Annotated in this window: 51 protein-coding genes; 22 read left to right on the top strand and 29 right to left on the bottom strand. The window is 50.9% G+C overall.

Going from position 1 to position 45,638, the window contains the following annotated elements:
* Positions 1-273: 273 nt before the first annotated feature.
* The 4 genes from acs (at position 274) to E6Q52_RS10970 (ending at position 4,928) form a co-directional block, all read left to right on the top strand.
* Positions 274-2,250: an acetate--CoA ligase gene (gene acs, locus E6Q52_RS10985; protein ID WP_292821962.1), complete on the top strand. Its 1,977-nt coding sequence runs from the start codon at positions 274-276 to the stop codon at positions 2,248-2,250.
* A gap of 222 nt (positions 2,251-2,472) precedes the next feature.
* Complete coding sequence (locus E6Q52_RS10980) at positions 2,473-4,047, top strand: peptide chain release factor 3 (protein ID WP_292821960.1); 1,575 nt, start codon at positions 2,473-2,475, stop codon at positions 4,045-4,047.
* 20 nt (positions 4,048-4,067) lie between these two features.
* Positions 4,068-4,544, top strand: a complete 477-nt coding sequence (locus E6Q52_RS10975) for a hypothetical protein (protein WP_292821958.1) — start codon at positions 4,068-4,070, stop codon at positions 4,542-4,544.
* Between the two features lie 3 nt (positions 4,545-4,547).
* Positions 4,548-4,928 carry a YchJ family metal-binding protein gene (locus E6Q52_RS10970; protein WP_292821956.1) on the top strand — a complete coding sequence of 127 codons (381 nt, stop codon included), beginning with the start codon at positions 4,548-4,550 and terminating at the stop codon, positions 4,926-4,928.
* Positions 4,929-4,982: 54 nt separating this feature from the next.
* Here E6Q52_RS10970 and prfB read toward each other — a convergent pair.
* Positions 4,983-6,087, bottom strand: a protein-coding gene (prfB, locus tag E6Q52_RS10965; RefSeq protein WP_292821966.1) for a peptide chain release factor 2 whose coding sequence is annotated in 2 segments (ribosomal slippage) — positions 4,983-6,005 and positions 6,007-6,087 — 1,104 coding nt in all. Because the reading frame shifts where the segments join, the coding sequence is not laid out codon by codon here.
* A 170-nt stretch (positions 6,088-6,257) separates the two neighbouring features.
* On the opposite strand from prfB, the gene E6Q52_RS10960 reads away from it, so the two are divergent.
* The 6 genes from E6Q52_RS10960 to pstB all read left to right on the top strand — a co-directional run bounded on the left by E6Q52_RS10960 (position 6,258) and on the right by pstB (position 11,941).
* A complete protein-coding gene (locus E6Q52_RS10960) occupies positions 6,258-6,914 on the top strand; it encodes a DUF47 domain-containing protein (protein WP_292821954.1) in 657 nt (218 codons plus the stop codon).
* Positions 6,915-6,935: 21 nt separating this feature from the next.
* Positions 6,936-7,937 carry an inorganic phosphate transporter gene (locus tag E6Q52_RS10955; protein WP_292821952.1) on the top strand — a complete coding sequence of 334 codons (1,002 nt, stop codon included), beginning with the start codon at positions 6,936-6,938 and terminating at the stop codon, positions 7,935-7,937.
* Positions 7,938-8,060: 123 nt separating this feature from the next.
* A complete protein-coding gene (locus E6Q52_RS10950) occupies positions 8,061-9,056 on the top strand; it encodes a PstS family phosphate ABC transporter substrate-binding protein (protein ID WP_292821951.1) in 996 nt (331 codons plus the stop codon).
* A 135-nt stretch (positions 9,057-9,191) separates the two neighbouring features.
* Positions 9,192-10,118 carry a phosphate ABC transporter permease subunit PstC gene (gene pstC / locus E6Q52_RS10945; protein WP_292821964.1) on the top strand — a complete coding sequence of 309 codons (927 nt, stop codon included), beginning with the start codon at positions 9,192-9,194 and terminating at the stop codon, positions 10,116-10,118.
* Positions 10,119-10,197: 79 nt separating this feature from the next.
* Positions 10,198-11,136 (top strand): phosphate ABC transporter permease PstA, encoded by a 939-nt coding sequence (gene pstA, locus E6Q52_RS10940; protein WP_292821949.1) that lies wholly within the window; start codon positions 10,198-10,200, stop codon positions 11,134-11,136.
* A gap of 25 nt (positions 11,137-11,161) precedes the next feature.
* On the top strand, positions 11,162-11,941 hold the full coding sequence (gene pstB / locus E6Q52_RS10935) for a phosphate ABC transporter ATP-binding protein PstB (protein ID WP_019881850.1): 780 nt from the start codon (positions 11,162-11,164) through the stop codon (positions 11,939-11,941).
* A gap of 59 nt (positions 11,942-12,000) precedes the next feature.
* On the opposite strand, the gene E6Q52_RS10930 is transcribed toward pstB, so the two are convergent.
* Positions 12,001-12,723 (bottom strand): MgtC/SapB family protein, encoded by a 723-nt coding sequence (locus E6Q52_RS10930; protein ID WP_292821947.1) that lies wholly within the window; start codon positions 12,721-12,723, stop codon positions 12,001-12,003.
* A gap of 184 nt (positions 12,724-12,907) precedes the next feature.
* Here E6Q52_RS10930 and E6Q52_RS10925 point away from each other — a divergent pair, with 184 nt between their 5' ends.
* The gene (locus tag E6Q52_RS10925; RefSeq protein WP_292821945.1) at positions 12,908-13,231 is read left to right on the top strand and encodes a DUF1330 domain-containing protein; all 324 of its coding nucleotides are present in this window, start codon (positions 12,908-12,910) and stop codon (positions 13,229-13,231) included.
* 129 nt (positions 13,232-13,360) lie between these two features.
* Here E6Q52_RS10925 and E6Q52_RS10920 read toward each other — a convergent pair whose 3' ends face one another.
* Positions 13,361-14,551 carry a glycosyltransferase gene (locus tag E6Q52_RS10920; RefSeq protein WP_292821943.1) on the bottom strand — a complete coding sequence of 397 codons (1,191 nt, stop codon included), beginning with the start codon at positions 14,549-14,551 and terminating at the stop codon, positions 13,361-13,363.
* 131 nt (positions 14,552-14,682) lie between these two features.
* Between E6Q52_RS10920 and E6Q52_RS10915 the strand changes: the two genes are divergently transcribed.
* Positions 14,683-15,540 (top strand): zinc dependent phospholipase C family protein, encoded by an 858-nt coding sequence (locus E6Q52_RS10915; protein WP_292821941.1) that lies wholly within the window; start codon positions 14,683-14,685, stop codon positions 15,538-15,540.
* A gap of 81 nt (positions 15,541-15,621) precedes the next feature.
* Positions 15,622-16,779, top strand: a complete 1,158-nt coding sequence (locus E6Q52_RS10910; protein WP_292821939.1) for a metallophosphoesterase — start codon at positions 15,622-15,624, stop codon at positions 16,777-16,779.
* Between the two features lie 15 nt (positions 16,780-16,794).
* On the opposite strand, the gene E6Q52_RS10905 is transcribed toward E6Q52_RS10910, so the two are convergent.
* From E6Q52_RS10905 to E6Q52_RS10880, 6 genes are all read right to left on the bottom strand, one after another.
* Positions 16,795-17,751 carry a vWA domain-containing protein gene (locus tag E6Q52_RS10905; RefSeq protein WP_292821937.1) on the bottom strand — a complete coding sequence of 319 codons (957 nt, stop codon included), beginning with the start codon at positions 17,749-17,751 and terminating at the stop codon, positions 16,795-16,797.
* A complete protein-coding gene (locus E6Q52_RS10900) occupies positions 17,751-18,287 on the bottom strand; it encodes a hypothetical protein (protein ID WP_292821935.1) in 537 nt (178 codons plus the stop codon). The genes E6Q52_RS10905 and E6Q52_RS10900 overlap by 1 nt, the downstream gene beginning before the upstream one ends.
* Positions 18,287-19,252 carry a vWA domain-containing protein gene (locus E6Q52_RS10895; RefSeq protein ID WP_292821933.1) on the bottom strand — a complete coding sequence of 322 codons (966 nt, stop codon included), beginning with the start codon at positions 19,250-19,252 and terminating at the stop codon, positions 18,287-18,289. Before E6Q52_RS10895 ends, E6Q52_RS10900 begins: the two co-directional genes overlap by 1 nt.
* Positions 19,252-20,163, bottom strand: coding sequence for a hypothetical protein (locus E6Q52_RS10890; RefSeq protein WP_292821931.1), 912 nt, complete (start codon positions 20,161-20,163; stop codon positions 19,252-19,254). The genes E6Q52_RS10895 and E6Q52_RS10890 overlap by 1 nt, the downstream gene beginning before the upstream one ends.
* 74 nt (positions 20,164-20,237) lie before the next feature.
* A complete protein-coding gene (locus tag E6Q52_RS10885; RefSeq protein ID WP_292821929.1) occupies positions 20,238-21,098 on the bottom strand; it encodes a DUF58 domain-containing protein in 861 nt (286 codons plus the stop codon).
* Positions 21,095-22,141 carry a MoxR family ATPase gene (locus E6Q52_RS10880; RefSeq protein WP_292821927.1) on the bottom strand — a complete coding sequence of 349 codons (1,047 nt, stop codon included), beginning with the start codon at positions 22,139-22,141 and terminating at the stop codon, positions 21,095-21,097. The genes E6Q52_RS10885 and E6Q52_RS10880 overlap by 4 nt, the downstream gene beginning before the upstream one ends.
* Before the next feature lie 248 nt (positions 22,142-22,389).
* Here E6Q52_RS10880 and E6Q52_RS10875 point away from each other — a divergent pair, with 248 nt between their 5' ends.
* Together E6Q52_RS10875 and E6Q52_RS10870 are read left to right on the top strand one after the other, a co-directional pair.
* On the top strand, positions 22,390-23,097 hold the full coding sequence (locus E6Q52_RS10875; protein WP_292821926.1) for a hypothetical protein: 708 nt from the start codon (positions 22,390-22,392) through the stop codon (positions 23,095-23,097).
* A 59-nt stretch (positions 23,098-23,156) separates the two neighbouring features.
* A complete protein-coding gene (locus tag E6Q52_RS10870) occupies positions 23,157-23,711 on the top strand; it encodes a TetR/AcrR family transcriptional regulator (protein ID WP_292821924.1) in 555 nt (184 codons plus the stop codon).
* A 44-nt stretch (positions 23,712-23,755) separates the two neighbouring features.
* On the opposite strand, the gene E6Q52_RS10865 is transcribed toward E6Q52_RS10870, so the two are convergent.
* Positions 23,756-24,388 carry a TetR/AcrR family transcriptional regulator gene (locus E6Q52_RS10865; RefSeq protein WP_292821922.1) on the bottom strand — a complete coding sequence of 211 codons (633 nt, stop codon included), beginning with the start codon at positions 24,386-24,388 and terminating at the stop codon, positions 23,756-23,758.
* Between the two features lie 135 nt (positions 24,389-24,523).
* Between E6Q52_RS10865 and E6Q52_RS10860 the strand changes: the two genes are divergently transcribed.
* The 6 genes from E6Q52_RS10860 to E6Q52_RS10835 all read left to right on the top strand — a co-directional run bounded on the left by E6Q52_RS10860 (position 24,524) and on the right by E6Q52_RS10835 (position 27,979).
* Complete coding sequence (locus tag E6Q52_RS10860; RefSeq protein ID WP_292821920.1) at positions 24,524-25,267, top strand: SDR family oxidoreductase; 744 nt, start codon at positions 24,524-24,526, stop codon at positions 25,265-25,267.
* Positions 25,261-25,509, top strand: coding sequence for a DUF2798 domain-containing protein (locus tag E6Q52_RS10855; RefSeq protein ID WP_292821918.1), 249 nt, complete (start codon positions 25,261-25,263; stop codon positions 25,507-25,509). The genes E6Q52_RS10860 and E6Q52_RS10855 overlap by 7 nt, the downstream gene beginning before the upstream one ends.
* A gap of 138 nt (positions 25,510-25,647) precedes the next feature.
* On the top strand, positions 25,648-25,977 hold the full coding sequence (locus E6Q52_RS10850; protein ID WP_292821916.1) for a helix-turn-helix transcriptional regulator: 330 nt from the start codon (positions 25,648-25,650) through the stop codon (positions 25,975-25,977).
* 5 nt (positions 25,978-25,982) lie between these two features.
* Positions 25,983-26,468 carry an ArsI/CadI family heavy metal resistance metalloenzyme gene (locus tag E6Q52_RS10845; RefSeq protein WP_292821913.1) on the top strand — a complete coding sequence of 162 codons (486 nt, stop codon included), beginning with the start codon at positions 25,983-25,985 and terminating at the stop codon, positions 26,466-26,468.
* Positions 26,443-27,501, top strand: a complete 1,059-nt coding sequence (gene arsB, locus E6Q52_RS10840) for an ACR3 family arsenite efflux transporter (RefSeq protein WP_292821911.1) — start codon at positions 26,443-26,445, stop codon at positions 27,499-27,501. The genes E6Q52_RS10845 and arsB overlap by 26 nt, the downstream gene beginning before the upstream one ends.
* Position 27,502: 1 nt before the next feature.
* A complete protein-coding gene (locus E6Q52_RS10835; RefSeq protein WP_292821909.1) occupies positions 27,503-27,979 on the top strand; it encodes an arsenate reductase ArsC in 477 nt (158 codons plus the stop codon).
* Between the two features lie 10 nt (positions 27,980-27,989).
* Here E6Q52_RS10835 and infA read toward each other — a convergent pair whose 3' ends face one another.
* The 3 genes from infA to E6Q52_RS10820 form a co-directional block, all read right to left on the bottom strand.
* The gene (gene infA / locus E6Q52_RS10830; RefSeq protein WP_029148556.1) at positions 27,990-28,226 is read right to left on the bottom strand and encodes a translation initiation factor IF-1; all 237 of its coding nucleotides are present in this window, start codon (positions 28,224-28,226) and stop codon (positions 27,990-27,992) included.
* 87 nt (positions 28,227-28,313) lie between these two features.
* Positions 28,314-28,520, bottom strand: coding sequence for a cold-shock protein (locus tag E6Q52_RS10825; protein ID WP_018985697.1), 207 nt, complete (start codon positions 28,518-28,520; stop codon positions 28,314-28,316).
* A gap of 249 nt (positions 28,521-28,769) precedes the next feature.
* Positions 28,770-29,693, bottom strand: coding sequence for a LysR family transcriptional regulator (locus tag E6Q52_RS10820; protein ID WP_292821906.1), 924 nt, complete (start codon positions 29,691-29,693; stop codon positions 28,770-28,772).
* A gap of 117 nt (positions 29,694-29,810) precedes the next feature.
* Between E6Q52_RS10820 and E6Q52_RS10815 the strand changes: the two genes are divergently transcribed.
* Positions 29,811-30,065: a DUF2798 domain-containing protein gene (locus tag E6Q52_RS10815; RefSeq protein ID WP_292821904.1), complete on the top strand. Its 255-nt coding sequence runs from the start codon at positions 29,811-29,813 to the stop codon at positions 30,063-30,065.
* Between the two features lie 91 nt (positions 30,066-30,156).
* Here E6Q52_RS10815 and E6Q52_RS10810 read toward each other — a convergent pair whose 3' ends face one another.
* The 16 genes from E6Q52_RS10810 to ndhC all read right to left on the bottom strand — a co-directional run.
* On the bottom strand, positions 30,157-30,690 hold the full coding sequence (locus E6Q52_RS10810; RefSeq protein ID WP_292821902.1) for a phosphatase PAP2 family protein: 534 nt from the start codon (positions 30,688-30,690) through the stop codon (positions 30,157-30,159).
* A 109-nt stretch (positions 30,691-30,799) separates the two neighbouring features.
* On the bottom strand, positions 30,800-31,081 hold the full coding sequence (locus E6Q52_RS10805; protein WP_292821900.1) for a DUF2818 family protein: 282 nt from the start codon (positions 31,079-31,081) through the stop codon (positions 30,800-30,802).
* Between the two features lie 6 nt (positions 31,082-31,087).
* Positions 31,088-32,533 (bottom strand): NADH-quinone oxidoreductase subunit NuoN, encoded by a 1,446-nt coding sequence (gene nuoN / locus E6Q52_RS10800; protein ID WP_292821898.1) that lies wholly within the window; start codon positions 32,531-32,533, stop codon positions 31,088-31,090.
* Positions 32,534-32,549: 16 nt separating this feature from the next.
* Positions 32,550-34,058, bottom strand: a complete 1,509-nt coding sequence (locus E6Q52_RS10795; RefSeq protein ID WP_292821896.1) for an NADH-quinone oxidoreductase subunit M — start codon at positions 34,056-34,058, stop codon at positions 32,550-32,552.
* Positions 34,058-36,145 carry an NADH-quinone oxidoreductase subunit L gene (gene nuoL / locus E6Q52_RS10790; protein ID WP_292821894.1) on the bottom strand — a complete coding sequence of 696 codons (2,088 nt, stop codon included), beginning with the start codon at positions 36,143-36,145 and terminating at the stop codon, positions 34,058-34,060. The genes E6Q52_RS10795 and nuoL overlap by 1 nt, the downstream gene beginning before the upstream one ends.
* Positions 36,146-36,150: 5 nt before the next feature.
* The gene (gene nuoK / locus E6Q52_RS10785) at positions 36,151-36,456 is read right to left on the bottom strand and encodes an NADH-quinone oxidoreductase subunit NuoK (RefSeq protein WP_019881823.1); all 306 of its coding nucleotides are present in this window, start codon (positions 36,454-36,456) and stop codon (positions 36,151-36,153) included.
* A gap of 2 nt (positions 36,457-36,458) precedes the next feature.
* A complete protein-coding gene (locus E6Q52_RS10780) occupies positions 36,459-37,085 on the bottom strand; it encodes an NADH-quinone oxidoreductase subunit J (protein ID WP_292821892.1) in 627 nt (208 codons plus the stop codon).
* Positions 37,086-37,103: 18 nt separating this feature from the next.
* Positions 37,104-37,595: an NADH-quinone oxidoreductase subunit NuoI gene (nuoI, locus tag E6Q52_RS10775; protein WP_194740851.1), complete on the bottom strand. Its 492-nt coding sequence runs from the start codon at positions 37,593-37,595 to the stop codon at positions 37,104-37,106.
* Positions 37,596-37,634: 39 nt separating this feature from the next.
* Positions 37,635-38,663 (bottom strand): NADH-quinone oxidoreductase subunit NuoH, encoded by a 1,029-nt coding sequence (gene nuoH, locus E6Q52_RS10770; protein WP_292821889.1) that lies wholly within the window; start codon positions 38,661-38,663, stop codon positions 37,635-37,637.
* 1 nt (position 38,664) lies between these two features.
* Positions 38,665-41,097 (bottom strand): NADH-quinone oxidoreductase subunit NuoG, encoded by a 2,433-nt coding sequence (gene nuoG, locus E6Q52_RS10765; RefSeq protein ID WP_292821887.1) that lies wholly within the window; start codon positions 41,095-41,097, stop codon positions 38,665-38,667.
* A 26-nt stretch (positions 41,098-41,123) separates the two neighbouring features.
* Positions 41,124-42,458 (bottom strand): NADH-quinone oxidoreductase subunit NuoF, encoded by a 1,335-nt coding sequence (gene nuoF, locus E6Q52_RS10760; protein WP_292821885.1) that lies wholly within the window; start codon positions 42,456-42,458, stop codon positions 41,124-41,126.
* A gap of 9 nt (positions 42,459-42,467) precedes the next feature.
* Positions 42,468-42,947 carry an NADH-quinone oxidoreductase subunit NuoE gene (gene nuoE / locus E6Q52_RS10755; protein WP_292821883.1) on the bottom strand — a complete coding sequence of 160 codons (480 nt, stop codon included), beginning with the start codon at positions 42,945-42,947 and terminating at the stop codon, positions 42,468-42,470.
* A gap of 57 nt (positions 42,948-43,004) precedes the next feature.
* Positions 43,005-44,258, bottom strand: a complete 1,254-nt coding sequence (locus tag E6Q52_RS10750; protein WP_019881814.1) for an NADH-quinone oxidoreductase subunit D — start codon at positions 44,256-44,258, stop codon at positions 43,005-43,007.
* Entirely contained in the window at positions 44,251-44,847 is a 597-nt protein-coding gene (locus tag E6Q52_RS10745) for an NADH-quinone oxidoreductase subunit C (RefSeq protein ID WP_292821880.1), read from the bottom strand. The genes E6Q52_RS10750 and E6Q52_RS10745 overlap by 8 nt, the downstream gene beginning before the upstream one ends.
* A 45-nt stretch (positions 44,848-44,892) precedes the next feature.
* Positions 44,893-45,372, bottom strand: a complete 480-nt coding sequence (locus tag E6Q52_RS10740; RefSeq protein ID WP_018985714.1) for an NADH-quinone oxidoreductase subunit B family protein — start codon at positions 45,370-45,372, stop codon at positions 44,893-44,895.
* A 6-nt stretch (positions 45,373-45,378) separates the two neighbouring features.
* On the bottom strand, positions 45,379-45,638 hold a 260-nt coding region (ndhC, locus tag E6Q52_RS10735), incomplete at its 5' end, for an NADH-quinone oxidoreductase subunit A (protein WP_292821877.1).

Genomic DNA, 45,638 nt, shown 5'->3' with positions numbered 1-45,638 from the left:
GTCTTATATAAGTTATCTAACAAATCAGTTATAAAATCTGTATGTTTTGTAACAAATCTGGCAAAAAATGGACTGCAGGCTGCTGCATGAAGCAAATAGGCGGCTTCTGTAGACGCGACCTGCTTTTCTGTTAGAATTTGGGCAAGTTGTTGCATGAGTTTTTGCTCTTGTAATGAGTTGTGTGCTCGGAGAGTTTGTCAATCAGAACCAAAACAATAATACCTGAGGTTCGCTCACACTTTCATTTTTTGACATTGATTTTTGGGGGACGCTATGTCTATCGAATCTGTACTTCATGAACACCGCGTATTTGCGCCGGGCAAGGCTTTTTCCAGCCAGGCGGCCGTGGGCAGCATGGAGGAATACCAGCGTCTGCATGCAGAAGCATTGCAGGATTACGAAGGATTTTGGGCCAAACTGGCACGCGAGTTATTGATTTGGCACAAGCCATTCACAAAAACGCTCAATCAGGACAATGCGCCCTTCTATAAATGGTTTGAAGATGGCGAACTGAACGTCTCCGCCAATTGCTTGGACAAGCACCTGCAAACCATCCCGAATAAGACCGCCATTATTTTTGAAGCAGATAACGGCGATGTGAAAAATGTCACTTACAAAGCGCTGTATCACCAGGTGTGTCAGTTTGCCAATGGCTTGAAATCGCTTAACCTGGCCAAGGGTGACCGCGTCATTATTTACCTGCCGATGGGCATTGAAGCCATCGTTGCCATGCAAGCCTGTGCACGCTTGGGTATTATCCACTCCGTGGTATTTGGCGGCTTCTCAGCCAAAAGCCTGAATGAACGGATTATCGATGCAGGTGCGGTCGCTGTGATTACTTCTGACGGCCAATACCGTGGCGGCAAAACCCTGCCACTGAAACAAGCGGTCGACGAAGGTATTGCCATGGGCGGCTGTGACAGCATCCGTCATATGGTGGTGTTTAAAAAAACTGGCCAGGACGTGGCCTGGGATAGCAAATGTGTGTGGTGGCATGACCTGATTGCCGATCAAGCGGACACCTGTGAACCGGTGATGGTCGATGCTGAACACCCATTATTCTTACTCTACACCTCAGGCTCTACCGGCAAACCCAAGGGCGTGCAACATAGCTCAGCCGGTTACTTGCTGCATGCCATGAATACCATGCGCTGGACTTTTGACATCAAGCCAGAGGATATCTACTGGTGTACGGCCGATGTGGGCTGGATTACCGGCCACAGCTATGTGACCTACGGGCCACTCGCCATGGGCGCGACGCAAATCGTGTTTGAAGGCATTCCGACCTTCCCAAACGCAGGCCGCTTCTGGGAGATGATCCAGCGCCACAAAGTCAGCGTGTTTTACACCGCGCCGACAGCGATCCGCTCACTGATTAAAGCTGGTGAAACTGACTTCACTACCCATCCTAACCACTTTGATTTATCCAGCCTGCGTCTACTAGGCACCGTCGGTGAACCGATCAACCCGGAAGCCTGGATGTGGTACTACGAGCAAGTCGGCGGCAACCGCTGCCCGATTGTCGATACCTTCTGGCAAACCGAAACCGGTGGTCATGTCATCACCCCTTTACCAGGCGCGACGCCGCTGGTGCCAGGCTCCTGCACGCTGCCCTTCCCCGGCATTGATATCGACGTGGTCGATGAAACCGGTAAAGAGATTCCCTGGGGCAGCGGCGGCCTCTTGGTGATTAAAAAGCCATGGCCATCGATGATACGCACCATTTATAACGACCCTGAGCGTTATAAAACCAGCTATTTTCCAGCGGAATTGGGCGGCAATTTATACCTGGCTGGCGACGGCGCCGTGCGTGATGCCGACACAGGTAACTTCACCATTATGGGTCGTATCGACGACGTGTTGAACGTGTCTGGTCACCGCCTTGGCACCATGGAGATTGAGTCAGCATTGGTCGCTAACCATTTGGTGGCCGAATCTGCCGTCGTAGGCAAACCACACCCGATTAAAGGTGAGTCGGTCGTGGCTTATGTCGTACTCAAAGGCAAACGCCCAGAAGGCGAAGAAGCCAAGAAAATCGTCGCTGAGTTGCGCGAGTGGGTAGGCAAAGAAATCGGCCCAATTGCCAAACCTGACGAAATCCGTTTTGGCGACAACCTGCCAAAAACCCGCTCCGGCAAGATCATGCGCCGCTTGTTACGCAGCCTGGCCAAAGGCGAGGAAATCACGTCAGATATTTCGACGCTGGATAACCCCGCCATTCTCGAGCAATTAAAACAACCCGTTAATTAAGTCGAAAAATGCGGATAATCAAAGAAACCCTCTGCGTTTATCCGCGTCCGTCGGCAGTAAAAAATGTTTTTTAAAGACAGTCTATGGAAGGTTTAATTATTCTGATTGTTTTTGCCGCGATCGCTGTCTTTCTGATGCGAAAATAATCTGGGTTGGTCGGTCATGAGGTTCAATCTAAAATCTGAGTTAAAATAGCGCTTTTTCCCAAAGCGCTATTTTTTCATGTCCAGTTTGCAGCAAGAAGTCGAACGCCGCCGTACCTTTGCCATTATTTCGCACCCGGATGCGGGTAAAACCACACTCACAGAAAAACTATTGTGGTTTGGTGGCGCGATTCAGGTCGCCGGTGAAGTGCGTGGCCGTAAAGCCGCGCGCCATGCCACCTCGGACTGGATGGAGCTGGAAAAGCAACGCGGTATTTCAGTCACCTCCTCCGTCATGCAGTTTCCTTACCGCGAGCATATGGTCAACCTGCTAGACACACCGGGCCATGATGACTTCTCCGAAGATACCTATCGTACCTTAACAGCGGTGGACTCTGCCGTGATGGTGATTGACTCGGTAAATGGTGTAGAAGCGCAAACCATCAAGCTGCTGAATGTGTGCCGCATGCGTGACACACCGATTATCACCTTTATCAACAAGCTGGACCGCGAGAGCCGCGCACCGATTGAATTGCTGGATGAAATCGAAACCACCTTGGGCATGGAGTGTGCGCCCATGACCTGGCCAATCGGCATGGGTAAAACTTTCCGTGGCGTCTATAGCCTGATCAACGACTCCATCTTGTTTTTTGACCCGCGTGCTGAAAAAGGCACCTCAGAAACCATTCAAGGCCTAGATAATCCACGCCTGGATGAATTGATCGGCTATCAGGCGCAAGAGTTGCGCGTCGATATCGAACTGGTACGCGGCGCCTCCAACGAGTTCAACAAAGAGCGTTATTTAAGCGGCAAGCAAACGCCAGTGTTTTTTGGCTCAGCGGTCAATAACTTTGGTGTGCAGTCCCTGCTGGATGCGGTGGTCGATTTATCGCCACCGCCGCAAGCGCGCAACACCGCCACGCGCGCGGTCGCCGCGAACGAAGAGAAATTTGCGGGCTTTGTGTTTAAAATCCAGGCAAACATGGACCCCAAACATCGCGACCGTATTGCCTTTTTGCGCGTGTGCTCTGGCCGTTTTGAGCGTGGCATGAAAATCAAGCAAGTCGCTTCTGGCAAGATGCTCAACGTTAACAACGCTATCACCTTTATGGCGCAAGACCGTACCATCATGGACGAAGCTTACTCGGGTGACATTATCGGTATCCCTAACCACGGCACCATCAAGTTAGGCGACACGTTTACCGAGAACGAAGCGCTTAAATTCATTGGCATCCCGTCGTTTGCGCCAGAGTTTTTCCGTCGCGCACGCATTAAAAACCCAATGAAAATGAAGCAGTTACAAATCGGCCTCAAGCAGTTATCCGAAGAAGGCGCAGCACAGCTGTTCCGTCCGCTGTTATCCAACGACCTGATTCTGGGTGCTGTGGGTATGTTGCAGTTTGACGTGGTGGCACACCGCCTGGAGCATGAATACGGCGTCGATATGGTGTTTGAGCCCTACGACTGCTATACCGCGCGCTGGCTCAAGGGCAGTGACGCCGACCTGAAAGCAATTGCCGATAAATACGGCTTTAACGTTGGCCTCGATAGCGCAGATGATTACGTCTACCTGGCGCCTAACCGCGTGAACCTGCAAATGGCGCAAGAGCGTTATCCGGATATTGAGTTTAAAGAAACGCGGGAAATTGCCTAAGCTTAATTCGCGGTTAGACCATGTCAACGCCAGCGCAGCCTGATCGTCTGTCGGGTGCCATCAAGGCCTTATCATTCAAGCAACCGTTTGCCTGGCTGATCGCAAACGGCTACCTGCTGGTGGATGACCGCAGTTGGGGCACGCAATATCGCGGACCGGTGCTCATTCATGCCAGCAAAGGCCTGTATGAAGAGTATTACCAGTACATCAAACACCATACCGACATCCCTATCCCCGACAAAGACAAACTAGACTATGGCGGTGTGGTCGGGATTGCGAGGCTGGTGTTGTGCAGCAAGCCTGGCGAGTTGCCAGCAGGCATCAGCCGCGAACAACGCGCGCATTTTGGTGGCGTGCATCAAGAGTATTACGGCTTTTTATTTGCGCAAGCAACGCCATTACCCTTGATGCCTTGCGCTGGCAAGCTGGGGATTTTTGAGATTAATATCGACCAACTGCGGGCTGCGCCGCCAGCCGCACAAGCGGAACTGTTTTAAACCATGAAAAACGCCTGCCCCTGCTATAGCGGAAAACCCTATGGCGACTGCTGCCAGCCATTACATCACGGACTGGCCGCGCCCGATGCCGAACGCCTGATGCGCTCACGTTACAGCGCTTATGCACTGAAGTTGCCAGACTATATTTTGCAAACCTGGCAAGCTGATACGCGCCCCGCCACCCTGACGCAAGAGGACCTCAAGGGTATTAAATGGCTCAAGCTGCAAGTGCTGTCGCATACACAAGTCGATGCGGAGCACGCGTTAGTGAAATTTGTGGCGACTTTCCAGAGCGGCCAACAAAAGAAAGAGCAATTAACCGAGCACAGCCGCTTTAGCCGTGCAAGTGGGCAATGGCTGTATATCGACGGGCAGATTGACTAAATGGTCGGGCAATAAAAAAGGCAGCGAAATCGCTGCCTTTTTTATGAGTGCAAATTACATCCCCTGTTTCAGGCTTTCCATAATAAACGGATCCAAGTCGCCATCGAGCACGCCCTGCGTATTGCCGATCTCGACCCCCGTACGCAGGTCTTTGATACGGCCCTGGTCCAACACGTAACTACGGATCTGGTGACCCCAGCCAATATCGGTTTTGGCATCTTCCAGCGCCTGTTTTTCTTCGTTACGCTTACTCAGCTCGAGGTTATACAGCGCGCCTTTGAGCATATTCATCGCTTCTTCTTTGTTTCTATGCTGTGAGCGGTCGTTTTGGCATTGCACCACAACACCGGTCGGCAAGTGGGTAATCCGCACCGCAGAATCGGTCTTGTTAATATGCTGACCACCAGCGCCGCTGGCACGGTAGGTGTCAATACGCAAATCCGCCGGGTTGATTTCAATTTCAATCGAATCATCGACCTCGGGGAATATCTGCACGCTGGCGAAACTGGTGTGGCGTTTGGAGTTAGCATCAAACGGAGATTTACGTACCAAGCGATGCACGCCGCTCTCAGTACGCAAAGTACCAAACGCGTAATCACCACTCACCTTGAGTGACGCACCTTTAATACCGGCGATATCGCCCTCGGACTCTTCAAGCACTTCTACCGTAAAGCCTTTGCGCTCGACATAACGCAGATACATGCGCAGCAACATGCCTGCCCAGTCTTGTGCCTCGGTGCCACCACTGCCAGACTGAAACTCAATAAAGCAGTTGTTGGCGTCCATCGGCTGCGAAAACATGCGTTTAAATTCCATCTCGGCGATGATTTTTTCGACTTTTTGTACGTCATCACTGACGCTGAGCAGCGTATCGTCATCGCTTTCTTCGCGTGCCATGTCAAACAGCTCTTGGCTATCGGTCAGCGATTGCGCCACTGAGTCCAGGGTCATGACCACGGTTTCCAGCATGCGTTTTTCTTTGCCCAGCTTTTGCGCTTTTTCGGCGTCATCCCACACTTTGGGGTCTTCAAGCAGGCCGTTAACTTCGGCTAAACGTTGCTCTTTGTTTTCGTAGTCAAAGATACCCCCGAAGGGCAAGGTGACGCTGGGTTAAATCGCTCAAGGCATTGGCGATGGCATTTAGTTGTTCGGCTTCCATAGGATGGGTTTTAAATTGTGTAAAAAGCAGCATTATACCGCAGCTAAAACGGCGATTTTGCGCCATTAGCACGCTTGGCTTCGGTTTCAGATACAGATTTTTGTCACAAACACTGTCACAAAATAGTAAAATCCCTGTCACAAAACTTTGAAACCACTAGGGAGTACCCAATGGCGAATGCCACTTTTGGCCGCATCATGGCTGCAATCAGCCCCAGAAACGATAACTATTTTGTACTGTTTAACCGTTTGGCCGATTGTGCGGTGCGTGGTTCCAAAGTGTTAGCCTTGATGGCTGCAGAGGTTGACCAGGCCGGGTTCCAAAAACATTTTTCCGATATTCGCGACATTGAATCCGAGGCGGACGAGTACACCAAAGAAATCTTGCTGTCGCTACACAAAACCTTTATCACCCCGTTTGACCGCCGCGAAATCCGTGAACTGGCGATGGCGCTGGATGACATCATTGACTATATGGAAGCGATTCCGCAAAGCGTCGAGATTTACGGCAACAGCAAATTCACACCAGAAATGGTGGCGCTGGCACAAATCCTGTTGCGTGCAGCTGAAAAAGTGCAGGACGCAGTACACATGCTGTCTGACATGAAAAATGCCGAGCGTATTTTGCGCACCTGTGAAGAAATCAGCAAAATCGAAGGCGAAGCAGACCATATTATGCGCTCCGGCATGCACCGGCTATTTTCTGAAGACCACGATGCACGCACACTGATCCGCTCAAAACAATTGTATGACTTGTTTGAAGAAGCCGTCGACAGCTGTGAAGACGTGGCTGACGTCATCCATGGCGTTGTGCTTGAACGTATTTAAGACCGTTACCAGGAACTCAACATGGATCATGTGATTTTAGTCATGGCGGTGCTGGTCTTCGTCGCCCTGATCTTTGACTTTATGAACGGTTTTCACGATGCGGCCAACTCGATTGCGCTCATGGTGTCTACCCGTTTACTGACCCCGCAGGCCGCTGTGATCTGGGCGGCCTTTTTTAACTTTGTCGCATTTATGTTTTTTGGCCTGCACGTGGCTGATACGGTAGGCAAAGGCATTATTGACCCCAATATCGTCAATAACACGGTCATTTTTGGCGCGCTATTCGGCGCCATCGCCTGGAACGTCATCACCTGGTGGTTTGGTATCCCCTCCTCCTCCTCACACGCCTTGATCGGCGGTTTGATCGGTGCAGGCATGGCGCACTCAGGCACCAAAGGCGTGATTTTAGGCAGCAAGCTGATCAGCACTGGCATTGCGATTATCCTGTCGCCCCTGTTTGGCATGATACTGGCGCTGCTGCTGTCGATTGGCATTATGTGGGTGTTTCAAAAATCCTCGCCCTACAAAATAGAAAGCCGCTTTAACAAGCTGCAATTTATTTCATCCTCGCTGTTCAGCCTTGGCCACGGCGCCAACGATGCGCAAAAAACCATGGGCATCATCACGGTATTGCTATTTGCCAATGGTTATTTGCACGGTGACTTTCATGTACCGTTTTGGGTAGTGATCGCCTGCCAGCTAGCGATGGGCTTAGGCACACTGTTTGGCGGCTGGCGCATTGTGCGCACCATGGGCATGGGCATTACCAAAATTCGCCCAACGGGTGGCTTTGCGGCACAAACCTCGGGCTCGATTGCCTTATTTCTGGCGACCAGCCTGGGGATTCCGGTCTCGACCACGCACACTATTACCGGCGCGATTGTCGGTGTCGGCCTATCCCGTCGCATGACCGCCGTTCGCTGGGGCCTCGCCTCACGAATTGTGTGGGCTTGGGTGCTGACCATTCCCTGCGCCGCGATCATGGCGGCGATTGCTTACCATATTGGTGAAAGCTTGCTGTAAGCTAAAAAGGCAATAAAAAGGGCGCAGACTGCGCCTTTTTTATTTTTTGTCACATTTCTGTCATATAAAATTCTTATGATTTCGTGCATCACAACAGACAACACCAATCACAGGAGTGTATAGATGAAAACCCGTTTGTTCCGCAATACTTTAATGGCCGGTCTGATCGTTCAGGCATTTAGCTTCGCTCACTCAGCAGCGGCTGCGGACAAAATCATCAAGATTGATGGTTCTAGCACGGTTTACCCGATTACCGAGGCCGTGGCTGAAGAATTCCAACGCGCTAAAGGCGTGAAGGTCACTGTCGGCGAATCCGGCACTGGCGGCGGCTTCAAGAAATTCTGCCGTGGCGAAACCGATATTTCAGATGCTTCCCGCCCGATTTCACAAAAAGAAATCGATGCGTGTAAAGAAGGTGGCGTGCAGTTTATTGAACTGCCGATTGCTTACGATGCCTTGACGGTGGTCGTGAACGCTAAAAATGACTGGGTGAAACAAATCACCGTCGCTGAACTGAAAAAAATCTGGGAGCCAGGCTCTAAAGTGAAAAGCTGGAAAGAAGTCAACGCGACTTACCCAGATAAATCAATCAACCTGTATGGCCCTGGCACTGCTTCTGGTACCTTCGACTACTTCACTGAAGCTGTAAATGGCAAAGCCAAAGCCAGTCGTACTGACTACACCCCGTCTGAAGATGACAACGTGCTGGTGCAAGGCGTAGCCGGTAACAACGGCGGGATGGCTTACTTCGGCCTGGCTTACTACCTGGAAAACACCGACAAACTGAAAGCCGTACCAGTGGTGGCTAAAGAAGGCGGCAAACCAGTATTGCCCTCTGAAGCGACCGTGATGGATGGGACTTATCAGCCGCTGTCACGCCCATTGTTCATTTACGTAAACGCGACTTCAGCCGCGTTCAAGCCAGAGATTAAAGCGTTTGTGAATTACTACCTGGAAAACGCGCCAGACCTGGTCAAAGAAGTCAAATACGTGCCACTGCCTAAAGCAGATTACAGCGCCGTAAAAGAACACTTCAAGGCAATGAAACCAGGCACTGGCTTCAACGGCACCTCAGAAGTCGGCGTTAAGATTACTGACTTGTTATCCCGTATCAAGTAAATATAAAAAGGGGCTGCAACGCCCCTTTTTTCTTGATAACCCGGCCTGAACAGTGGTTTATCCGCTAAAATTCTCTCTTGGCAGATCAATACTCTTGATCATCACTCAAAGCTCAATACTATGGCGACTCAAGCAATGCAACTACCTGCACAACTGACCATCAGCCCCAGACTGGCGAAAAATATCCGCCGCAATGTCAAAGAACGGATTATTGAACTGATCCTCATGATGGCAGCCTTGGTTGCGGTCGCCACCACATTTGCCATTGTTGGTGTGTTGTTATACGAATCTCTCAGCTTTTTCAAAACGGTTTCTGTAATCGACTTTTTTACCGATACGCAATGGACCCCGTTATTCGAAGATGCGCATTACGGCATTATGCCGCTGGTTTCCGGCACCTTGACCACCTCAGCTATCGCACTGGCGGTTGCCGTGCCCATCGGCACTATTTCTGCCATTTTCCTGTCTGAATTTGCTTCACACAAAACGCGTGAAATCGTCAAACCTATCCTCGAACTGCTAGTCGGTGTGCCTACCGTTGTATTTGGCTACTTCGCGCTATTTTTTGTGACACCTTTACTGCAAAGTATTTACCCTTCGCTGCCAAGCTTCAATATGCTCGGTGCCGGGATTGTCATGGGCGTCATGATTATTCCGTATATTGCCTCCATGTCTGAGGATGCCATGCGCGCCGTGCCTATGAGCATGCGTGAAGGCTCTTATGCCATGGGCGCGACACGCTTCCAGACAGCGATTAAAGTGGTCACCCCGGCAGCGATTTCGGGCATTGTGGCTGCCTACATTCTGGCTGTCTCACGTGCAGTGGGCGAAACCATGGTGGTGGCGATTGCCGCGGGTCAGCAACCTAACCTGACCTTTAACCCACTGGATAGCGCAGCGACCATCACCGCTTACATCGTACAAGTAGCCATGGGTGACTTGCCACACGGCAGCATTGGTTACCAAAGTATTTTTGCCGCAGGCCTGGTATTGATGGCGATGACATTGTCATTCAATATTTTTGGTCACTGGGTACGCAAGAAATACCGCGAAAGCTACTAATAAATAGTCTTATTACTGACACATAATCACCATACACTGCCAGTAGCCAGACTACTGGCCAATGCGGAAACCACACACCATGGAACATAAAGCTTCTGTCCTCGAAAATCTGGCCGACGTACGCGCCATGATTAAACGCCACAAGCGTAATGATGCACTCTTTGCCACCCTGGGCCTGATTTGCCTGATGCTGGGTTTGATGACGCTGATGCTGTTGTTCTGGCAACTGATTGCCGATGGTCATCCTAAATTCAACCTGGATTTCCTGACGGAGTTTCCATCCCGCCGGGCGGGCCGTGCTGGCCTGTTGTCTGCGTGGGTGGGCTCATTATTGGTAATGTCGGTCACCTTTTTGACTGCCGTGCCAGTAGGTGTTGCCGCTGGGTTATACCTGGAAGAATATGCGCCAAAAAACTGGTTTACTGACCTGATTGAAATCAACGTGTCTAACCTGGCTGGCGTGCCTTCCATCATTTACGGTTTGCTGGCATTGGGCTTGTTTGTCTACATGCTGGACTTCGGCCAGAGCATCCTCACTGCGGGTTTAACCTTAGGCCTGCTGATTCTGCCGATTGTGATTGTCTCCACCCGTGAAGCCATTCGCGCCATCCCAGTCTCTATCCGCGAAGCCGCCTATGGCGTCGGTGCCACCAAATGGCAAGTCGTTTACGACCACGTATTCAAATACTCTTACGGCGGCATCCTCACCGGTATTATTATCGGCATGGCGCGCGCCTTGGGTGAAACTGCGCCGATTATTACGATTGGTGCGCTGACCTTTATCGCCTTCTTGCCACCAAGCCCGATCACCACCGAGCCACCCTTCCTTAACTTTGAATGGTTGTCTTCAGGCTTTACCGTGATGCCGATTCAAATGTTTAACTGGTTGTCGCGCCCTGACCATGCGTTTCACGTCAATGCGGCCGCCACTGGTGCACTGATTATCGTTGTCACACTGTTAATGAACGGTGCAGCCATCTGGTTGCGCTACAAAATCCGTAAAAATATTAAATGGTAATGCCACACAAGATTTAGGAAACTCCATGGCCACTGTCACTACTGCAATAAAAGCCGAAGCACGCGATTTAAACTTTTTTTATAGCAACGGCGCCCGCGCACTCAAAGGCATCTCCATGCCTTTGTATGAAAACAAAATCACGGCGCTGATTGGCCCTTCCGGTTGCGGAAAATCCACCTTCCTGCGCTGTTTTAACCGTATGCACGATTTGTATCCTGGCAATAAATATCAGGGCGAGATCGTCATGCACCCAGACAATACCAATGTGCTGGATAGCGGCGTAGACCCGATTGAAGTGCGTATGCGTATCAGCATGGTATTTCAGAAACCGAACCCGTTTCCAAAATCCATCTACGAAAACGTGGCCTATGGTCTGCGTGTGCGCGGCGAAAACAACAAACGCATCATGGATGACAAGGTAGAAGAAGCGCTTAAAGGCGCGGCCTTGTGGAACGAAGTGAAAGACCGTTTGCACGACCTGGCCTTTAACCTCTCTGGCGGCCAGCAACAACGTTTGTGTATCGCCCGTGCCTTGGCCACCGACCCGGAAATCATGCTGTTTGACGAGCCAACCTCTGCGCTAGACCCGATCGCCACCGCTAACATCGAAGAGCTGATGGTAGAACTGCGAAGCAAGCTGACGATCCTGGTGGTCACGCACAACATGCAACAGGCGGCACGTGTGTCTGACTACACCGCCTATATGTATCTTGGCGAGCTGATCGAGTACGATGATACAGACAAAATTTTCACCAACCCAGGCCGTAAAGAAACCGAAGACTACATTACCGGCAAGTTTGGTTAATGCCTGTCTGAATAAAAAAACGCCACATGATGTGGCGTTTTTTATGCGTCTTGTTACGGTTAATCCATCATACTCGGGCTCCAGAAAGCCTGATGAATATAGCTTGCAGCCAATAGCCGTTGCGTCACGGCATCCAGCTCATCACTATTAATGGCTGCGGCTAATAACTCCACCTCAATCTCTACGCAGTCATTGCCAAAGGCATGCATCTGTAAATGCTTGGTTGGGTATTGCGCATCCGCCAGCATGCTTTCCAGCAAGGCCAGCGCCTCTTTCTGATGCTGCCGTAACGCAATCACATAAATGGTGGTGGTCGACTCTACACGCAAAGTATCAATCGGCTTGCGGTTAATCTGATTCACCACGGGCCGTAACAGCGTATTGGTTGCCAACACAAACAAGGTGCCTAACACCGCCTCTAATAACAAATCCGCGCCCGCACACGCGCCCACTGCCGCCGAGCCCCACAACGTTGCCGCCGTGTTGAGCCCGCGCACATTACCTTCTTCACGCATAATGACACCAGCGCCTAAAAAACCAATGCCCGAGACCACGTAAGCCACCACGTGCACAGCCCCCTCATTGCCGGTCAGGCGATTGGCCATATCGACAAAAATAGCGGCGCCGACGGCGACCAACACATTGGTACGCAAGCCCGCCGTGCGCTGCCGATACTGGCGTTCAAACCCAATCACGGCACCGCAGACAAACGCCGTCGTCAGGCTGAGCAATGAATCGGCCAAAGAGATCAGGTTAATATTTTGAATGGCCTGCAATGTCATGACGATCCTTAAAAAGCGATTGTGTGTATTTGAGCTTTAAGCAACCAGGCAGCATTGTAAAGCAAGCCGTCTGACATGACACTGACACAGACGATCTCGGCAAACTTGTTAAAATGAAAGTTACCTAATCAATAAAAGCTTAGGTAGACTGCGCATTTACCAACCAACAATCAAGGAGAGAACAATGACGGCGTTTTTAATTGCAGATGTTTTAGTCAAAGATGATCAGTGGGTGCCTGAATATGCAAAGCATGTGCACCTGATCGCTGCAAAACATGGTGGCAAATATTTGAGCCGTAGTGGCAATATAGACGTGCTTGAGGGTAAACCACTAGAAAATACTTTGATTGCGTTGATTCAGTTTCCGAACAAAGAATCTGCATTGGCGTTTGCGAATGATCCTGAGTATGCACCCTATGCCAAAGCTAGACAGGATGGCACTGAAAGCCGTTTTCAGTTGATTGATGATACTGATGTTGCAGGAAGCATCCCTTACCTTCCCAAATAAAGGCTCAGGGACACCTGCGAGAGAATCCAGTGGTGCAATCGCTTAAATCATCGAGTGTATTGCACCAGCTTACATCGCATTAAAACAAAGGGCAGCATCCAAAAGCATTTCACTCAGCAGCGCATGGCCTCAAGCAACTGCAGAGGCCGCCATGGGCATATGCGCCAACATCAGGCGCTCATAGCACTCAAGCAACTTGTTTGCCTGCGCATCGCTAGACCACACCTGCTCGACATACCGTTTGCCTTGTTTACCGACACGCTCACGTAATTGATGGTCTATGAGCAAGGTTTGTACTTGCTCGGCAAAGTGCAATTCATCATCCTTGGCAATCAAGGCGCCCTGCTCCTGACGCAAGATAGAAGCAGTGCCCAACTCGGCAATCGCCACCACTGGCGTAGACTGTGCCATGGCTTCCAGCAATACCAGTCCCTGTGTTTCGCTCTTGGAGGCAAATACAAAAATGTCTGCCGACTGATAGGCGGCGTTCAAACCAATCACTCTATCAAGATAGCCCAAGAACATCACGTGTGACTGCAAGCCTTTATCACGCGCCATTTTTTTTAGCATGGCCTCGGCTGGGCCTTCACCTGTAATCACCAACAACACTTCTGGGTGGTCCTGAATCACCAGTGACAGCATTTCTAGCAAAAATTGTATATTTTTCTCATAGGCAACACGGCCCACAAACAGCAACAACGGGCGTTGTGCCGGAATGCCATATTTCTCTCTAAACGCGGCACCGTCGCCAGGCACAAAACGCGAAGCATCCAGCCCGGTCGGAATCACGCTGATTGGTGTCGTCACGCCATATTGCTGCAAGACCTCGCGCATCTGTGCCGAAGGCGAGACCACGGTATCGACCTGCTGACACTGCTTGCGCGACACGCTTTGTGCAATACGCACCGCCCATTTGCGTGGCACCCACGGCAAGTAGTGATGCATGTAATCCTCAAAAAAGGTGTGGTAGGTTTCGACCACGGGCACTTGCAGTTTTTTGGCAATTTTGAGCCCGGCATAGTGCGCAATAAAAGGCGTGTGGATATGCACCAGGTCATAATCCCCAGGATGCAGGGTGTTGGCATACGCCATCAAGGCCGACCATTTCATTAAATAGTCTTCTGGGTCAAACACGATTTTGCGTGCGTCTATGCGGGTAATCCAGCGCTCGTCTGCGGAGGCGGGCTGGCCTGGATACTGCGGTGCAATCAGATGGACGACATGGCCCTGCTCGCGCAAACTTTCAGCAAAGGTCCGTATGCTGGTAGATACGCCATTCACGCGCGGGAAATACACATCTGAAATCATCAATATTTTCATGCAGGATTCCGAGTTAACAAATTTCACACAGCTTAACAAGCAATCGTGATGCTTTTATGACGAAAATCGCTTTCATATCAACGTCATACAGCATTCATCCAACTGTCATCTAGCAAGCGCAAAGTGCGCCCATGTTGATCCGCACCCTACTCATCAGTTTGTTACTGTTACTGGCGCTACCCAGTGAGGCACATGCCTGGGGCTTGTATTCGCACGTTGCTTATACCCACCAGTGGCTGCAAGCGTTGCCGTTGCTCCCACTGCCCTGGCTGGGCGTGATGCGGCGCTACCCAACGTTGGTGATGGCCGGTGCCTGCCTGCCAGACCTGGCCGTGGTATCGCGCACCTTTAACCATAGCCATGGTTGGGGCATGGGCCAGCAATTGCTGCATACCAAAAACGAACGGCAACTGGCGCTGGGCATCGGCTATAACGTCCACTTGCTGACGGATGTGGTCGCCCACCAGCACTTTGTGCCGACCTTTGAAGCCAAATGGCAGCACCACAGTGTGCTCACGCATGCCGCCGCCGAATGGGCGATGGATGCCTATCTGCATACGCCAGGCTTGCCCTCACCCGGCAAATTACTGCGCATACACCGCAAAACCATCGTCGACACACTGACACCCGCCTGGCAATGTGACGCTGACATCGTTAATAAAGCCGTGTCTCGCCTGGCCAGTGCCGACCAGGCCTTACGCCTGTCGCGTATCCCGCAATATCTGCTGCACCGCTACCGCAGGCTGGATAACGAGTTTGAACACAAACTGGGCTATTATCGCGGCCAAGTCAGCCTGGCCTTACACGATCTGCCGCAATTGCTTAACGGCACCTTCCCGTCGCTACACGCCGAGCATATCAACCTAGGCATGGAGCAACTCGATGACTGGCGCCAAAAGTGCTTGCAGGATGCGCGCTTGCGACCCACGCGGGCGATACAAGCATTTGAGCACTATCAGCCTCAATGGTTTAACCAGCCAGACTGCTAACTCATCGGCCGGACTTGAATCTACTGGGATTGCCGCCATCTAAGAGGCATATATCCTAACAAGCCTCCGAACCCAACCTGCATGCCACCACTCCGTTTTCTGATTGTGACCACCACGTTGGTGGGTCTTTTACACTACTACATTGGCGCACGCCTGCTGGGTGATTTACCGTGGCCTAATGTGGTCGTCTGGCTGGGCTGGGCAGGGTTGATCGCCTCTGCGTTATTACAACCGGTGGCCTTTCTGGCCCGCGGATTCAGCAACCAATCCTTACGCGATGGTGTCAGTTGGGTGGCCATGACGGTGATGGGGCTGTTCTCATCCCTGCTGGTATTCACGGTGCTACGCGATGTGCTGTTACTGACGATGGCAGGCTTGCATGCCATGCATCTACTCCAAATAGACTTCACGGCGCTGGAAAAACAATCGGCGTTTTTGGTGGTGACGGCCGCTTTGTTGATCAGCATCATTGGCTTTTTTAATGCACGCAAACTGGCGCGCGTGGTCAACGTCACCGTGCCATTGCGCGACTTACCAGAGAGTTTGCATGGCTTTAAGATTGTGCAGATCAGCGATATTCATGTTGGCCCCACCATCAAGCAAGGCTATCTCTCGCGCATCGTACAACAAGTGAATTCTTTAGAGGCCGACCTGATTGCCATTACCGGCGACCTGGTCGACGGCCGTGTGCATGAACTGGCCGAACATACGCGGCCATTAGCCACGCTGGAGGCGCGTCATGGCAGTTTTTTTGTGACGGGGAATCATGAGTATTACTCAGGCGCACTGGCCTGGATTCATGAGCTGGAGCGCCTCGGCGTTCGCGTATTGCTGAATGAACACGTACAGCTCACGCACGAAGGCGCCACACTGGTGCTGGCTGGCGTTACAGACTACACCGCAGGCAGTTTTTATGACGACCATCACAGCGACCCACAAGCGGCCATTGCTGGTGCGCCTGCCGATGCGCCTAAAATATTGCTGGCGCACCAGCCACGCAGCGCAGAAGCGGCTGAAGCCGCAGGCTTTGACTTGCAGCTGTCTGGCCATACCCACGGTGGCCAATTTTGGCCGTGGAAATACTTTGTGCCGCTACAACAACCTTATGTCGCTGGCCTGCATCGGCTGCAGGACTTATGGATTTATGTCAGCCGCGGCACCGGGTATTGGGGCCCGCCGAACCGCTTTGGCTCGCCCTCTGAAATCACCTGCCTGACGCTGGTCGCAGCCAACGATTAACAACGAAAGAGACACTTAGGCCGCTGCGGCCCGACGCCGGTAACGTATATCCGGCACATAAGTGGCCAATAACACCCCTAACGCCAGCAACAAATAGATCGTGCGTAACGGGTAATCAGTGACAAAGCTGGCGGTGGCGGGTTTGGCTGCCAGCGCATGGTAAAAGGCTTCGTTATCAGCACCTTTCAAATAACTGCCTTTAAACTCCTCGGCCAGCGATTTCAGGTAATCCTCCTCCAGTTGCGACAGCATGCGGTCATATTCGGCATAAGCCACAGGCGGATCCGGTTCATCCTGGCTGGCATCCGCATACGTCACGCCCACTGCACCCGCGTTATTATTGTCACTCACCGGCCAATCGCCCACTTTTTTGTTGGCTGAGTTATAGCGTGGAATCGCTACTTTTTGCGTGCCGCCAACCCCAATAAAGGTAAAAAACTCGCCTATCTGCACCCCACTCAAATCTTGCTTGATGGTCACATTCACGCGCGGCGCTTCATCGCCATCAGTGAAAAACAGCATTTGCGCCGGTTGGTTGAGTGCGTCATAAACATGGGTCGCCGCATGCACGGCAAAACTGAGGCGGCTATTGCCTTTCCAGGCCATGCGCCACTCCAGATGATCAATGCCATCGCTGATCACATCCAGGTTTTTGCACACTTCCAGCGGTGTTTGCAGCATGGCAATATTGTCCGAGGCAAAAATCCCCAGGCTAAAATACGTGCCGCAAGGCGCTTTATGCACCAGTTGCTTCATTAAATGCTGGCTATAAGCCAGGCGACTCACGGCTTGTTGCTGCAGTGTTTCATCCTCAGCATTCATGCTTTGCGAAATATCCGCAATCAGCAGATAGTGCTGCACGTGTTGCCTGAGCTGGATTTCTGGCTTAAGCAAGGCCAGCAGTACCAGCAGCAGGGCAAGCCCATACAACACCGGCTCATAATATTGTTTTAACCAAGTGAGCCACTTCATTATGGCAATCCTATCGGCAGGTTACTGAGTTCCATGTGCGACTGCTCTTTGCTGGCGCCCTGCATGCCGCGTGCCATCACCGAGTGCAACAAAGCCAGGTTGAACTTGGCCGCTTTGTCATCCGGCTGCAACCGTAACGACTGCTCATAGGCAATTTTGGCCTGGGTGAAGGCGTAACGGGCTTCGTCTTGAAACGAGCCATCTTCGTTCACCGTGCGCACCAGGCCAGACGAAAACAGGTTATTGCCAATATTAAAATGAATATGCGGCAACTCGCTGGCGGGCGGCGACAATTCCAGCGCCTGGCCATAGCTTTGCACCGCGTGCTTGTAATCGCCATGCAAGCCTTGATCATAGGCGGCCGTGAACTTCTGCAAGGCCGGTGAACCGCCCTGCTTGATCACCACCCCGCCTTGAATCTGCTGATTAAGCGCACGCAACTGATAAAGTTGCCAGCCAAAATACACTACGCCAAGCAAGCCCAGCGTGGTCACCACTGCCCATAACGCATTGGCATTTTTTCGATAGATAGTCATTAATACACCTTTATCTGTTTAATCAACACCAGGCCCAAGCCCAGTATGAAAGCGATCACCATCAAGTCTTTGGCATAATCATGGCCCGGAATCATGACGCCGTACTGAATCACATTCTTCTCTTTGGCATCAATTTCACGTAATGCAGACTCGAGCGCAGTGGCGTTATCCGCCTCAAACGCCTTGTATTTCACATTCAATGACTGAAAAAAACGATCCAGCGCAATCGCCTCTGGCAAATGGTCGTCATCGAAAACATTGTCGGTAAAAATACTGATGTCATCCGGCTCGCGCAGCACAATCCAGTACAAGTTAAGTTTTTTGCCCACCAGCTGCTTGCGAATCTGGTATTTGACGCGTGGGCTCAATTTACCAGCGCCATCTGATAACAATACAATCGCGCGTGAACCAGTGCTGGCAATATTTTCAAACAAGGTCACGGCATTGGTGATGCCCGCGCCAATATTGGTCTGGTTAAGCGCAGGCCCAGTCGCCGCCTGAATCGCGGCATGAATACCGTCGCGATTGGTGGTGATTTTCATGCCATACAAAGCCGAGTTGGTGAAACCGACCACGCCCATCATGTCGTCTGGCCGCGAGTCAATAAACGCTGTAATCAAACGTCTGGCGGCGGCGGATTTGATTTCTGCGGCATGACCACCGGTGGCCTGTCCGGCAAACGGGTGATCCATGCTCACGCTGCGGTCAATCACGAACACACTTTGCGCGCCCTTGCCGATTTTTTGCTCCTGGTGGCTATCGCCTTGCGGCCCGGCCAAAGCCAGCACCAGGCATAGCAATAACAGGCTAGTGGCCGCTTTAACCAATAAGTTGATACGCTCAGAAAACGCATCCACTGGCACCATCTCCAGCCAGGAGTAGGCTTGCGCATGCCGGCTTTTGAGCAGGAACGGTACCGCCGCGACTGGTAACAGCAGCAAGAACCAGGGGTGTAAGCAATGCATCACACTCTCCGTTCACAAGCACGCAACTCACGCGCCAAGGCTTTGCATTGCTGCAAGTACTCGGTCGCGGCTGGTAATTGCCCACCATACAAAAGGGCATTCGCCTGGGCAAAAAACGCTTGTATCTGTGACTCTAACGATTGAAATACTGGCTGTTGCTGCACAAATGCATGCACCTCGCTACCCAGCAATTGCTGGCCATAATGCTGATTAAAGGCATGCTGCATCATTAACGCAGCCTGCTTTTGCCCGTCTGCCGTGGCAGGCAGGCGCTTCAGGCGACGATATGCATGGGCAAAATGGCCATTCATCATCGGCAACCAGGTCCAGTCGGCGTTGCGATACAACAGGATGAGCCCGCCGAGCACGGCCAGCAACGCACTTAAACCAAGCCCAAGCTGTGTGGTTTGAGTCTCGACCAAGCTGGGCCGATATTGCGTAATCAGCGTTGGTTTGGCCGGATGCAAGCGGTCTGGCAATTGTGACATCAGCCAAAAGCGCCAGGCAGGTAACTCAACTGTTGCGCCGCTATTAAAGCTCACGCGCTCCGCCGGTAACTGCAACTGCACTGGCTGGCCGCTATTGGCAAACACCTGGTATTCAAACTGTAGTGTATAAATTTTCTTACCATCTTTGACCGCACTACTCACCGCTAACTGGCGTAACTCGATGCCATGACGTTGCAGGCCTTTTAACGGCAAGTTGCTGTCATTGAGCTGGTCTTGCGCCGCCACCGCGACTTGCAGGCTGCGTTGCAACACATCGCCCATTTGTATGCCAGCATAATGTGCCGGATTACGCACGTTAAGAACCTGCGCAGCCGCTGGCGATGTTGCCGCGACTGGTGTCTCGGCCCCTGCCGGCATGGCCACCAGGCCGACCACCAGCCATGCTAGGAATATCTGTTTCATCACGATACTTTCTGTTTCATGCTCATGCCTTCAACACCAGGTCTTCAACACCTTGTGATCGACACCATGGCACTCTAATGAATAAGTTGCTCAAAATAATCCGACAGCAACGCGGCTTCAAATTGCCCGGCCACGTAGAGTGGACGGATATCAAAGCGCGCAAACAGCTGATCCAGCGCCTGTTTGCGCTGCTCAAACTGCTCGGCAAACTGGGCGCGGATGGCCTGGCGGAAAAAAATGGTTTTTTGCAGACCGGTTTCCGGATCTTGCAGATTGCCAAACCCAAACCGCGGCAAGCGCTCATACTCTTGCGGATCCCATAACACGATGGGAATCACCTGATGATTGGACATACCGTTGAGTGCCTGCTCAATCAGGCTCAATGGCAGATGAAAATCCGAAATCCAGAATACCAGCCCTTTTTGCTGGCCTAGCCAGCCAGTCGCCTCGATAATGCCGCGGCCATCTTTGTGCGTATTGTGAAACTCGGCCAGCTGAGCAATGGTGTCAAATGACTGGTGCGCATGATGCCCGGGCGACTGGCTCAAGTGCGGAATCACCGCGTGGTCATAGCTCACCATGCCGAACAAGTCGCTGTTTTCATGTGCCGAGCACGCAATAGACGCGGCCACCGCTTGCAAGGTCTCCAGTTTGCTGGTCTGCCCCTGAAACTGCATGGAACTGGACACATCACAAATCGCGTACAGCGGGCTGGAGGCCTCTTGCTTAAACACGCGCACCTGCACCTGCTCATAAGGGTCGCGCAAGGTTTGCCGCAAGTCCACGCGCCTGGCATCCGGGTAGTCGACCAATGACACATGCTTGCTGAACTCATCGCCTGGCCCACGCTGCATGCCTAAATGCTCACCGGCATGCACACTGGCTGAGCGCCACGGCACCTGATAAAAAAACGGCTGTGCGTAGGCCGGAATCATGCTGCCTTGGCCCGTGCCGGGACGCTGACGCTGGCCAGAATCTGATTCGTCAGCTCACGAGAAAGCTGGGTACGGCGGCTTTCAAACATCGGGTTTAGCACCAGGCGGTGGGCGATAATCTCGTGGAACACGGCATGAATATCCTCAGGATACAGGCTGTCGCGCTGCATCAGCCAGGCATGTACACGTGCCGCCTTGAGTAACATGCCCATGCCACGCGGGCTCGCGCCGGTATGAATCAGGCGATTCACATCGACGCTATCCAACTGGATACCAAACGCCGCTGGTGATTGTGTGGCTTGCCACAAGTCCAGCGCATAATCCTCCAGCACATCACTGGCGCGAATATGGCTTTGTAATACATCCGAGAACGCATTGAGCTGGTCGTAAGCCAATACGCCGCCCTGCACTTGCTGGGTCAAGCGTTCGGCGTGTTGAAATTTCACGTCAAACATCAACGCTTTGCGCAATTCACGGTCTTCAGGAATCTCAATCGGGATTTCCATCATAAAGCGGTCGCGGGCGGCGGATGGAATTTCAAAGGTTTCGTTTTTTTCAACCTGGTTACGGTCGGCAAACACCAGCATGTGCGGCAAGCGGTATTCTTTTTTAAACGCATTGACATGGCGCTCGGCCATCACACGCAACATTAGCGCATGCACTTGCGGGCGGGCACGGTTGATCTCATTAAAGAAAAATACCGAGAGTTGCTCGCCTGCGCGCAATAACGGGCCCTCTTCGACTTTCGGGCGACCATCTTCCCCTAAAAAAGTATGGTAAATCAGGTCGTTAGGCATTAAATCCACCGTGCCTTCAATACGCTCATAGGCACCACCGAGGCCGCGCGCAATCGATTGCAGCAACGTTGTTTTACCGACGCCGACACCGCCTTCGAGCAGCACATGGCCACGCGCAAAAATAGCGATATTAATGGCGCGAATGGCTTTATCCTGGCCAACAACGACTTTTTTTACTTCATTTTCTAGCGTGAGCGCATGATCGCGCCAATCCGCCAATTGTGTTGCAATGGAGACAGATGTCATGGGTATCCCTTGTTAACAAATTCAGCCAGGGCTATGATGCCTAAGTAGCCTCTGGAATGGAGTGTTCTGACATCTGGTTGCAATTTGCGTTTAGTCACGCTAATATGCAGACAGGTCTGTTCACTTTTTTCTAGTCTACTGCAGCCATTGAAAAGAAAGCAAGCGGATTTTTAGGGGTGATGGTGAATTTATTAACAATCGTGAATCAGACCAGACAGCGATACGGGCGCACATGCAAGGCCTATGCCATGCATAGCTTGTGGACGCTTGGATTAAAGCAATGGGGCAAGCATGCACCCTTTTATAAGCTGCGTCATGAACTGGCAGGGTGGAACAGGCAACGTCTTGCACAAGGCGGCGCAACCAACGTGCTCAATGTCCAAGACATTGCCACCATTCGCCAGTTGATAGACAACGCACAGCAACAATCGGTGGTGACATTGTCCCCCACCCTGCTCGACCAATGGTTTTTTCTCGCGGTGGGCGCGATACAGGTGCAATCGCAAACCGGCAGCAGCCAGGCCTGGCAGTTATTTGACCAGTCTGTGCACAGCCAATTGACGCAGCCAGCGTTTCATCGCTCACTGTCGTTTGGCGTCCTCGTGAGTTTATGCGTGGTTTGGATGGCGTTCGCGCCAGTCAAACAAAAACAGATACAAGCAGCTTTGTCACCGCTGGAAACTGCAGCAGATCAGGCCACAGGCGGCACGGTGGATCCAGTCACAATGAGCTTGCTCAATCTGGCCTACCAAAAAATGCAAAATGGCAGCTGCCAATTGCCGCAAGCCGCCATGCTGCCAGAAAGACAACGACAAGCGTTTATCTTGTTTGTGACAGAAGGTAGGGTCGATGCTGACCAGGTAGAACACTTGCGGCAAGCACTGGGATACGTCAGTTGCCTGTATCCGCAAGAACTGATGCGGCCGCAAGGGCGTGATCGTTTACCAAGAGAATAAACGCGAAAGCGCAAGCGAAAGATCGGGAACCCTGCAAGTCGGGATTAAAAGGATAAGTGATGAACATGCGAGAAAAAATACTGAATATCGCCAGCAGCCTGTTTGATAGCAGAGGCATACAGGCTTCGGGCGTTGACACCATCATACTGGAAGCAGGCGTGGCCAAAGCCACGCTGTATAAACACTTCCCCAGCAAAAACCAGCTGATTACGGCCTATCTGCGTGATAAGTCAGACAAATTTTATGCTTGGCTCAATACGCAGCTTGCATCGAAAAAAACCGAGTCGCTTGAGTTATTGTTATTGCTATGCGAACTAATGGAACAATGGATCAGCCAGCCAGAGTTCCGCGGCCTGCCTTTCCATATTGCGGCGGTTGAATTCCCGGAAGCTGAGCATCCTATCAACCAGTACTCCGTGGTCTTGTCGGCTGAATTGCAAGGCTATTTATGCAAAATTGCCCGCCACGCCGGTGCCAAAGACCCAGAGGCTCTTGGTCAGCAGCTCACCATTTTGTTTGAAGGGGCAGCTTTAGTTGAACGCCTGGCCCCTAACAGCGGCGCAGCCACACGCGCCAAACTGGCGGCCATCACGCTGGTGCGTAACGCGGTGTAATCTCCCCGGCTGCTACCCGTGTCTAGGTAGCAGCCAGTGGATACTTAAGCCGATGCTTTTAGCGTATAGACTTGCGCAATGCACTGCGTGGCCATGGTGGCCACATTGAATAACTCAGCCTGTGTTGCACCGCTAGCCGCCTGCACGGCCATGCCCTGATGCACTGTCATCACCAGCTTGGCCAGTATCACCGGATCGGCTGTCGCCACTAAATCCTGTTCGCTCACCGCACGTGCAAAGCGCTGCGCCAGTTGCCTTTCAAGCGTCTGGCGATACCCGCCTAGTAAGGTCTTGATTTCAGCTGACTCGGCACTACATGCCAATGCCCCCTGCGTCACTAGGCAGCCGACAGGATGCGACTGATCCGCGAGCATCTGCGCCGCCTGCGACAACATTAACTGCACCACGGCCACGGCGGTCGGCTGCGCCAATGAAGCTGCCAGAAAACTCGCTGGGCCTTGCACGTAACGCTCAAGCGCCTTTTTAAACAAAGCCTCTTTGCTGCCATAGGCGGCGTAAATGCTGGCTTTATTCATATTCATCGCCGACATCAAGGTGCTCATAGAAGCGCCTTCATAGCCATGTTGCCAAAAGACATGCATGGCCTTCTCTAAGGCAGTCTCGTAGTCAAAAGCCACAGGCCTGCCGCGTTTTTTAGCAAGTGTTTCTATCGTCATCTCATTCATCTGTGTGATTTTTAAAATATTATACCACTCGGTAAAAAATATGTTGACAACTTTATGAGCCATGATTTAGTATTTGTTTACCGATTGGTATTTAATAATTAAAGCATCACTAACTAGGAGTTCAACATGAGTGTTTCACAACAGCGCATTGCATTGATTACAGGCGGCAACCGTGGTATCGGCTTTGAAACAGCCAAAAAACTGGGCGAACAAGGCATTAAGGTCATTATCGGTGCCAGAGATTCGCACAAAGGTGCGCAGGCCGTGGATGCACTGAAAGCCCTGGGAGTAGACGCAGAATATCTGCACTATGACGCTATGCAGTCCAACGCACCACAAGCGGTCGCCGCAGCCTTAGAATCGCGTTTCGGCAAACTGGATATTTTGGTCAACAATGCAGGCATGCTTAAAGAAGAACTGATCGGCCAAAACAACACCTTAACGGTAGATCAAGACACTCTGAAAACAACCTTTGAAGCTAACTTTTTTGCCGTGGTTGCGCTCACACAGGCACTGATCCCCTTGCTGCAACGCTCCCCTGCCGCACGCATTGTTAACTTATCCAGCATCCTCGGCTCACAAACCCTGCATAGCGCACCAGACTCGCCGATTGAAGCTGCCAAAGGCCTTGCTTACAACGCCTCTAAAACCGCACTCAATATGTTTACCATCCACCTGGCACATGCCTTAAAAGAGACTCATATTAAAGTTAACTCGGCCCATCCTGGCTGGGTCAAAACCGAGTTAGGTGGGGCCAATGCGCCTATGGAAATCAGTGACAGCTGGAAAACCTCTGTCAGGCTAGCGACGCTGGACGAGCAAGGCCCAAGCGGTGCTTATTTTCATGAAGACCAGCCTCTGCCATGGTAAACAGCGCCAACAAGCGCTTAGCGTTTAAGCGCAAACTGGTGTTTGCGCTGTTGATGTCTTTGGTCACGGTCAATATTGTCAGCGTGTCGATTTTATTGATTAATCATGTGCCAACCGTGGTGTTTTTTCAGAAATGGCTCACCAGCATTAGCGTCGCTTGGCCGATTGTGTTTATTAGCATTTTGCTGATTGCACCCTCATTATTGCGATTGACGGAATGGCTGGTTAAAGAGCCTGCTTAGGCACCTACTCGCTGTTGCATGAGAAAAAGCGTTGCCTTGGTAACGCTTTTCGCCCACTCATCCCTCCCACCACGCTGCCGACATCCAAAACGCGCACCGTGCCTTGATATATTTCCATATTTGTGGAAATATAGTCATATGAACAATCAACAAGCCGTGACTTTACTTTCTGCGATTGCTCAGGAAGCCCGATTGGATATTTTCAGATGTTTGGTGCAAGCCGGACCGGCAGGCTTATCTGCGGGCGCGATCTCGCAAACCTTGCAGATCCCCAACAGCACCTTGTCGTTCCACTTAAAAGCGCTAAGCCATGCCGGCATGATCAGCGCCCAACAAGAAAGCCGGTTTATTTATTACTCAGCCAATTATCAAAGCATGAATAGCCTGCTGGCTTATTTAACAGAAAACTGTTGCGCTGGACAGCAAGCGTGCTGTCCAGACGTCATCTGTGCATCCTCAAAGGAGTAAACATCATGAAACGTATTCATCTCCATGTCTCAGTCGATGACCTGGCAAAAAGTATTTCTTTTTACAATACGCTGTTTGGCGCTGTGCCTACCGTTGTAAAAGATGACTATGCCAAGTGGATGATGGAAGACCCACGAGTCAATTTTGCAATTAGCCAGCGCGGCGCGAAAGCGGGTTTAGACCATGTTGGGATTCAGGTTGAGAGCGATGAAGAATTAAGCGAGATTCAGTGCAGACTTGAAAAAGCGGATATGGATATGTTGACGCAAGCGGGCACGACTTGCTGCTACGCAAAATCAGACAAGCATTGGGTACAAGACCCGTCAGGAATTGCATGGGAAACCTATCGCACGCTTGAGAGTGCGCCAACGTTCAACAATGCGACTGAGCAGACAGCACCTGAAGGTGCTTGCTGTGCCCCTACACAATCCATTCAATTGATAAAACGTACTGAAAAGACGAGCAATGAAAACAAATCAAGCTGCTGTTAACTCCCCCCCCAAAATGAGTCGTTTTGAGCGACACCTCACTTGGTGGGTGTTTGCATGCATTGTTGCAGGCATCACCTTAGGCAAGGCTGCCCCGCAACTGTTTGAGGCAATAGCTGAAATCAAGATTGCTGAAGTGAATTTACCCGTCGCTGTCTTGATATGGTTAATGATCATTCCCATGCTCTTGAAGATCGACTTCAGCGCCATGGGCGAAGTGTTTAATCATGCCAAAGGCATAGGCGTTACTCTCTTTATCAACTGGGTGATTAAGCCATTGTCTATGGCGCTGCTAGCGTGGATATTTATTCGTCATCTATTTGCTGACTTATTACCTGTGGCACACATTGATAGTTATATTGCTGGTTTAATTTTATTAGCGGCAGCCCCTTGTACCGCCATGGTATTCGTGTGGAGTAATCTTTGCGATGGTGATCCCAAATTCACACTATCGCAGGTTGCCATTAATGACACCATCATGCTGTTTGCATTTGCACCCATTGTTGCCTTGCTGTTAGGGCTATCCAGCATAGTCGTGCCATGGAATACCCTGTTCATCTCAGTCGTGTTATTTATTGTTGTGCCAGTGATGATGAGTCAGATACTCAGAAACGTATTATTGCAAAATGGTGCGCAATCACTCCATCGCACATTAAAAACATTACAACCCCTCTCTCTTAGTGCGCTACTTATTACGCTTGTGCTGCTGTTTGCATTTCAGGGTCAGCAAATCCTGAATCAGCCAGTGGTGATCTTACTGCTATCAGTGCCTATCATCATTCAAGTCTACTTAAACTCAATGCTGGCTTATTGGCTGAACAAAAAATTCAAGGTGGCACACTGCGTAGCAGGTCCATCAGCTTTAATCGGTGCATCAAACTTCTTTGAATTGGCGGTGGCAACTGCGATTGCATTGTTTGGGTTTAACTCAGGTGCTGCGTTAGCAACAGTGGTGGGCGTATTGATTGAAGTACCCGTGATGCTGTCTATCGTCGCCATCGTCAACCGCTCTAAACATTGGTATGAAAGCATTTAATATGAACATCTTGTTTTTATGTACTGGCAACTCTTGCCGATCGATTATTGCTGAGGCGACCTTTAATCACCTGGCACCAACCGGCATGCAAGCCATGAGCGCAGGGAGCCAACCAACGGGGGAGGTGCATCCGCGCTCAATTGCTTTATTGAAAAGCAAGGGAATTGCGACAAAGGGTTATTACAGTAAGTCATGGGACAACCTGCCAATGACGCCAGACATTGTGATTACAGTGTGCAGCAATGCGGCAGGAGAAACCTGTCCAGCCTATCTAGGCGATGTGATGCGCGCACACTGGGGCGTTGAAGACCCCGCCAAAGCCACCGGCAGTGACGTGCAGATACAAGACAGCTTTGAACAGGCCTATCGCCTACTCAGAGCCCGTATAGAGGCATTTTTACAGTTGGATCCGTCAATATTGAATGACCGCAGGGCTTTGCAAACTAGATTGCAAGCCATAGGTCAGAGTGAATCTTGAGATTCTGGGGTTAGAACGGCTTGCGCGGCTCTAAATGACGGAAAATAATGCGGCCTTTGTCCATGTCATAAGGTGACATTTCGATGGTGATTTTATCACCGGCCAGAATGCGAATTTTGTGCTTACGCATTTTACCACCAGTGTAAGCAATTAATGTATGACCATTATCCAGCTTTACGCGATAGCGAGCGTCGGGCAGGATTTCAGTCACTGCGCCTTGCATTTCAATTAACTCTTCTTTTGCCATTAAAAACATCCTTTAACAATAAAAAAGCCCGGAAAACCGGGCTTTTTCCGGTAGGCTGCCTAAGCAGCCATGCGGACAGGCTTTTAATTATTCAATGATTTGAATATTTGCAGCTTGTTTGCCTTTAGGGCCAGTTGCTACTTCAAAGCTCACGCGTTGGTTTTCTTTCAAAGTTTTGAAACCTGCAGATTGAATTGCAGAAAAGTGTGCGAACAAATCTTCGCCGCCGTTATCTGGAGTGATGAAACCAAAACCTTTTGAATCGTTAAACCACTTCACTGAACCTGTAACCATAATAAATCCTTGGATAAAAAATAATAGAACGGGTTAATACCCATAAAAACGAGGATCAAGATGGCGAGAAGTAACGATAGAACCAAAAGATAGAACCGGAGAACAACAACACTACTTGAACTTCGTGAGGATGAACTATGCACGCAATATTAAATATTAGCAACAAGTATTTTGTAAATTTGGGCACAATTATCGCCACCAGTGGCTGATATGCGACAAAAAAAGGCAATCGTCTCTAAAATAGCGGTTTCACCATGCCGTTGGTACTGCGGCCACCAGGTAGTCCATAAACGCCCTCACCTTGTTGGTCATGGCATGCTGATCACGAAAACAAGCATAAAACTCTAACGGCAAGCTCGCCACTGACTGGCCGTCAGGTTGATCCGTTGAAGGTTGAAATAGCGCCACTAAAGCCCCCTGTTGAATATCAGCATTCGCAACAAAGGCAGCCAGCCGCACAATCCCTGCGCCTTCCAACGCCAAACGATGCAAAGAATCAATATCATTACAGATCATGCTCGGACTTATCTCAGGCACATAGTGCACGCCATTGCGCTCAAATGCCCAAGCCAGCAAGCGGCCATCTACCGGCACACGGAACATCAGGCAATCATGCTCAGCCAATTGCTCAGGCTGGCTTGGTGTGCCTTTTCTTTGCAGATAGTCAGGCGATGCGCAAAACAGCACCGGCACTGAGGCAATGCGCCTGGCAACTAGGCCAGGTTCGAGTTGCTGTTTGAAGCGGATGCTGATATCAATCTCTTCTGTGACATGGTCTAGGCTATGGTCAGACAGTACCAACTCGATAGAGAGTTTGGGAAACTGCCGCGTAAAAGCCGGGATCAATGGCATTAACACATGGCGGCCAAAAGCAACCGATGAACCTATGCGCAACCGGCCCTGTGGCTGGCCATGAAACTCGGTGATCACAGACTGCGCCCTGGCGAGCGTCGCTATCACCGGCTGCACCTCAGCATAATAAAGCGCACCACTTTCTGTCATCGATAGCTTGCGCGTCGTGCGCACCAACAGACGGGCGCCTAATGACTTTTCAAGGCGCTGGATATTCTGGCTAGCGGCCGCAGCCGTGATGCCCTGCAAGCGCGCACCTGCGGCAATACTGCCCGCCTGCACCGCTTTCACAAAACTTTCTATGCTTCTTAAGGTATCCATAAACTATCGACTTATTAAACATATTCGATAGTTTATCTTTATAGTGATTCAATATTCAAGTGACTACTGCTATCGCAATAATCTGCCTATAGTGTCAGCAACAACCTGGAGCAGATAATGAATCGCACAAAAAACAGTTTTCGCCGGATTCCCAATAAATTCACGCCCTATGTATTTGCATTTCTGATGGCGGGCATCATGGCATTTTTAATGTCCATGGTGATTGTGGCAGCCAATAGCGGCCTACAGGCTGGCTATCTATTCCGCGTCTTGCATGCCTATGCACTGGCCATGCCAATCGCCTTTATCTGTGTGCTCATCGTCAGGCCTATCGTGATGTACCTGGTACAACAATTAGTTGATCCAGCTTAATGTCACCCGGCCTGCTCATGTTATGCAGGCTGGCAATCATAAAAAAACGGATGCACGCGCATCCGTTTTTTATTGCATACAACTACCTAGGTTAGAACAATGGTGAATATAGCATCACCAGCAAGTAACCAACGCCAGCCCCGGCCAGTACGTCACTCGGGTAATGTAAACCGAGCACGACGCGCGAGACCCCTACCAACACCACAAACGGATACACGATAGGAAACAATTGCGGATAATGCTGCACGGCCACCATGCCAAAAGCAACGGCGTGCAAGGTGTGACCAGAAGGGAAACTAAAGTAATCGAGTGGTGTGCCGCTGAGCAACACATCCTGACGCACTTGAAACGGTCTGGGGCGGCTGGTGCGGTGTTTGAGCCATTTGTAAACCAGCGTACCCGTTAACCCAACAGTGAGCATATGCAGGCAAACATAAAGCCCGTGCTGGCCTTGAGTCACAGCAATCACCAGCATCAGAAGGTACCAGAACATGCCATCGCCCATGCGCGAAATGGCACGAAACAGATTGCGAATGAGACGATATTGCCCGGTATGACTGACTTTGACACACAACCGGCTGTCTACCGACTGCGCCCATCCGAGTGTTTGGTGTAGTTTCAGCATCTCAAGTCCTTTCCGGGGCTCACCCCGACCATGCTTCTTGGGTAAGCGTAGTCTGACTGCGATGCTTGAAACTATCGTGAAGAATTCATGAAATTAATATGACGCGCGATTATTTCCATAACACGCGATAAACAAAGCCTGGGAAAGATAACACCAGAAACACGCACAGCGTCACGCTGTAGAACTCCCAGCCTTGTGGCCACACCTGGCCCATGACAAAACGCTCAACCAGATAGGCAATCACCAGCGTGATGAAATAAGCCGGCACCAGCACGACAAAGCGCTGCCACAACTGGCTGATCGTGCCCGCCAGGCCTAGCCATTTATCGGATACCCAACCCAGGTTGGCCATAAACAGCATCAGCAATAAAAAAATAAGTTTTGCGGCCATAGAGAATTATTGCAGACTGATTAACAAACTGTGGCCACAGACGCCAAGCAGCACTTCGGGGAACAAACCTAGCCCCAGCAATGCCAGCGAATGCACACTGAGAATAAAGCGCATATCAACCGGGGCCGTCAGTGGCGTATGATCCTCAGGCGCATCAAAGTACATCTTGCGCACGATATTGAGGTAGTAAAACGCACCGATGGTGGCCATTAATACGGCGAGCACCACTTGCCAGGTAAAGCCAGCCTGCCAGGCCGCTTGTAGCACGGTAAACTTGGCATAAAAACCAACTGTCGGCGGAATGCCTGCCATGCTGAACATAATGATCAGCATAAGGAAAGCAAACCATGGATGGCGCTGATTGAGACCTTTGAGGTCATTGATTTCTTCAGCCTCGAAGCCCTGGCGACTCAACAGCAAAATAATACCAAAGCCAGCAATCGACATCAGCACATAGGTACTGATATAAAAGAAGCTGGAGGCAAAACCATTAGCATTCGCGCTCATCATGCCGAACATAATGAAACCGACATGCGAAATGGTGGAGTAAGCCAACATGCGCTTGAGGTTGGTTTGCACAATGGCGCTGAAATTACCGATGATAATAGACAACACTGCCATCAGCATCAGCATGTCCTGCCAGTCCATCGCTAGCGGGTGCAAGCCTTGCACCAGCAAGCGGACCGTCATGGCATAAGCGGCGAGTTTGGGCACTGAGCCAATCAGCAAAGTCATCGGCGTTGGTGAGCCTTGATACACATCCGGCACCCACATCTGGAATGGCACCGCACCAAATTTAAACGCTAACCCAGCCACTAAAAACACCAGTCCCAAAATCAACACCGGACTTTTGGGTTGTTGTGCAATGCTATTGGCAATATCGCTCACATCCAAGCTACCCGTCATGCCGTACAGCATGCTCATGCCATACAGCAACATACCTGAGGCCAGCGCGCCCAAGACAAAATACTTCATGGCCGCTTCTGATGCTTTAGGATTATCGCGGTCAAACGCCACCAAGGAGTACAAGCACAACGACAACAGCTCAAGGCCGATGTAAATGGTGAGCAGGTTATGACCGGACACCATGATCATCATGCCCAGCAAGCCAAACAACACCATGGCATAAAACTCACCACGATACAGGTTACGGTCTTGCAGGTATTTGCGCGTATACACCAGAATCAACGAGGTGCCGAGATACATCATCAATTTAATGATATCTGACAAGGTATCGTCAATAAACATATGTGAGAACGCAAAGCCAACCGCAGGCGTATGCGTTTTAAAGGTAAAAAAGGCGGCGGCAAACAGAGTGAACTGGCTCAAGCCATAAATCATGAAACGATTCTGCGGCAGGATGAACAAATCCAGCAACAAAATAAACATAGCCATACCCATGACCACCAGTTCCGGCAACAGGGCGAGCAAATCGAATTGCATATTATCCATTTTCTAACATCCTGCCTTAATAGCCGGTAACTGGCAATTTAGAGATCGCCATGTGTTTCAGGAACTCAGTACTGGTGGCCTGCATCACCTCAGTCAGCGGTTGCGGATACACCCCAAAACCAATCACCAGCAGCGCCAGTATCCCAAGAATCAGGAACTCACGTTTATTGAGATCACTGAGCTCAGCCACATGATGAGTAGTCACATTGCCGAAGAATACGCGTTTGGTCATCCACAAGGTGTAAGCCGCACCAAAAATCAGGGTGGTGGCAGCGAAGAAAGCGACCCAGAAATTAAATTTGACCGCCGCCAGAATCACCATGAATTCGCCAACGAAACCCGAAGTGCCTGGCAAGCCGCTGTTAGCCATGGCAAACAACACCGCAAAAGCAGCGAACACCGGCATTTTGGTGACCACGCCACCATAAGCCGAGATTTCACGGCTATGCACGCGGTCATACAGCACACCTACGCTCAGGAACATGGCAGAAGAAATAAAGCCGTGGGAGATCATCTGCACCACGGCGCCCTCAAGGGCCAACTGGCTAAACATAAAGAAACCCAGTGTGACAAAGCCCATATGTGAGATGGATGAATAAGCGATCAGCTTCTTCATGTCTTTTTGCACCAGAGCAACCAGCGCGATATAGACCACGGCGATCAATGACAACACGACCATGGCCGTACTGAAATAATGTGCCGCATCTGGCGCAATCGGCATGGCAAAACGCAGGAAGCTGTAGCCGCCGAGCTTGAGTGCAATCGCCGCCAGCACCACAGAACCACCGGTTGGCGCTTCCACGTGGGCATCCGGCAACCAGGTATGCACCGGCCACATTGGAATTTTCACCGCAAACGCCATAAAGAAGGCAATAAAGATATAAATCTGCGCCTGCATGCTCAGTGGCAACAGGTAGTAGTCAGCCAGTTCAAAGCTACCGGTTTGATGGTAGAGGTAGATAAACGCCACCAGCATCAGCAATGAGCCGAGCAAGGTATACAGGAAAAACTTAATGGTGGCGTAAACGCGGTTCGGTCCGCCCCAGATACCAATCACCAGGAACATCGGGATCAGCATCGCCTCCCAGAATACATAGTAGAGAATGGCATCCAGCGCAGTAAACACGCCGATCATGATGCCGCTCATAATTAGGAAGGCCGCCATATACTGGGCAATATGCTTGGTAATCACTTCCCAACCCGCCAGCACTACAATCACGGTGGTAAAGCTGGTCAGCAACACCAACGGCATCGAGAAGCCATCCACCCCCAGGTGATAATGCATATTAAACGCGGGTACCCAGGGCAACAGCTCTTCAAACTGGAAGAAACCATCCTGTACATCAAACAAGGTGTACAACGGCAGCGTCACCAAAAAGCTGACCAGGCTACCAGCCAATGCCAGCCAGCGTGTCAATGTGTCGTTGTGGTCGCCGCCGAGCAGCAAGACCAGCACGCCAGACAACACCGGCAGCCAGACGGCCAGACTTAACCAGGAAATACTTGTGAGGTCGGCTTGCATCATTAGTTTATTTTGATAAAGAAAGTCATAAGAAGGAATACGCCGATAATCATGGCGAAGGCGTAGTGATAAATTAAACCGGATTGCAGATTGCGCACTTTTGCAGCAATTTTGCCCATGGTGTTGGCAGTGCCATTCACCATGGCGCCATCAATCAACGTAATGTCGCCATATTTCCACAACAGGCTGCCCAAGTAACGCGAACCACCGGCAAAGAATTTTTCATTAAAGCTGTCAAAGCCGTATTTTTTTTCCAAGATATTGTAGATCAGCTGACAACGCGCTTTGATCGCAGCCGGGATATCCGGGCGCTTCATGTAGAAGAACCATGACAGCAATACACCGGAAGCCGCCAAAAAGAATGGCAGGCTGGTAAAACCATGAATCGCCATGCCAGCCGGGCTATGCATAAACTCGTGGTAATGATGCGCCAAGTGCTCCATGGCCGGATGCGCCTCAGGATTCACAAAAATCACATTTTTGAAGAAGTCGCCATACAGCATGGGTTCGAGTGCAATATAGCCAATGACCAGGGACGGAATCGCCAGCAACACCAGTGGCAGAGTGACCACCCAGCCTGGCTCGTGCGGATGATCATTTGGCCCCAAGCCATGGTGATGTTCTTCATCGTGCGCGTGGTCGTCATCATGATGCGCATCGTCATGGTGTGCCTCTGCATGATCATTGCTATGGGCCGCATGTCCATGGTCATCATGCTTGGCATGACGCCACTTCTCTTCACCGTGAAAGACCAGGAAATACAATCGGAAAGAATAGAACGCGGTGACAAAGACACCAACGATGACAGCAAAGTAAGCAAAGCCGCTACCAGGAATATGCGACAACTCAACCGCTTCGATAATACTGTCTTTGGAGTAGAAGCCAGCAAAGAACGGCGTGCCGATCAAGGCCAGAGAGCCAATCAGCGACGTGATCCAGGTCACAGGCATATATTTTTTCAGGTTACCCATATTGCGGATATCCTGATCGTGATGCATGCCCATAATGACTGAGCCCGCGCCAAGGAAGAGCAAGGCTTTAAAGAAGGCGTGTGTCATCAGGTGAAAAATCGCCACCGAGTAAGCAGACGCACCCAACGCAACCGTCATATAGCCCAGTTGCGACAAAGTGGAGTAAGCCACCACGCGTTTGATATCGTTCTGGATAATGCCTAGGAAACCCATAAACAGCGCGGTAATCGCACCGATGACCATCACCGTGGACAAAGCAGTGGTCGACAATTCATATAATGGCGACATACGGGCCACCATAAAGATACCGGCCGTGACCATGGTCGCCGCGTGAATCAAGGCTGAAATCGGTGTAGGGCCTTCCATGGAATCTGGCAACCAGACGTGCAAAGGGACTTGTGCAGATTTACCCATGGCGCCCACAAACAGCAATAGACAAGTCACGGTCATCAATGACCAGTTGCAGCTACCCAGCAGGTTAACTTGTGTGTTCGCCAGCGCTGGTGCATGTTGAAATACAGTGGCGTAATCAAGGCTGCCAAAATAATAAAGCACCATGCCGATGCCGAGTAAAAAGCCAAAATCGCCTACGCGGTTGACCAAAAAGGCTTTTAGGTTAGCGTAAATGGCCGTGGGGCGCGTAAACCAGAAACCAATCAGCAGGTAAGACACCAGGCCTACTGCTTCCCAGCCAAAGAACAACTGCATAAAGTTGTTGCTCATGACCAGCATCAGCATAGAGAACGTAAACAATGAAATATAACTAAAGAATCGGCTATAGCCTGGGTCTTCCGCCATATAACCGATGGTGTAAATATGCACCATGAGCGAGACAAAAGTCACCACAACCATCATCATCGCGCTCAGATTGTCGATGAGAAAACCGACTTCAAAATGCACATCACCAGACTCCAGCCAGGTGTACACCGCTTCATTTAACGTAAACCCGTTTAAGGTCTGGTTAAAAATACAGGCGGACAACACAAACGCTGCCCCCACGCCAGCAATCGTGATAACATGGCCAGCCCAACGTGGCAGATAATTACGGAAAACACCGACGATGGCGGCTGCGATGAGTGGCAGCAACGGAATCAATATCAGGATTTGTTTTATTGTCATCACACTTAACCTTTTAACTGATCCAGATCATCGACATTGATGGTGCGCAGATTACGGAACAGCACGACCAAAATCGCCAGACCAATCGCGGATTCGGCGGCAGCTACCGTCAGGATAAAAAATACGAACACCTGACCAGCGATGTCGTTCAGGTAATGCGAAAAAGCGATGAAGTTGAGGTTTACGGCCAGCAACATTAACTCAATCGCCATCAGCAAAATAATCACGTTTTTGCGGTTGAGGAAAATACCAATCACGCTAATAGCAAACATCAGCGCCCCCAGAATCAGATAATGCGACAAACCGACCATCATTATTTTTTCTCCTCTGCCGCCGCTGCCGGGGCTTCTTCTACTTCGGCAGGCATGGACACAATACGCAAACGATCACTGCGTTTCACTTTGACCTGATCGGCCGGGTTCATGGACTTATTGTCTTTACGTTCGCGCAGCGTGAGCACAATCGCGGCGATCATCGCCACTAGCAACACGACAGCCGCCAATTCAAATGGTAGCAAATAGTCGGTATACAACACTTTACCCAATGCGGCGGTATTGCTGTAATTGGCGGGCAGTTCTACCGCCTCACTTGGATGCAGGTTTTTCTCGGCCAGCACCATGGTCATTTCGACAACCATCAAAACGCCGATCAGGCCCGCCATCGGCAGGTATTCCCAGAAGCCCTCGCGCAATTTATCAAGGTTAATATCCAGCATCATCACCACAAACAGGAACAGCACCATCACCGCACCAACATAGACCAGAATCAGGGCAATGGCTAAAAACTCGGCCTCTAGCAGCAGCCAGATGCCAGCCGCCGTAAAAAACGCCAACACCAGGAACAGTGCCGCATGCACCGGGTTGCGTGTGGTGATCACACGGATGCCCGAGAACAGCAAAATGGCTGACAGTACGTAAAAAACAATGTCGGTAAATAACATGATTATTCCTGTGTGACCTTATCGATAGACCTTGTCCTGGGCGCGATCTTCTGCAATCTGCGCCTCGTACTTGTCACCTACTTCCAGTAGCATTTGCTTGGTATAAAGCAAGTCACCCCGCTGCTCGCCGTGGTAGTCAAAAATGCGGGTTTCGACAATGCTGTCCACCGGGCAAGACTCTTCACAAAAGCCGCAAAAAATACACTTGGTCAGATCAATGTCGTAACGTGTGGTACGGCGGGTGCCATCTTCACGCTGGTCAGACTCAATGGTAATCGCCATCGCCGGGCAAACGGCTTCGCACAGTTTGCAGGCAATGCAACGCTCTTCGCCATTCGGGTAGCGACGCAAAGCGTGCAACCCGCGAAAACGATTCGATTGCGGTGTCCGCTCTTCTGGATACTGAATCGTAATCTTTTTGGCAAAGAAATAGCGTCCGGTCAGGGCCATGCCTTTGAGCATTTCCACTAACATCAAACTGCCTAATGTATTTTTAATCGAATTCAACATGGTAAGGTTTCCAAAATCCCTGTTTGTGCAGCGCCCGGTTTAGTGGAACAAATAAGCCCATTGCGTTTGCATCATCGCCCCCACCACCACGATCCAGACCAGCGTGATGGGAATAAATACTTTCCAGCCCAGACGCATGATCTGGTCATAGCGGTAGCGCGGAAAGGTCGCGCGGAACCACAGAAACAGGAACAATAAGAAAGCCACTTTTGCCAGCAACCACAAAATACTGTCTGGCAAGAAAGGCACGGGGGATAACCAGCCACCAAGGAACATTAATGCTGCCAGCATGGAAACCAGCATCATGTTGGCGTATTCCGCCAAGAAGAATACTGCGAATGCCATGCCGGAATACTCTACGTGAAAACCTGCCACAATCTCCGATTCACCTTCGGCGACGTCAAATGGCGCACGGTTGGTTTCAGCCACGGCACTGATGAAATACACCACAAACAACGGGAATAACGGCAGGAAATACCAGTGCCAGAAACCGCCCTCTTGCCCCATGACTATGGTGCCCAGGTTGAGCGAGTTGGCACACATGAGTACGCCTACCAGGGTGAAACCCATGGCGATTTCGTAAGAAACGATTTGCGCCGCTGAACGCAACGCGCCCAAAAAGGCATACTTGGAGTTAGACGCCCAACCGGCAATAATCACGCCATACACCGCCACTGAGGTCATCGCCAAAATATACAACAAACCAGCATCGACGTTTGCCAGCACCAAGGTGGCATCAAACGGGATCACCGCCCAGGCCGCAAACGCAGGTGCAATCGCCAGCACGGGGCCAATAAAAAACAATGCCTTGTTAGAAGCGGTAGGCAGGATAATTTCTTTAAATAACAGCTTTAAACCATCCGCCAATGGTTGCAATAGACCAAAATAACCCACACGGTTAGGGCCGATACGCACCTGCATAAACCCAATCACTTTGCGCTCTGCGAGGGTCAGGTAAGCCACGCCTATCATCAGTGGCAGCACGATGGCCACAATCTTGATCAGCGTCCACACCACCAGTTGCACATCTGCCCAGTAGGACCCAAATAATTCAGCGAAGAATTGCATGTTATGCCATCTCGGTCAGTTGTTTTTCGTAAATCGCCACTTGGTCGGCCGTGGCTTTAGCAATGGTGATGTCGCCCATGAGGTCACCCAGACCCGCGGTCAAAGGATGCGCTGCCGCGACACGCACGCAGCCTTTGGCCACATGGTTATCCACGCGCACTTTAAGCACTGCGCTGCCTTTGTCCTGACGCGCAACGACGATATCGCCATCTTGCAAGCCCAGTTCAGCCAACTGCTCAGCACGCATACGTGCCATCGGGCGCACGTTGTATTTGGTTTTTTGTAATGGGGCCGAACGACGCACGATAGGGTCAGATTCGTATTGCGGCACTTCACCAATCCGTTGCAAGCCCTCTTTCTTGATGTTGACCTGAATTTCAACCAACTCTTTCAGGTTGTTGTTCAGACTACGCCACACCACGGCAGAAGGTTTCTCACCATTAAAGATAGCGTTTTTCACTTCTTCTGAGCTGTTGTAATCAAAGCCAGTCAAGCCCAGAGTATTGGCTAACACACGCAGCACCTTCCAGCCTGGACGACATTCGCCCAGCGGACGCGTCACGGCCTGGAAGCTTTGTACACGGCCTTCCATGCTCATAAATGTGCCAGAGGTTTCAGTGAACGGTGCAATCGGTAACAAAATATCTGCGTTTTCGAGCGCAGCAGATTTGTAAGCCGTGAGGGCAATCACGCATTCAGCTTTCGCCATGGCTTCACTCGCCAGGGCCGCATGCTGACAATCGAGCTCAGGCTCAATATTCAACAACAGGTAGGCCTTGCGAGGCACCTCAAGCATGGCGCGCGCATGCATGCCAGTCGCTGAAGGCATCACGCCCATCAGGTGCATGCCGGTACTGTTAGCCGCTGGCGGCAAGATACCGCCTTTGGCACCAGTAATACCGCCGATGGCTTCGGCCATGCTGTACATCTCGGTAAAACGGGGATCGCTCAAGGCCATATTACCCAAGAAAATACCGACCTTAGGCGCAATCAGGATCACTTCATCACTGATACCGGCCAGGCATTCGGCAATTTTCTGCGTGTTTGGACGTACCTGAATTTCTTCCAACAACTTGTTCAGCGTTGGCGGCAAGCACAGCGACAGTTTTTGCAAGCCAGACATGGCTTTTAACACCTGCCCCAACACGTTGACCATATCGTTTGGACGCACAATGACCTTATGCGCGATATCCATCAAGGGGTCGTTATCGAGCGGGCTGACGATACATAACTCCGCGCCATTCGCTACCGCCTTGCGGATACGCTGCGCCAGCAATGGATGTTCATTGCGCAGGTTGGAACCGATCAACAAGATACGATCCAGCTCTTCGATTTCCTGGATATTGCAACCCATCCATGGTGTGCCAGTACGTTTACCATCCAGGCGGAAGTCAGTCTGGCGCAGACGATAATCCACATTGCCGCTGCCGAGGCTTTCAGCCAGCTGCTTAACCAGATAGCCTTCTTCCATGGTGCTGTTTGGGGAAACCAGGACACCCAGGGCTTCGCCACCGTGCTCTTTGGTAATGTCTTTTAATTGGCCGGCGGCAAACTCTAGCGCCGTTTTCCAGTCGGTTTCCTGCCATTGGCCGTTGTGCTTGATCATAGGCACTTTCAAACGGTCAGGGCTATTGAGGCCTTCATAAGAGAAACGGTCGCGGTCAGACAACCAGCACTCGTTAATAGATTCTTTTTCGCGTGGTAACACACGCATGACTTTATTGTCTTTGACGTGTACTTCAATGTGCGAACCCAGGCCATCATGCGGCGCAATCGAAGGCCTGCGTACCAGCTCCCAGCTACGGGCAGAATAACGGAACGGCTTGCTGGTCAATGCGCCCACTGGGCACAAATCAATAATATTGCCGCTCAGCTCGGAGTTCACAGATTGGTCAACGTAGGCGGTAATTTCAGCGTGCTCGCCACGGTTTACCAAGCCTAGCTCCTGCATGCCGCCCACCTCTTTAAGGAAGCGTACGCAGCGTGTACATTGAATACAACGTGTCATATCGGTGCTTACCAACGGGCCGATATTTTTATTAAACACCACACGTTTTTCTTCGGTATAACGCGAGCCGGAGGCGCCATAAGCCACGGCAATATCCTGCAAATCACACTCACCGCCCTGGTCGCAAATCGGGCAATCCAGCGGATGGTTAATCAGCAAAAATTCCATCACGCTTTGCTGCGCTTCAACGGCAGACTTACTACGGGTATAAATCTTCATGCCATCGGCCACCGGCGTCGCACAGGCGGGCAATGGCTTGTTGAATTTTTCCACCTGCACCAGACACATGCGGCAGTTAGCCGCCACGGACAGTTTTTTGTGATAACAAAAACGTGGGATGGCAATGCCTGCCGCGTCCGCAGCATCAATGATGGTGCTGCCGTGTTCGACTTCTAGTGGTTTGCCGTCAATTTCAATGTTTAGCATGTGATTACCGTTAAGCTTGATAGCGTTTATTTACCATCGACCATGGACTTGCCATGCTGGATATAGTATTCAAATTCTGGGCGGAAATGCTTGATAAAGCTGAGCACCGGCGTCGCTGCCGCATCGCCCAGCGCACAAATGGTGCGCCCAGAAATGTTGTTGCTTAAATCTGTCAACAGGTCCAGGTCTTCCATCTTGCCTTTGCCGTCTACGATGCGCTCAATAATGCGGTAGACCCAGCCTGTGCCTTCACGGCATGGTGTACATTGGCCACAGCTTTCTTCGTAAAAGAAGTAACTCAGGCGTTTAAGGGTTTTGACCATGCAGGTGGTTTCGTCCATGACAATCATGGAACCCGCGCCCAAACTGGAGCCCGCTTTGCTCAAGCCATCATAATCCATGGTGGCATTTTCAATGGCGCTGGCTGGCATCACCGCAGTGGACGGGCCGCCTGGAATCACGGCCTTTAACTTGCGGCCTTTCCAGATACCGCCTGCCATTTCCAGCAAGTCTTTAAAAGGCGTGCCCATTTTGATTTCATAGTTGCCCGGCTTTTCCACATGGCCAGACACCGAGAACAATTTGCTACCGCCAGAGTTAGGTACACCGAGGTCAGCAAACGCTTGGCCGCCATGCTGCATAATCCACGGGATAGACGCATAGCTTTCAGTGTTATTGACGTTGGTTGGCTTGCCAAACACGCCATAACTGGCCGGGAACGGCGGCTTGAAGCGTGGCTGACCTTTTTTGCCTTCAATTGACTCAATCAGCGCGGTTTCTTCACCACAGATATAAGCGCCATAACCATGTACGGCATACAAATCAAAACTAAATTCTGATCCGAACAGGTTTTCACCGAGATAGCCCGCCTCGCGTGCTTCTGCCAGCGCCGCTTCAAAAATCTCGTAATCCTGCCAGATTTCACCGTGGATATAGTTGTAGCCTACGCGTGCACCTAAGGTGTAAGCCGCAATCGCCATGCCCTCAATCAGCTGGTGCGGGTTATAGCGAATGATGTCACGGTCTTTAAAGGTGCCTGGTTCGCCTTCATCGGTATTACAGACCAGATATTTGGTGCCATCGTAATAACGTGGCATAAAGCTCCACTTAAGGCCTGTCGGGAAACCGGCACCACCACGACCACGTAGATTAGAGACTTTGACCTGGCTGATAATCTCAGGCGCTTTGACTTTCTCGGCGACCAGACGCTTGAGCTGCACATAGCCGCCCAGTTTTTCATAAGTTGCCAATGAAGCAGGATTGTCCTCTGTGAGCGTACGCAAGGTGACCAGCGTCTGGCCAGCCAAGTCGGTCTTGACCACAGGAGAATTGTTTAAGGGTGCGTTTGAAGTCTTTGCCATGTCAGTTTCCTAGCCCTTGTTCAACGCGTTAATGAGGGCATCCACTTTTTCAGTAGTCAAAAATTCGTGCATTTCACTGTTATTCACGTGCAGCAACGGCGCACCACCACAACAGCCCATACACTCACCTTCTTTGAGGCAGAATTTACCGTCTGGTGTCACTTCGTTAAAACCGACGCCGAGCTTATGCTGCAAGTGTTCTACGATTTCGTCCGAGCCCCGCAGCATGCAAGAGATATTGGTGCAAATCGTGATCTTGTGCTGACCCACTGGCTCAAGGTCATACATATTGTAGAATGTCGCGACTTCCAGCGCCGCAATTTCCGGAATGCGCAAATACTTGGCGACTTCAGAAATACTTTCCTTAGACAACCAACCGCGTTCCATTTGAACAATGCGCAAGGCCGACATCACGGCCGCCTGACGTCTGTCTTTTGGATATTTGGACAGTTCGTATTCAATCTTTTCAATGGATTCTGCACTGAGCATGCTTGTACCTTGTCTTTTCGATCCGTGCTATCTCTTCGTTCCGTTGATACGTTCGGCTTATCTATCAATCTCGCCGAACACAATATCCTGTGTCCCAATAATCGCCACCAAATCAGCAATCATATGACCACGTGTCATTTCGTCCAATGCGGCCAAATGCGGAAAGCCTGGCGCACGGATTTTCAAACGATATGGCTTGTTGGCACCATCTGACACCATATAAATGCCGAATTCGCCTTTTGGATGTTCCACCGCTGCATAAGCCTCACCTGCAGGCACATGAAAGCCTTCGGTAAATAACTTAAAGTGGTGAATCAAGTCTTCCATATTGGTTTTCATGCCTTCGCGGTTAGGCGGCGCAATCTTGTTATCATCAGTGATCACCGCGCCAGGATTTTTGCGCAGCCAGTCTATACATTGCTTGATAATGCGATTGGACTGGCGCATTTCTTCCACGCGCACCAGGTAACGGTCATAACAGTCGCCGTTCACACCAATCGGGATATCAAAGTCCATTTTGTCATAGACTTCATACGGCTGTTTCTTGCGTAAATCCCAGGCAATGCCGGAGCCGCGCAGCATGGCGCCCGTCAAGCCCAGCGCCAATGCACGCTCAGGCGTGACCACACCAATGCCCACCGTACGCTGTTTCCAGATACGGTTATCCGTCAACAGTGTTTCGTATTCATCAACGTAGGTTGGAAAACGCTTGGTAAAGTCTTCAATGAAGTCCAGCATGGAACCTTGACGGTTCTCATTGAGTTTTTTGATTTCGTCAGCGCTACGGAATTTGGTGGTTTCGTGCTGCGGCATTTTCTCCGGCAAGTCACGATAGACACCGCCAGGACGGTAATATGCCGCATGCATACGCGCGCCAGACACCGCTTCATAGACGTCAAACAAGTCTTCACGCTCGCGGAATGCATACAGGAATACCGTCATGGCGCCCACGTCCAACGCATGCGCACCCAACCACAGCAAGTGGTTGAGGATACGGGTAATTTCGTCGAACATGACGCGGATATACTGCGCACGCACCGGCACGTCTATGCCCAGCATTTTTTCAATCGCCATCACATAGGCATGCTCGTTGGCCATCATGGACACATAGTCCAGGCGGTCCATATACGGCACACTTTGCAAATAAGTACGGTTTTCGGCCAGCTTTTCTGTGCCGCGATGCAACAAGCCAATATGCGGGTCAGCACGTTGAATCACTTCTCCGTCCAGCTCCAGCACCAAACGCAATACCCCGTGCGCCGCAGGATGCTGCGGGCCAAAGTTCATGGTGTAGTTTTTAATTTCAGCCATGATGCGCCCCTTCATCACGAATCACGCGCGGCACATTATTGCGCTGCTCGATAGACACAGGCTGATAAATCACGCGCTGCTGCACTGGGTCATAACGCATTTCAACATTACCAATCATGGGGAAATCTTTGCGGAAGGGATGGCCAACAAAACCATAGTCTGTCAGCAAGCGACGTAAATCTGGGTGGTTTTCAAACATGATGCCATACAGGTCAAACGCTTCGCGCTCAAACCAGTTAGCCACCGGCCAGATATCGACCAGGGTCGGGAACACCGGAAAATCATCGTCAGCGGCAAAGGCGCGGATACGTACACGCTGATTCAGGCTCACCGATAATAAGTGCAATACCACAGCATAGCGCTGACCCTCCCAGCGGCCATCGCCATACTCAGAATAATCCACACCACACAAGTCAATCAGCTGTTCAAATTTAAGCTCAGCATGCGTTTTAAGTCTTTCAGCCACTGCTAACAGGTGTTTCACATGCACTTCTACAGTGATCTCACCCAGCTTCTGCTCCAGCCTGATTACTCCATCACCCAAGGCCAACTTGAGCTGCGCGGACAAATGTTCGAGTTTTGCGGACATAGTTTAATTTCTTGGGCTTAAGTATTTGCGTTTTTTGATCTGGAATCAGGTTCTAGCGATGGTGTTGGTGCGCTTGATTTTCTTTTGCAACTGGATAATGCCGTACAACAAAGCCTCAGCCGTTGGCGGGCATCCAGGCACGTAGACATCCACCGGCACAATGCGGTCACAGCCGCGCACCACCGCATAAGAATAGTGATAATAGCCGCCGCCATTGGCACAGCTACCCATAGAAATCACCCAGCGCGGCTCAGCCATCTGGTCGTACACCTTGCGTAAGGCCGGTGCCATTTTATTCACAAGCGTGCCCGCCACAATCATGACGTCAGACTGACGCGGACTCGGGCGAAACACAATCCCAAAGCGGTCCAGATCGTAACGCGAGGCACCGGCATGCATCATTTCTACCGCACAGCAGGCCAGACCAAATGTCATCGGCCATAAAGAGCCGGTCCGCGTGTAGTTAATCACCGTGTCTAGCGTGGTCGTGACAAACCCTTTTTCCAATACGCCTTCAATGCTCATTTTGCATTAATCCCATTCAAGGGCGCCCTTCATCCATTCAAAGATGAAGCCGACCACCAATACAAACAAAAAGACCATCATCGCCCAGAAGCCAGCAGACCCAATCTCTTGAATCACCACCGCCCACGGGAAAAGAAATGCAATTTCCAGATCAAATAGAATAAACAAAATGGCGACCAGATAGTAGCGCACATCGAATTTCATGCGGGCATCTTCAAACGCCTCAAAGCCGCACTCATAAGGAGAGTTTTTTTCCGCATCAGGTT

Source organism: Methylophilus sp., assembly GCF_008015755.1.
Lineage (GTDB): Bacteria > Pseudomonadota > Gammaproteobacteria > Burkholderiales > Methylophilaceae > Methylophilus.
Note: the sequence above shows the minus strand (reverse complement) of the source record. Positions and strands in the feature narration are given on the sequence as shown.

What these genes read in the sequence shown, in the direction of transcription:
- E6Q52_RS10825 (WP_018985697.1), bottom strand. Translation starts at nt 28,520, where the DNA reads ATGGTTACAGGTTCAGTGAAGTGGTTTAACGATTCAAAAGGTTTTGGT.
- nuoG (WP_292821887.1), bottom strand. Translation starts at nt 41,097, where the DNA reads ATGCTAAACATTGAAATTGACGGCAAACCACTAGAAGTCGAACACGGC.
- acs (WP_292821962.1), top strand. Translation starts at nt 274, where the DNA reads ATGTCTATCGAATCTGTACTTCATGAACACCGCGTATTTGCGCCGGGC.
- E6Q52_RS10750 (WP_019881814.1), bottom strand. Translation starts at nt 44,258, where the DNA reads ATGGCTGAAATTAAAAACTACACCATGAACTTTGGCCCGCAGCATCCT.
- E6Q52_RS10835 (WP_292821909.1), top strand. Translation starts at nt 27,503, where the DNA reads ATGAACATCTTGTTTTTATGTACTGGCAACTCTTGCCGATCGATTATT.
- E6Q52_RS10975 (WP_292821958.1), top strand. Translation starts at nt 4,068, where the DNA reads ATGTCAACGCCAGCGCAGCCTGATCGTCTGTCGGGTGCCATCAAGGCC.
- E6Q52_RS10875 (WP_292821926.1), top strand. Translation starts at nt 22,390, where the DNA reads ATGCATAGCTTGTGGACGCTTGGATTAAAGCAATGGGGCAAGCATGCA.
- E6Q52_RS10960 (WP_292821954.1), top strand. Translation starts at nt 6,258, where the DNA reads ATGGCGAATGCCACTTTTGGCCGCATCATGGCTGCAATCAGCCCCAGA.
- E6Q52_RS10810 (WP_292821902.1), bottom strand. Translation starts at nt 30,690, where the DNA reads ATGCTGAAACTACACCAAACACTCGGATGGGCGCAGTCGGTAGACAGC.
- E6Q52_RS10870 (WP_292821924.1), top strand. Translation starts at nt 23,157, where the DNA reads ATGAACATGCGAGAAAAAATACTGAATATCGCCAGCAGCCTGTTTGAT.
- pstA (WP_292821949.1), top strand. Translation starts at nt 10,198, where the DNA reads ATGGAACATAAAGCTTCTGTCCTCGAAAATCTGGCCGACGTACGCGCC.
- nuoL (WP_292821894.1), bottom strand. Translation starts at nt 36,145, where the DNA reads ATGACAATAAAACAAATCCTGATATTGATTCCGTTGCTGCCACTCATC.
- E6Q52_RS10745 (WP_292821880.1), bottom strand. Translation starts at nt 44,847, where the DNA reads ATGTCCGCAAAACTCGAACATTTGTCCGCGCAGCTCAAGTTGGCCTTG.
- E6Q52_RS10815 (WP_292821904.1), top strand. Translation starts at nt 29,811, where the DNA reads ATGAATCGCACAAAAAACAGTTTTCGCCGGATTCCCAATAAATTCACG.
- E6Q52_RS10950 (WP_292821951.1), top strand. Translation starts at nt 8,061, where the DNA reads ATGAAAACCCGTTTGTTCCGCAATACTTTAATGGCCGGTCTGATCGTT.
- E6Q52_RS10805 (WP_292821900.1), bottom strand. Translation starts at nt 31,081, where the DNA reads ATGGCCGCAAAACTTATTTTTTTATTGCTGATGCTGTTTATGGCCAAC.
- E6Q52_RS10905 (WP_292821937.1), bottom strand. Translation starts at nt 17,751, where the DNA reads ATGAAGTGGCTCACTTGGTTAAAACAATATTATGAGCCGGTGTTGTAT.
- E6Q52_RS10970 (WP_292821956.1), top strand. Translation starts at nt 4,548, where the DNA reads ATGAAAAACGCCTGCCCCTGCTATAGCGGAAAACCCTATGGCGACTGC.
- nuoN (WP_292821898.1), bottom strand. Translation starts at nt 32,533, where the DNA reads ATGGATAATATGCAATTCGATTTGCTCGCCCTGTTGCCGGAACTGGTG.
- nuoE (WP_292821883.1), bottom strand. Translation starts at nt 42,947, where the DNA reads ATGCTCAGTGCAGAATCCATTGAAAAGATTGAATACGAACTGTCCAAA.
- E6Q52_RS10845 (WP_292821913.1), top strand. Translation starts at nt 25,983, where the DNA reads ATGAAACGTATTCATCTCCATGTCTCAGTCGATGACCTGGCAAAAAGT.
- E6Q52_RS10920 (WP_292821943.1), bottom strand. Translation starts at nt 14,551, where the DNA reads ATGAAAATATTGATGATTTCAGATGTGTATTTCCCGCGCGTGAATGGC.
- E6Q52_RS10860 (WP_292821920.1), top strand. Translation starts at nt 24,524, where the DNA reads ATGAGTGTTTCACAACAGCGCATTGCATTGATTACAGGCGGCAACCGT.
- E6Q52_RS10820 (WP_292821906.1), bottom strand. Translation starts at nt 29,693, where the DNA reads ATGGATACCTTAAGAAGCATAGAAAGTTTTGTGAAAGCGGTGCAGGCG.
- E6Q52_RS10850 (WP_292821916.1), top strand. Translation starts at nt 25,648, where the DNA reads ATGAACAATCAACAAGCCGTGACTTTACTTTCTGCGATTGCTCAGGAA.
- pstC (WP_292821964.1), top strand. Translation starts at nt 9,192, where the DNA reads ATGCAACTACCTGCACAACTGACCATCAGCCCCAGACTGGCGAAAAAT.
- E6Q52_RS10855 (WP_292821918.1), top strand. Translation starts at nt 25,261, where the DNA reads ATGGTAAACAGCGCCAACAAGCGCTTAGCGTTTAAGCGCAAACTGGTG.
- E6Q52_RS10895 (WP_292821933.1), bottom strand. Translation starts at nt 19,252, where the DNA reads ATGCATTGCTTACACCCCTGGTTCTTGCTGCTGTTACCAGTCGCGGCG.
- E6Q52_RS10880 (WP_292821927.1), bottom strand. Translation starts at nt 22,141, where the DNA reads ATGACATCTGTCTCCATTGCAACACAATTGGCGGATTGGCGCGATCAT.
- E6Q52_RS10900 (WP_292821935.1), bottom strand. Translation starts at nt 18,287, where the DNA reads ATGACTATCTATCGAAAAAATGCCAATGCGTTATGGGCAGTGGTGACC.
- pstB (WP_019881850.1), top strand. Translation starts at nt 11,162, where the DNA reads ATGGCCACTGTCACTACTGCAATAAAAGCCGAAGCACGCGATTTAAAC.
- arsB (WP_292821911.1), top strand. Translation starts at nt 26,443, where the DNA reads ATGAAAACAAATCAAGCTGCTGTTAACTCCCCCCCCAAAATGAGTCGT.
- E6Q52_RS10865 (WP_292821922.1), bottom strand. Translation starts at nt 24,388, where the DNA reads ATGACGATAGAAACACTTGCTAAAAAACGCGGCAGGCCTGTGGCTTTT.
- E6Q52_RS10740 (WP_018985714.1), bottom strand. Translation starts at nt 45,372, where the DNA reads ATGAGCATTGAAGGCGTATTGGAAAAAGGGTTTGTCACGACCACGCTA.
- nuoI (WP_194740851.1), bottom strand. Translation starts at nt 37,595, where the DNA reads ATGTTGAATTCGATTAAAAATACATTAGGCAGTTTGATGTTAGTGGAA.
- nuoH (WP_292821889.1), bottom strand. Translation starts at nt 38,663, where the DNA reads ATGCAATTCTTCGCTGAATTATTTGGGTCCTACTGGGCAGATGTGCAA.
- E6Q52_RS10795 (WP_292821896.1), bottom strand. Translation starts at nt 34,058, where the DNA reads ATGATGCAAGCCGACCTCACAAGTATTTCCTGGTTAAGTCTGGCCGTC.
- E6Q52_RS10910 (WP_292821939.1), top strand. Translation starts at nt 15,622, where the DNA reads ATGCCACCACTCCGTTTTCTGATTGTGACCACCACGTTGGTGGGTCTT.
- E6Q52_RS10980 (WP_292821960.1), top strand. Translation starts at nt 2,473, where the DNA reads ATGTCCAGTTTGCAGCAAGAAGTCGAACGCCGCCGTACCTTTGCCATT.
- E6Q52_RS10780 (WP_292821892.1), bottom strand. Translation starts at nt 37,085, where the DNA reads ATGTTATTTACCGACATTGTTTTTTACGTACTGTCAGCCATTTTGCTG.
- E6Q52_RS10925 (WP_292821945.1), top strand. Translation starts at nt 12,908, where the DNA reads ATGACGGCGTTTTTAATTGCAGATGTTTTAGTCAAAGATGATCAGTGG.
- nuoF (WP_292821885.1), bottom strand. Translation starts at nt 42,458, where the DNA reads ATGGCAAAGACTTCAAACGCACCCTTAAACAATTCTCCTGTGGTCAAG.
- E6Q52_RS10915 (WP_292821941.1), top strand. Translation starts at nt 14,683, where the DNA reads ATGTTGATCCGCACCCTACTCATCAGTTTGTTACTGTTACTGGCGCTA.
- E6Q52_RS10930 (WP_292821947.1), bottom strand. Translation starts at nt 12,723, where the DNA reads ATGACATTGCAGGCCATTCAAAATATTAACCTGATCTCTTTGGCCGAT.
- E6Q52_RS10955 (WP_292821952.1), top strand. Translation starts at nt 6,936, where the DNA reads ATGGATCATGTGATTTTAGTCATGGCGGTGCTGGTCTTCGTCGCCCTG.
- E6Q52_RS10890 (WP_292821931.1), bottom strand. Translation starts at nt 20,163, where the DNA reads ATGAAACAGATATTCCTAGCATGGCTGGTGGTCGGCCTGGTGGCCATG.
- infA (WP_029148556.1), bottom strand. Translation starts at nt 28,226, where the DNA reads ATGGCAAAAGAAGAGTTAATTGAAATGCAAGGCGCAGTGACTGAAATC.
- E6Q52_RS10885 (WP_292821929.1), bottom strand. Translation starts at nt 21,098, where the DNA reads ATGATTCCGGCCTACGCACAGCCGTTTTTTTATCAGGTGCCGTGGCGC.
- nuoK (WP_019881823.1), bottom strand. Translation starts at nt 36,456, where the DNA reads ATGGTCGGTTTGTCGCATTATCTGATTCTGGGGGCGCTGATGTTTGCT.